52 protein-coding genes and 1 pseudogene are annotated in these 52,826 nt (G+C 63.5%); 20 read left to right on the forward strand and 33 right to left on the reverse strand.

Annotated features, from left to right (window positions below; all coding sequences use genetic code 11):
• Positions 1 to 677: 677 nt before the first annotated feature.
• The 8 genes from QZ409_RS05255 to QZ409_RS05290 form a co-directional block, all read right to left on the reverse strand.
• Positions 678 to 1,745 (reverse strand): glycosyltransferase family 61 protein, encoded by a 1,068-nt coding sequence (locus QZ409_RS05255; RefSeq protein WP_296707538.1) that lies wholly within the window; start codon positions 1,743 to 1,745, stop codon positions 678 to 680.
• Between the two features lie 274 nt (positions 1,746 to 2,019).
• A complete protein-coding gene (locus QZ409_RS05260; RefSeq protein WP_296707540.1) occupies positions 2,020 to 2,802 on the reverse strand; it encodes an FkbM family methyltransferase in 783 nt (260 codons plus the stop codon).
• Between the two features lie 430 nt (positions 2,803 to 3,232).
• Positions 3,233 to 4,276 carry a site-specific DNA-methyltransferase gene (locus QZ409_RS05265; protein ID WP_296707641.1) on the reverse strand — a complete coding sequence of 348 codons (1,044 nt, stop codon included), beginning with the start codon at positions 4,274 to 4,276 and terminating at the stop codon, positions 3,233 to 3,235.
• A gap of 508 nt (positions 4,277 to 4,784) precedes the next feature.
• Entirely contained in the window at positions 4,785 to 5,270 is a 486-nt protein-coding gene (locus tag QZ409_RS05270) for an NUDIX hydrolase (RefSeq protein WP_296707542.1), read from the reverse strand.
• Positions 5,267 to 6,268 carry an inorganic phosphate transporter gene (locus QZ409_RS05275; RefSeq protein ID WP_296707544.1) on the reverse strand — a complete coding sequence of 334 codons (1,002 nt, stop codon included), beginning with the start codon at positions 6,266 to 6,268 and terminating at the stop codon, positions 5,267 to 5,269. Before QZ409_RS05275 ends, QZ409_RS05270 begins: the two co-directional genes overlap by 4 nt.
• A gap of 9 nt (positions 6,269 to 6,277) precedes the next feature.
• Positions 6,278 to 6,922, reverse strand: a complete 645-nt coding sequence (locus QZ409_RS05280) for a DUF47 domain-containing protein (protein ID WP_296707545.1) — start codon at positions 6,920 to 6,922, stop codon at positions 6,278 to 6,280.
• A 116-nt stretch (positions 6,923 to 7,038) separates the two neighbouring features.
• The gene (gene proS, locus QZ409_RS05285; RefSeq protein ID WP_296707547.1) at positions 7,039 to 8,586 is read right to left on the reverse strand and encodes a proline--tRNA ligase; all 1,548 of its coding nucleotides are present in this window, start codon (positions 8,584 to 8,586) and stop codon (positions 7,039 to 7,041) included.
• A 143-nt stretch (positions 8,587 to 8,729) separates the two neighbouring features.
• Positions 8,730 to 8,906 carry a hypothetical protein gene (locus QZ409_RS05290; RefSeq protein ID WP_296707549.1) on the reverse strand — a complete coding sequence of 59 codons (177 nt, stop codon included), beginning with the start codon at positions 8,904 to 8,906 and terminating at the stop codon, positions 8,730 to 8,732.
• 266 nt (positions 8,907 to 9,172) lie between these two features.
• Between QZ409_RS05290 and QZ409_RS05295 the strand changes: the two genes are divergently transcribed.
• Positions 9,173 to 9,601, forward strand: coding sequence for a DUF1772 domain-containing protein (locus tag QZ409_RS05295; RefSeq protein ID WP_296707551.1), 429 nt, complete (start codon positions 9,173 to 9,175; stop codon positions 9,599 to 9,601).
• Between the two features lie 61 nt (positions 9,602 to 9,662).
• Here QZ409_RS05295 and QZ409_RS05300 read toward each other — a convergent pair whose 3' ends face one another.
• Positions 9,663 to 10,634, reverse strand: coding sequence for a hypothetical protein (locus QZ409_RS05300; RefSeq protein ID WP_296707553.1), 972 nt, complete (start codon positions 10,632 to 10,634; stop codon positions 9,663 to 9,665).
• A 317-nt stretch (positions 10,635 to 10,951) separates the two neighbouring features.
• On the opposite strand from QZ409_RS05300, the gene QZ409_RS05305 reads away from it, so the two are divergent.
• Together QZ409_RS05305 and QZ409_RS05310 are read left to right on the forward strand one after the other, a co-directional pair.
• Entirely contained in the window at positions 10,952 to 11,947 is a 996-nt protein-coding gene (locus tag QZ409_RS05305) for a zinc-dependent alcohol dehydrogenase family protein (RefSeq protein WP_296707556.1), read from the forward strand.
• Between the two features lie 23 nt (positions 11,948 to 11,970).
• Positions 11,971 to 12,846: an ADP-polyphosphate phosphotransferase gene (locus QZ409_RS05310; protein ID WP_296707559.1), complete on the forward strand. Its 876-nt coding sequence runs from the start codon at positions 11,971 to 11,973 to the stop codon at positions 12,844 to 12,846.
• Positions 12,847 to 12,873: 27 nt separating this feature from the next.
• Here QZ409_RS05310 and QZ409_RS05315 read toward each other — a convergent pair whose 3' ends face one another.
• From QZ409_RS05315 to QZ409_RS05335, 5 genes are all read right to left on the reverse strand, one after another.
• On the reverse strand, positions 12,874 to 13,683 hold the full coding sequence (locus QZ409_RS05315) for a transglutaminase family protein (RefSeq protein WP_296707561.1): 810 nt from the start codon (positions 13,681 to 13,683) through the stop codon (positions 12,874 to 12,876).
• Positions 13,684 to 14,002: 319 nt separating this feature from the next.
• Positions 14,003 to 14,392, reverse strand: a complete 390-nt coding sequence (locus QZ409_RS05320) for a hypothetical protein (RefSeq protein ID WP_296707564.1) — start codon at positions 14,390 to 14,392, stop codon at positions 14,003 to 14,005.
• 108 nt (positions 14,393 to 14,500) lie between these two features.
• Positions 14,501 to 15,880 carry an ATP-binding protein gene (locus QZ409_RS05325; RefSeq protein WP_296707566.1) on the reverse strand — a complete coding sequence of 460 codons (1,380 nt, stop codon included), beginning with the start codon at positions 15,878 to 15,880 and terminating at the stop codon, positions 14,501 to 14,503.
• Position 15,881: 1 nt separating this feature from the next.
• A complete protein-coding gene (locus tag QZ409_RS05330; RefSeq protein WP_296707568.1) occupies positions 15,882 to 16,568 on the reverse strand; it encodes a response regulator transcription factor in 687 nt (228 codons plus the stop codon).
• A 12-nt stretch (positions 16,569 to 16,580) separates the two neighbouring features.
• Positions 16,581 to 17,144 (reverse strand): hypothetical protein, encoded by a 564-nt coding sequence (locus QZ409_RS05335; RefSeq protein ID WP_296707570.1) that lies wholly within the window; start codon positions 17,142 to 17,144, stop codon positions 16,581 to 16,583.
• A 203-nt stretch (positions 17,145 to 17,347) separates the two neighbouring features.
• On the opposite strand from QZ409_RS05335, the gene QZ409_RS05340 reads away from it, so the two are divergent.
• From QZ409_RS05340 to QZ409_RS05350, 3 genes are all read left to right on the forward strand, one after another.
• Positions 17,348 to 17,944: a hypothetical protein gene (locus tag QZ409_RS05340; RefSeq protein ID WP_296707572.1), complete on the forward strand. Its 597-nt coding sequence runs from the start codon at positions 17,348 to 17,350 to the stop codon at positions 17,942 to 17,944.
• A 140-nt stretch (positions 17,945 to 18,084) separates the two neighbouring features.
• Entirely contained in the window at positions 18,085 to 18,663 is a 579-nt protein-coding gene (locus QZ409_RS05345) for a DUF1214 domain-containing protein (RefSeq protein WP_296707573.1), read from the forward strand.
• On the forward strand, positions 18,660 to 19,268 hold the full coding sequence (locus QZ409_RS05350) for a hypothetical protein (RefSeq protein WP_296707574.1): 609 nt from the start codon (positions 18,660 to 18,662) through the stop codon (positions 19,266 to 19,268). Before QZ409_RS05345 ends, QZ409_RS05350 begins: the two co-directional genes overlap by 4 nt.
• 29 nt (positions 19,269 to 19,297) lie before the next feature.
• Here the strand turns inward: QZ409_RS05350 and QZ409_RS05355 are convergent, their stop codons facing one another.
• Entirely contained in the window at positions 19,298 to 19,489 is a 192-nt protein-coding gene (locus tag QZ409_RS05355) for a hypothetical protein (protein ID WP_296707575.1), read from the reverse strand.
• A 185-nt stretch (positions 19,490 to 19,674) separates the two neighbouring features.
• On the opposite strand from QZ409_RS05355, the gene QZ409_RS05360 reads away from it, so the two are divergent.
• The gene (locus tag QZ409_RS05360) at positions 19,675 to 20,790 is read left to right on the forward strand and encodes a DUF2336 domain-containing protein (RefSeq protein WP_296707576.1); all 1,116 of its coding nucleotides are present in this window, start codon (positions 19,675 to 19,677) and stop codon (positions 20,788 to 20,790) included.
• A gap of 12 nt (positions 20,791 to 20,802) precedes the next feature.
• Here the strand turns inward: QZ409_RS05360 and QZ409_RS05365 are convergent, their stop codons facing one another.
• Positions 20,803 to 21,138, reverse strand: coding sequence for a DUF1491 family protein (locus QZ409_RS05365; RefSeq protein ID WP_296707578.1), 336 nt, complete (start codon positions 21,136 to 21,138; stop codon positions 20,803 to 20,805).
• 278 nt (positions 21,139 to 21,416) lie between these two features.
• On the opposite strand from QZ409_RS05365, the gene QZ409_RS05370 reads away from it, so the two are divergent.
• Together QZ409_RS05370 and QZ409_RS05375 are read left to right on the forward strand one after the other, a co-directional pair.
• A complete protein-coding gene (locus QZ409_RS05370; RefSeq protein WP_296707579.1) occupies positions 21,417 to 21,680 on the forward strand; it encodes a hypothetical protein in 264 nt (87 codons plus the stop codon).
• 97 nt (positions 21,681 to 21,777) lie between these two features.
• Complete coding sequence (locus QZ409_RS05375) at positions 21,778 to 21,969, forward strand: CsbD family protein (protein WP_296707581.1); 192 nt, start codon at positions 21,778 to 21,780, stop codon at positions 21,967 to 21,969.
• A gap of 101 nt (positions 21,970 to 22,070) precedes the next feature.
• Here QZ409_RS05375 and QZ409_RS05380 read toward each other — a convergent pair whose 3' ends face one another.
• Positions 22,071 to 22,262 (reverse strand): Thivi_2564 family membrane protein, encoded by a 192-nt coding sequence (locus QZ409_RS05380; protein WP_296707585.1) that lies wholly within the window; start codon positions 22,260 to 22,262, stop codon positions 22,071 to 22,073.
• 74 nt (positions 22,263 to 22,336) lie between these two features.
• Positions 22,337 to 22,492, reverse strand: a complete 156-nt coding sequence (locus QZ409_RS05385; protein ID WP_296707588.1) for a DUF3309 family protein — start codon at positions 22,490 to 22,492, stop codon at positions 22,337 to 22,339.
• 420 nt (positions 22,493 to 22,912) lie between these two features.
• Between QZ409_RS05385 and QZ409_RS05390 the strand changes: the two genes are divergently transcribed.
• Both QZ409_RS05390 and QZ409_RS05395 read left to right on the forward strand, forming a co-directional pair.
• Positions 22,913 to 23,443, forward strand: a complete 531-nt coding sequence (locus QZ409_RS05390) for a Spy/CpxP family protein refolding chaperone (protein WP_296707590.1) — start codon at positions 22,913 to 22,915, stop codon at positions 23,441 to 23,443.
• Positions 23,444 to 23,552: 109 nt separating this feature from the next.
• Complete coding sequence (locus QZ409_RS05395; RefSeq protein WP_296707593.1) at positions 23,553 to 24,248, forward strand: VIT family protein; 696 nt, start codon at positions 23,553 to 23,555, stop codon at positions 24,246 to 24,248.
• A gap of 99 nt (positions 24,249 to 24,347) precedes the next feature.
• Here the strand turns inward: QZ409_RS05395 and QZ409_RS05400 are convergent.
• From QZ409_RS05400 to QZ409_RS05420, 5 genes and pseudogenes are all read right to left on the reverse strand, one after another.
• Positions 24,348 to 24,581 (reverse strand): annotated as a pseudogene (locus tag QZ409_RS05400) (DUF4167 domain-containing protein); the annotation flags it as partial.
• A gap of 17 nt (positions 24,582 to 24,598) precedes the next feature.
• Complete coding sequence (locus QZ409_RS05405) at positions 24,599 to 24,949, reverse strand: hypothetical protein (protein WP_296707594.1); 351 nt, start codon at positions 24,947 to 24,949, stop codon at positions 24,599 to 24,601.
• A 117-nt stretch (positions 24,950 to 25,066) separates the two neighbouring features.
• On the reverse strand, positions 25,067 to 25,462 hold the full coding sequence (locus tag QZ409_RS05410; protein WP_296707596.1) for a translational machinery protein: 396 nt from the start codon (positions 25,460 to 25,462) through the stop codon (positions 25,067 to 25,069).
• 220 nt (positions 25,463 to 25,682) lie between these two features.
• Positions 25,683 to 25,907: a hypothetical protein gene (locus tag QZ409_RS05415; protein WP_296707598.1), complete on the reverse strand. Its 225-nt coding sequence runs from the start codon at positions 25,905 to 25,907 to the stop codon at positions 25,683 to 25,685.
• A gap of 121 nt (positions 25,908 to 26,028) precedes the next feature.
• On the reverse strand, positions 26,029 to 26,391 hold the full coding sequence (locus QZ409_RS05420; protein ID WP_296707601.1) for a response regulator: 363 nt from the start codon (positions 26,389 to 26,391) through the stop codon (positions 26,029 to 26,031).
• A gap of 186 nt (positions 26,392 to 26,577) precedes the next feature.
• Between QZ409_RS05420 and QZ409_RS05425 the strand changes: the two genes are divergently transcribed.
• On the forward strand, positions 26,578 to 30,930 hold the full coding sequence (locus tag QZ409_RS05425; RefSeq protein WP_296707604.1) for a chemotaxis protein CheB: 4,353 nt from the start codon (positions 26,578 to 26,580) through the stop codon (positions 30,928 to 30,930).
• A gap of 19 nt (positions 30,931 to 30,949) precedes the next feature.
• On the opposite strand, the gene QZ409_RS05430 is transcribed toward QZ409_RS05425, so the two are convergent.
• The 3 genes from QZ409_RS05430 to QZ409_RS05440 form a co-directional block, all read right to left on the reverse strand.
• Entirely contained in the window at positions 30,950 to 31,393 is a 444-nt protein-coding gene (locus QZ409_RS05430; RefSeq protein WP_296707606.1) for a DUF6481 family protein, read from the reverse strand.
• A 141-nt stretch (positions 31,394 to 31,534) separates the two neighbouring features.
• Complete coding sequence (locus tag QZ409_RS05435; protein WP_296707608.1) at positions 31,535 to 32,236, reverse strand: peptidoglycan-binding domain-containing protein; 702 nt, start codon at positions 32,234 to 32,236, stop codon at positions 31,535 to 31,537.
• Positions 32,229 to 34,046 (reverse strand): PAS domain-containing sensor histidine kinase, encoded by a 1,818-nt coding sequence (locus tag QZ409_RS05440; RefSeq protein ID WP_296707610.1) that lies wholly within the window; start codon positions 34,044 to 34,046, stop codon positions 32,229 to 32,231. Before QZ409_RS05440 ends, QZ409_RS05435 begins: the two co-directional genes overlap by 8 nt.
• Positions 34,047 to 34,373: 327 nt before the next feature.
• Between QZ409_RS05440 and QZ409_RS05445 the strand changes: the two genes are divergently transcribed.
• Entirely contained in the window at positions 34,374 to 34,727 is a 354-nt protein-coding gene (locus tag QZ409_RS05445) for a hypothetical protein (RefSeq protein WP_296707612.1), read from the forward strand.
• 141 nt (positions 34,728 to 34,868) lie between these two features.
• Here QZ409_RS05445 and QZ409_RS05450 read toward each other — a convergent pair whose 3' ends face one another.
• Positions 34,869 to 35,288 carry a MucR family transcriptional regulator gene (locus QZ409_RS05450; protein ID WP_283366039.1) on the reverse strand — a complete coding sequence of 140 codons (420 nt, stop codon included), beginning with the start codon at positions 35,286 to 35,288 and terminating at the stop codon, positions 34,869 to 34,871.
• On the opposite strand from QZ409_RS05450, the gene QZ409_RS05455 reads away from it, so the two are divergent.
• Together QZ409_RS05455 and QZ409_RS05460 are read left to right on the forward strand one after the other, a co-directional pair.
• Positions 35,268 to 35,678 carry a hypothetical protein gene (locus QZ409_RS05455; RefSeq protein ID WP_296707617.1) on the forward strand — a complete coding sequence of 137 codons (411 nt, stop codon included), beginning with the start codon at positions 35,268 to 35,270 and terminating at the stop codon, positions 35,676 to 35,678. The genes QZ409_RS05450 and QZ409_RS05455 overlap by 21 nt on opposite strands.
• A 139-nt stretch (positions 35,679 to 35,817) precedes the next feature.
• Entirely contained in the window at positions 35,818 to 37,914 is a 2,097-nt protein-coding gene (locus QZ409_RS05460) for a S9 family peptidase (protein ID WP_296707618.1), read from the forward strand.
• A 35-nt stretch (positions 37,915 to 37,949) separates the two neighbouring features.
• Here the strand turns inward: QZ409_RS05460 and QZ409_RS05465 are convergent, their stop codons facing one another.
• Positions 37,950 to 39,269 carry a hypothetical protein gene (locus tag QZ409_RS05465; protein WP_296707619.1) on the reverse strand — a complete coding sequence of 440 codons (1,320 nt, stop codon included), beginning with the start codon at positions 39,267 to 39,269 and terminating at the stop codon, positions 37,950 to 37,952.
• A 216-nt stretch (positions 39,270 to 39,485) separates the two neighbouring features.
• On the opposite strand from QZ409_RS05465, the gene QZ409_RS05470 reads away from it, so the two are divergent.
• A complete protein-coding gene (locus QZ409_RS05470) occupies positions 39,486 to 40,085 on the forward strand; it encodes a superoxide dismutase (protein ID WP_296707621.1) in 600 nt (199 codons plus the stop codon).
• Between the two features lie 43 nt (positions 40,086 to 40,128).
• On the opposite strand, the gene QZ409_RS05475 is transcribed toward QZ409_RS05470, so the two are convergent.
• Genes QZ409_RS05475 through scpA form a run of 3 tightly spaced genes read right to left on the reverse strand, consistent with a single transcriptional unit; the run spans position 40,129 to position 44,065 of the window.
• Positions 40,129 to 41,433 (reverse strand): glycosyltransferase 61 family protein, encoded by a 1,305-nt coding sequence (locus QZ409_RS05475; RefSeq protein WP_296707623.1) that lies wholly within the window; start codon positions 41,431 to 41,433, stop codon positions 40,129 to 40,131.
• The gene (locus tag QZ409_RS05480) at positions 41,430 to 41,897 is read right to left on the reverse strand and encodes a GNAT family N-acetyltransferase (protein ID WP_296707626.1); all 468 of its coding nucleotides are present in this window, start codon (positions 41,895 to 41,897) and stop codon (positions 41,430 to 41,432) included. The genes QZ409_RS05475 and QZ409_RS05480 overlap by 4 nt, the downstream gene beginning before the upstream one ends.
• Positions 41,894 to 44,065, reverse strand: a complete 2,172-nt coding sequence (gene scpA / locus QZ409_RS05485; RefSeq protein ID WP_296707643.1) for a methylmalonyl-CoA mutase — start codon at positions 44,063 to 44,065, stop codon at positions 41,894 to 41,896. The genes QZ409_RS05480 and scpA overlap by 4 nt, the downstream gene beginning before the upstream one ends.
• 241 nt (positions 44,066 to 44,306) lie before the next feature.
• Between scpA and QZ409_RS05490 the strand changes: the two genes are divergently transcribed.
• Genes QZ409_RS05490 through QZ409_RS05500 form a run of 3 tightly spaced genes read left to right on the forward strand, consistent with a single transcriptional unit; the run spans position 44,307 to position 46,373 of the window.
• The gene (locus QZ409_RS05490; RefSeq protein WP_296707628.1) at positions 44,307 to 45,278 is read left to right on the forward strand and encodes a hypothetical protein; all 972 of its coding nucleotides are present in this window, start codon (positions 44,307 to 44,309) and stop codon (positions 45,276 to 45,278) included.
• Positions 45,271 to 45,855, forward strand: coding sequence for a chromate transporter (locus QZ409_RS05495; RefSeq protein ID WP_296707630.1), 585 nt, complete (start codon positions 45,271 to 45,273; stop codon positions 45,853 to 45,855). Before QZ409_RS05490 ends, QZ409_RS05495 begins: the two co-directional genes overlap by 8 nt.
• Positions 45,852 to 46,373 carry a chromate transporter gene (locus QZ409_RS05500; protein WP_296707631.1) on the forward strand — a complete coding sequence of 174 codons (522 nt, stop codon included), beginning with the start codon at positions 45,852 to 45,854 and terminating at the stop codon, positions 46,371 to 46,373. The genes QZ409_RS05495 and QZ409_RS05500 overlap by 4 nt, the downstream gene beginning before the upstream one ends.
• A 57-nt stretch (positions 46,374 to 46,430) precedes the next feature.
• Here QZ409_RS05500 and QZ409_RS05505 read toward each other — a convergent pair whose 3' ends face one another.
• On the reverse strand, positions 46,431 to 49,361 hold the full coding sequence (locus tag QZ409_RS05505; protein ID WP_296707633.1) for a bifunctional [glutamine synthetase] adenylyltransferase/[glutamine synthetase]-adenylyl-L-tyrosine phosphorylase: 2,931 nt from the start codon (positions 49,359 to 49,361) through the stop codon (positions 46,431 to 46,433).
• On the reverse strand, positions 49,358 to 50,806 hold the full coding sequence (locus QZ409_RS05510) for an ATP-binding protein (protein ID WP_296707635.1): 1,449 nt from the start codon (positions 50,804 to 50,806) through the stop codon (positions 49,358 to 49,360). The genes QZ409_RS05505 and QZ409_RS05510 overlap by 4 nt, the downstream gene beginning before the upstream one ends.
• Positions 50,807 to 51,052: 246 nt before the next feature.
• Between QZ409_RS05510 and QZ409_RS05515 the strand changes: the two genes are divergently transcribed.
• Positions 51,053 to 52,826, forward strand: a 1,774-nt coding sequence (locus QZ409_RS05515; RefSeq protein ID WP_296707639.1) for a DNA translocase FtsK, incomplete at its 3' end; no start/stop codon positions are given.

Here is a 52,826-nt window from a genome sequence, read left to right on the forward strand (position 1 = left end):
GAAGATGGCGAGATGGCCTTCACCGATTTCGGCATCGAGAACCTGATCGACCTCATCAAAATGCACAAAGACGATCCGACGATCCTGGCGAGGCGATCAACCTGATGCCGGCCGCCTGCGTGCTACGCCGGATGGATACGATGATAGGCGAGCCATTCAGGCAAGTAGCGCGATTCGTTCCTGGCGATTGCGCCGAGCGTGATGGCTTGGTCGCTCTGCGATTTCAGATGCGTTTGAACGACCGATTCATCAGGCGCGATAGCAACGGGGGCAACCGGGACTTCACTGGACATAATATCGAAACCTGTTCCATGGCCTTCAGGAGCTCGCCGAGAATTCGCGCCGCGACAGGGATTCTCTCCCTGCAATGCCCGCTGATGGCCGCCTCATAGAATTTTTCCCGCTCGCCATCGCGACTAGTCAGCAACCAATTAACGAGTTGTTTGTGGAGCTTAAGCCTGATTGCGCCCGCGGAACATAACCGTCTGCCGTCCCCATGCCAAGTGGGCGCTTTTCTGCGTCCACAAGCTTCACGAACCGGCGCGTCAATAGCTCCAGTCTGGAAAGAGCGCAAAACGTTTTGGTCGAGCACTCTCGAGCGGCTCCCGCGCGATAACCGCAGGCATCACGCCGCAGAGCGAGCGCTCGCTCCGGCCGAATTGAACGGGCAGCCGGGATCAGACAATCGCCGTCGATAATTCGGAAGGAAACTCCAGTGCAGAATCCCAAGTATTATGTGTTATTTTCTTTCCGACTTCCCTGACCCGGATATCCTCAAAATTCAAGCGCCGATGCTGCGCGATAAACCAGAAAAACGTATCAGCCATCGTCGACGGATAGAAAATTTTGACTTTCGTCATAGGCGAGCAAAATGCGATATTAGCCATCGCGGCTCCCGCGATGCCGACGACGACCCTGGCTCCTTTGAAACGGGCGACCTGCTCGGAAAAGGAGCAGTTTTCAGGATACAAAACCTTGAATCCATTTTGCTTCATGGTTTCCGCCACACGATCGTTGTCGTGAAAAAAGCGCGTGCTTTGGCTTGACCGCGCCACGAAGAGCTTTTCGTCAGAAAACGGAACTATGTCCTTGGAGATAAAATCGATCGGATTGAACACCTGAGGCGACATATAAACGCCGTGCCTCGTCAACCCCAAAACAATATAGAGGGATTTGAAAAAGCGGGGCGCGCGCGACACCCGTTGAATTTGCTTCGCGCCGACGCCGGCCCGAGACAGCGAGTCGTTGACGACCGCCGCCATTTCCGGACTGCTTTCCTGCATGATCGCGAATCGTACGTCCGCCGAGCGCAAAATCCGCTGAGCAAGGTCAGCGATCGGCAACAACTCCATGAGCCAGTGCCCATAATTTTGCCAGCCCGGCTTGGTGCACAGAACCGTCGGCGCAACAACCGAGTCAAAAGTTCCCCGGAGGATCGCTTCGCGGACTTTTTGTATCGCCTCGTCGACGTGCTTTGGCGCTTGCTGGGTCAGAAAGGCCGGTATTACCGTTCCAGAAGCATCACAGACAACGCCTTCATCAACGACAAAAACATTATTAATTTCAATTAATTGAATTATTCTCTCCGGAATTTTTCCCTTGGCCCACGAGGCCTTCATGCGAGCCAATACATCTTCCGGGATATAAGCTTCATTGATAAGATGCGGATTAGCGACATCGAATGACGGCGACACGATCTCCGCAACAACTTTTCCGCCAAAGCGTTGATCGAATACGTTATTCATTTCATGCGGACCTTTGTTACGTGCGCGCCTACAAATCGCGTCATTTGTCGCTATCCTTCCTCACTGTAGCGATCGTGCATACGCGGCCCTTCAACTCGCCGTCAACTCGCAGCGTATCGCTCCGTCGGGTGCTTTTTGATATGTCTGCCTGCACCAAATTGCAGCAATCATTATATTTTATACAAAACAAAATTTTTTAATACTCACATAAGCTTCATCTATAAATTGGTTAATCCGGCGGGAGGAATATTTTTCCTTACGCCTGAGCTATCTGTTATCTGCGGAAAACATCCCGATCGATCGTGCGACGCGCCGGAGCGGTCAGCGCATCAGCGTCCATTTCGCTCGGCGCCGCGATGAAGTTCCAAATGGGCGTCGCAATCATGTCGTCGGCGCTGCGCATGGGGAAGCCGAATAGGTCGTAGACTGCCAGATTATAGTGGGCAAACAGAGCAAAGAAGTCCTTCACCGTGTAACCGAACGACTCGGGAGCGCTGTTGTCGAACTCGAACGCAACCACAGGGCGCTTTTCCAGCAATTTCGTCGCGCCCCGCAGCGCATCATATTCAGCGCCTTCAATGTCGATTTTCATGAATTTGACAGCTATGTCTGGGGGAACAAGTGAATCCAGCGTTTTCACGTCGACCCCGATCTGCTCGACGGCGGTATTGTTCAGGACTGGACGAAATTTGAGGCCACTCAGACCGCCATCATTGATTTGGCTAACAAAGAATTCGGCTCGGCCTTCCTTCGCAGAAACAGCGCACTCAAAAAGCTGGATGCGCGGCGCAAGGCGAGCGTAGGGCCCTGCCATTGCCTCGCGGACGCTACGGCAGTGCGCAGGTACGGCCTCGACACCGATCACCTTGCCTGTCTCGCCTACGGCCTCGGCGATCTGGAAAAGATGCGTGCCATGATTGACGCCAACATCAACCGCAATGTCGCCGGCATTGAGATGAGCGACATAGATGTCTCTGAGCAAACCTTCAAGGTCTGGCCAGTTACCCTTGTTTGCAGCAAGCATTTTCTGCAAATAGTCAGCATTCGTCGTCAACATATAATCTAATCCCTACTCATTTTTTGAACTTTGCTGACCACTAATATGTTATCGACGTCAATTACGCCACCCGGCGGGCATACCAAAAAACGATGGGACGATTTTTTTGTGAATGCCTTGGGCGACAATTGCTTCGAACCCCCCAGGGCTTCTATGGCTGCATTACCACACAAGCAACCTGCGATAATCTCGTCGGATTCAAATCAAGCAATTCGGCTTCGTCGTCACGGGAACAATGTAGTTCTTGAGGCGTCGATCGAAAGTGTTGATTCATTCGGCGCGCATATCAACGCAGAATCTCGCGATAGGCAAGCGCTTTAGCGGGCACCCGAAATGGCTCCGTCAGCGCGTCAGCCGTCTCCACGCTGTGCTATTGCGCCACGGGCCCAATTGCCGTCTTGCGAAAACGGGAGAAACCACACTCGCGCCTTCACGCCTCGTCGCAATCGCCCCCGCGTGCGCGGAATTCCGCGCGCAGGTCGTCGATGCTGATGGCGGCGCCGTCGCGGCTATACCGCCAGAAGGTCCAGCCATTGCAGGCGGGGAGGCCCTGGGCCAGCGCGCCGATCTTGTGGATCGAGCCGACGATATCGCCCAGCGCAATGGCGCCGTCCGCGCGCACGACCGCCCGCCAGCGGCGCTTTTCGTCGAACAGCTCGGTCCCGGGCGCGATCATGCCGGCCTCGATCAGGCTGGCGAAGGCGACCCGCTTTTCCTGCCTCTTGCCGAGGGGCGTCGAAAAGGCGGATTCCGGCAGGGGCTCGGCAGCGGCGATGCGCGCCGTCGCCGCAGCGATGTAATCGGGGTCGCGCTCGCAGCCGATGAAATGGCGGCCGAGCTTCTTGGCCACGGCGCCCGTGGTGCCGGAGCCGAAAAAGGGATCGAGCACGACGTCGCCTGGTTTCGAGGCCGACATCACGATTCGGGCCAGCAAGGCCTCGGGCTTCTGGGTCGGGTGGGTCTTGCGCCCCGCCTCGTCCTTCAGCCGCTCGGCGCCGGTGCAGATCGGGAAGAACCAGTCCGAGCGCATCTGGCGGTCCTCATTGCCGGCCTTCAGCGCATCGTAATTGAAGGTATAGGACTTCACGCCGGCGCTTTTCGAGGCCCAGATCATGGTCTCGTGGGCGTTGGTGAAACGCCGGCCGCGGAAGTTCGGCATCGGATTGGCCTTGCGCCAGACGATGTCGTTGAGGATCCAGAAGCCGAGATCCTGCATGATCGCGCCGACGCGGAAAATATTGTGATAGGAGCCGATGACGAAGATCGTCGCCTCGGGCTTCATGGCCCTGCGCGCGGCGGCGAGCCAGTCGCGGGTGAAGCGGTCGTAATCGGCGAAAGAGGCGAATTTGTCCCAGTCGTCGTCCACCGCGTCGACTTCGCTCTGGTCCGGGCGGGTGAGTCCGCCTTCGAGCTGAAGATTATAGGGCGGATCGGCGAAGACCAGATCGACGCTGGCCTCGGGCAGGCCGCACATGGCGTCGATGCAATCGCCGGTTAGGATGCGGTTGAGCGGCGGCGCCAATGCGAGGCCGGAATGAGCCTCCGACGCCGGGCGCCGAACCGGCGAAAGTCCAGGACGCGAAACCAGTTTCTGGACTTTTTGACCGGCCGCCCCGGCGCGAAGGATACGCATGTACTCAAAACCACAACGCGACTGACTGACCAGCCGAACTTACGCGCATCGCGGTAAAGAGGCGGTTTAGGCTTAACGCGGGGCTCTGTCTCTTTTCCGAACGGAAAGCTTAAGCAGATATTATCATTACGCTGTGAAAGGACGCCAAAATGCTAAAATACTTAACGATCAATGAATTTTTGGTCGATTCTGGCGAAAAATTGGTAAATAGACCTTTAATATCATCCCGCCTTGACCGCGACTCATCGCGGTCGAAAGGGCGTCGAAAAACCGTCATGCGACGGCGCCCCGTTGATTGGGAAGCGTCAATGAACGGGGCCGTTTAGGCCACAACCTGTGAGCTTGCCTGTTACGCGTCGAACGCTCGCGCAAAAGCCGCGATGACGTCGGCCAGTTCGGGATCCGAGACCAGTTCGACGGCCTCGGCGACCGGGAACCATTGCGTCTCGCGCTCGTGCTGTTCCGGCCAGTGATCGCGCTGCCGCGCGACGCGCAGGGAAAAGACCTCGACCCGACACAGCTCCTCGCCGCGCGAAAACCGCTTGGCGTAAGTGAAATGGCCGATCGGCTCGTCGGAGATGACACCGAGCAGGCCCGCTTCCTCCATCGCCTCGATAGCCGCCGCCGCCGCGCCGCTGCGCCCGGCCATTGGCCAGCCTTTCGGGATGATCCAGCGCTTCGTCTCGCGCGACGAAACCAGCATGATCTCAAGGCCGTCGGTCACACGCCAGGGCAGCGCGGCGAATTGCAGGCGCTCCGTCCCGACCGCGCCCGCGTTGAGGCTTTTGGCCGCTTTCCGGGCCTTTTTCCGGGCCTTCGAGGCTTTTGCGATCATGGCTCCAGCCACCCCCCGCAAGCATAGGCAAGGGCCGCGATCAGTCCCGCGGCCGGCATGGTGAGGACCCAGGCGACGACGATATTCTGCGCCACGTTCCAGCGCACGGCCGAAACCCGGCGCGCCGCCCCGACTCCGACGATGGCGCCGGTGATCGTATGAGTGGTGGAGACGGGAATGCCGAGACTCGTGGCGAGGAACAGGGTCATCGCGCCGCCCGTTTCGGCGCAGAAGCCCTGCATCGGCGTCAGACGGGTGATTTTCGAGCCCATGGTGTGGACGATGCGCCAGCCGCCGAACAAGGTTCCGAGCGCCATGGCCGATTGACAGGAGAGCACGACCCAGAGCGGAACATGAAAGGTTCCGTCGCCGGCGCCATGGGCAAACAGCAGGACGGCAATGACGCCCATGGTCTTCTGCGCGTCATTGCCGCCATGGCCGAGCGAATAGAGTGAGGCAGACACGAATTGCAGGATGCGGAAGCTGGAATCCACCGCGATCGGCGTGACCCGGACGAAGATCCACGACACGGCCAGCATCAGCAGCAATGCGAGATAAAAGCCGAACAGCGGCGATAGGACGATAGCCGCTCCCGTCTTGCTCAGCCCGGCCCAGACGATGGCCGAGGTCCCGGCTTTGGCGAGACCTGCCCCGACCAGCCCGCCGATCAGCGCGTGCGACGAGGAGGACGGAATGCCGACCAGCCAGGTGACGACATTCCAGACGATGGCGCCCGTCAGCGCGCCGAAGATCAGCCGGTCGTCGACGATATGAGCGTCCACAATGCCGCTGCCGACCGTATTGGCGACATGCAGGCCGAAAAAGGCGAAGGCGATGAAATTGAAGAAAGCCGCCCAAAACACGGCATATTGCGGCCGCAGCACGCGGGTCGAGACGATGGTGGCGATGGAATTGGCGGCGTCGTGCAAGCCGTTCAGGAAATCGAACAGCAAGGCGACGGCGATGAGGGTGATGAGAACGACGGAGGCGCCATCCATCGGCTGGCCTCACAAATGTTCGAGAAGAATGCCGCTCATGCGGTTGGCGACGTTCTCGAAACAATCGACGACTTTTTCGAGATGGGAATAGACTTCCTTGCCGACGATATAAGCCATCGGACGGTCGTCCTTATGCGCCTGATAAAGTTCTTTCAGACCCTTCATGTAAAGGACGTCCGATTCCTCCTCCAGCCTGACGATATGCTCATTGGCCAGGTTGATTTTCTGAGCGTTGGAGTTGATGGCGCGCAGCAGCGGCATGGTCTCCAGCGCGATCCGCGCCGTCTCGATGATCAGATCGCCGATGCGGACCATGTTCGGATCGAATTCCGTGACATCGAACAGCTCGATCGCCTTCACGGTCTGGCGCATCTGGTCGACGGCGTCGTCCATGTCGTTGATGAGGCCGTGAATGTCGCCACGGTCGAAGGGCGTGATGAAACTGCGGCGCAGCGCGAGCAGAACCTCGCGCGAAACGTCGTCGGCGTCGTTTTCGATACGGATCACGGCCTCGCACAGGGCCGGAACCTTGTGGCCGCCATCGAGCACGGCGCGCAAGGTCTGGGCGCCTTCAAGGGCGATCTTGGCGTGACGCTCGAAGAGGTCGAAGAACTTCTCCTCTTTCGGCATCAGGGCCTGGAGCCAACGAAGCATGCGCGCCTCCGCGGAAAATGACAGTTTGATGAATCTTTTGTGACAGCCCTTAGGTCGATCAGATCAATAAGTAAAGACCATGCATAGCGGGAATGATCCAGCGCAATTCCCGGCCCTCAATAAGCGCGCGCGATCAGGATCTCCTCGATCGCCGGGCGGCCGGTGAAGACGCAGACGCCGGAAGCGGCCTCCTGCCCCATGGGGACATTGCGCAGGGTCAGCTTCAGCGCCTTGAGACGCGCCTCGACCGCCTCCAGTTCGGCGCCTGTCGGCCGCGCCCAGGGCGCGCGCACCCAGCCCTTGAAGCCGGATTTCGCGTCGTCATCCTCCGAAGCCGCGCCGAAAAATGCCGCGATGACGTCGAAATCCTTCAGATCCGTGCGGATATTGGCGTCGAGCCGGGCCTTCGCCTCGGAGAAGAGATTGGCCTGGATCTCGGCCAGCAGCGCCGGCGCCTGCGCCAGGAAGTCACTGCGCGAAAAACCCTGCGAGATCACCTTGTCGCCGTCGCGCAATTTGTCGCGGCGGATCAGGGTCACATGGTCGGACGCCATGTCGCGTGGGCCGACTTCGAGCAGGATCGGCGCGCCGCGCCGCAGCCAGTCCCAGCGCTTGTTGGCGGAGCGAATCGGCTTCTTGTCGAGTTTTACGCGCAAAGGTTCGCCGAAGGCGGAAAGCTTGCAAATTTCCGCCTCCAGTTTCTCGCAATAGGCGAGCAGCTCGGCGTCCTCGGGCTTGTCGCGCAACATCGGCACGATCACGACCTGCTTGGGCGCGATGCGCGGCGGCAGGCGCAGCCCGTCGTCATCGCCATGGGTCATGATGACGCCGCCGATGAGCCGCGTGGACACGCCCCAGGAGGTGGTGTGGCAATATTCCAGCTCGCCGGTCGCCGATTGGTAGCGAATGTTCTGCGCCTTGGCGAAATTGGTCCCCAGATAATGCGAGGTGCCGGCCTGCAAGGCCTTGCCGTCCTGCATCATGGCCTCGATCGAGAAGGTCGAATCGGCGCCGGGGAAGCGCTCGTTCTCCGGCTTCTCGCCGACCACCACCGGCATGGCCAGAATGTCTTCCGCCAGTTCGCGATAGACTTCGAGCATTTTCAGCGTTTCCTCCCGCGCGTCTTCGCGGGTGGCGTGGGCCGTATGACCCTCCTGCCAAAGGAATTCGGTGGTGCGCAGGAACATGCGGGTGCGCATTTCCCAGCGCACCACATTGGCCCATTGATTAATGAGGATCGGCAGGTCGCGATAGGAGGCGACCCAGCGCCGGAAGGCGTCGCCGATGATCGTCTCGGACGTCGGGCGCACCACCAGCGGCTCTTCGAGTTCGGACGCCGGATCGACCATTAGTTTGCCATCGACGGCCTTGAGCCGGTGATGGGTGACCACCGCCATTTCCTTGGCGAAACCCTCCACATGGCTCGCCTCCTGCGCGATGAAGCTCATGGGGATGAAGAGCGGAAAATAGCAATTCTCGTGGCCGGTTTCCTTGATGCGCCTGTCGAGCGCGGCCTGAACCAGCTCCCAGATTCCCCAGCCCCAGGGCTTGATGATCATGCACCCGCGCACCGGCGAGGTTTCCGCGAGATCGGCCTGGTCGACGACGGCCTGATACCAATCGGGAAAATTTTCTTCGCGGGTGACGGGCAAAGCGCGCTTCATTTTTCAGGCCATTTCGACGATTTCGGAGAGGCGTCACTACTGGACCGAAATCGCGCGCTTTGCAACGCCGCCGCCCGCCGAAACGCGGGCGAGCGGATGTTCCGCCATGGGCCATCATTTTGAGACGATCGGCCCGCTCGGGATCAGCGTTGGCTCTTGACGCCCACCGGCTTGCACCAGCGCAGTTCGCGCGTTTCCATGATGATGCTCCCGGGGCGCAGGGCTTCCGGCGGCATTTCTCCCTTGACGCCGCTTTCCTGGCACCAGGCGAAATGGATCCGAGTGGGCAGTTTGCAATAGATGCAGCGGGTGATCGGCATTGGTCGTCCTCAGCAAAAAGTGTTGCACGCGCCGGCCGGATCGTCGCCGATCCGGTTTGCCCCTGGTCCGCCTCCTCGCCCCGATTGCATTCCCGATTGCCTTGGGCGATTTTCTAATGCTTTGGTCTAAGCACGGATCATGCCAACGCCATGCTTAACGCCCGGTTAACGACGCGCCAGAGCCCTCGCGCGAAAAGGCTTCCGGTCGCGTGGCAAACGAGCTATGACGCAAACACGCGGTTTGCGCGGAAAATCGGAAGCCTTTCATGCTGTTTGCCCTGCTCGCTCTGGTCTTCGCCTCGGCTTTCGCCGGCGCCGCGCTTTATCTGAACCTCGTCGAGCAGCCAGCCCGCCTCGCCCTCGACGACGCCTCGATGATTCGCGAATGGGCGCCGAGCGACCGGCGCGGCTTCGCCTTGCTTGGCGGCCTCGCGCTGCTCGCGGCTTTGTCGGGCCTCGCCGCCTTTGGCCACGGCTCGGACGTGCGCTTCCTGATCGGCGCGCTGCTGGCTTTGGCGAGCTGGCCCTATACCTATTTCGTCATCGTGCCGCTGAACAACAGGCTGCTCGCCGCCTCGCCGGCGCAGCCCGACGCCGACGCCCGCGAGATCGTCACCTTCTGGGGCCTGCTGGAATGGGGCCTGTTCGCCCTCGCCGCCGCCTCAGCCGCGGTCTTCGCCTGGGCTTCGCTTTAACGCCCGCGCGCCTCGGAAGCACCGGGCCCATATCCATCCGGTCAATCGCGCACCGGCGGCTTCAGGTTTGTTTGGACATCGTGAAGTAGCCATGCTGGACGCCGTTAATGGTGACTGCGCCGTTCATCGTGGATTTCATCGGCGTCAAAATCTCGAATTGCCGAACCCATCCGGGCGGATCGTCCGAGAAACTCCAGTCGATGCTGCCAGCCATTGTCCACCATTTCCCGCGATGAGGGCGCATTGAAGCGTCCATCCAGGAAACTTTGCCATTCCCTTCGAAAACAAAATAACCGCTCCAATCGCCGATGACAGCGAGCCAAGTCCCTGGCAAATAGGATTGAAACGCATAATTGACAGCCTCAGGCGACGCTTCAGCTCCCGCGATGATCTTGCCGTCCAGCGCAATCTTGGCGTGAGGCGAAGTCTCGCTGGCCCAAGGCAAAGTCAGGACCTCTTTTTCGCGCTGCCTCTGAATTTCGGGCAATCCTTCCGACGGCATATCGTAATTTGAATCGCGCATGCCCGGCTCTGTGCAGTACTCGCTTTTTCTATACTGCCTCATTGAAACGCCAATGGTCGTAAATCCAACGACCCGGCGACCCGGAAACACCCTGGTCGACATTTCGCAAAGAAAGGACGCGCCTTCATCTCCAGCAGCTGCTTGGCAGCCCATAATCAGAACCGGGGCTCCGGCGTTCAGAAGCCTGTTGATAAAGACCAATGGCGAACTATATTTTCTCCAAAGCTCAGTGAAATTATATCCTTTCCCCGAACTGTCAGCGTCAATTTGACCGGGGGATCCATGGACGTTAATAGCAAGCCTAGAAATCCCACCTGTAACTTGTCCTGCCGCCTGCCCCAATTTCTCACTCAAATCGCCAATATTATTAAACATAAATCCCGCATCCCATCCGGCCTGACCGTGTTCGTTCCCTGCCGGATATTGCAAATTCGTCCCCCCGCCCAAAAGGCGCGCATCCGCGCAAACGCTAAGGGGAACGTTCTTGGAAAAGGCCCAGATCGCCGCCATTGTTCGACCTCGTTTTTGGCCTGCGCGTCCTTCGATAATTCGCGATAAAGGAATTCGTCTGAGACACCCGCTATCCGGACAGGGCAATACTACCGATATTCTTGAAAAATCATGTCGCGGCGTGCGGCGAAAAGCTTGCAGTTATGTATAATAACTCCAATCGTAGATATCGCCGACGTATTCGTCAAGGCAAAGATAATCGCTCCGCAAGAAAGCGGTCGCGTCTCCCCTGGGCCGAAGCGGCCTGTAACGCAGAAAACATTGACAGCAGCGCGCCGACGTCGGGATTATGAGCGCCGAATCCTTGGATGGCAGCCATGTTCGCCATGATTTTGAACCGCATCGGCGCGCCGCTCGAATGGACGGAGCGCCCCGATCCCCTGCCCGGCCCGGGCGAAATCCGCCTGAAGATTTCCGCCTGCGGCGTCTGCCGCACCGATCTCCATGTCGTGGATGGCGAATTGCCGCATCCCCGCCTTCCCATCATTCCGGGCCATGAAATCGTCGGACGGGTGGACCTGATCGGCCCCGGCGTCAGCGGATTCGAGCTCGGCGAGCGCGTGGGCGTGCCCTGGCTCGGCCATACCTGCCAGGCTTGCGGGCCTTGCGTCGGCGGCCATGAAAACCTCTGCGACCATCCCGAATTCACGGGTTTCACCCGCGACGGCGGCTATGCGACCATGGCCATCGCCGACGCGCGCTTCGCCTTTCCATTGGGAGAATCGGGCGCGGACGCCGCGCTGGCGCCCTTGCTCTGCGCCGGGCTGATCGGTTGGCGCGCCTTCAAGATCGCCGGGCGCAGCGCGGGCCGCATCGAGCGGCTCGGCCTCTATGGCTTCGGCGCCGCCGCGCATATTCTCGCGCAGGTCGCGGTGAAGCAGGGCCATCAGGTCTTCGCCTTCAACCAGACCGGCGATACGGCCACGCAGGACTTCGCCCGGAAAATCGGCGCGGACTGGGCGGGCGGCTCCGACGAGACGCCGCCGGAAAAGCTCGACGCCGCGATCATCTTCGCCCCCGTCGGCGCGCTCGTTCCCGCCGCGCTTCGAGCCGTGCGCAAGGGCGGCGCGGTGGTCTGCGCCGGCATTCACATGAGCGACATTCCAAGCTTTCCCTATTCGATCCTGTGGGAGGAGCGGCAACTCGTCTCGGTCGCCAACCTGACCCGGCGCGACGGCGTCGAATTCCTGCGCCTCGCGCCGCAACTCGGCGTCGAGACCACCACCAAGATCTACCGGCTCAAACAAGCCAATGCCGCGCTCGCCGACCTGCGCGCGGGCGCCTTCGACGGCGCCGCCGTGCTGGTTCCATAATGCCGGGGGATGGAAAAATGGCCGTGACGAAATTCGCAATCGACACCAGGAAATTCCGCGTCAAGGAAGGCGACAAGGTCGATCTGGCGGACTGGCCGACTCTGGTCGATCCCGTCTATCGCGACAAGGACGATTACCACGCCCTTCTGGCCAGCCAGATCCTTCGGCTGAGCGATCTGCAGCAGAAGCTCTATGCGCATGACCGCGACTCGCTGCTGCTGATTTTTCAGGCCATGGACGCGGCGGGCAAGGACGGCGCGATCAGCCACGTCATGTCCGGCGTCAATCCGCAGGGCTGTCAGGTCACGTCGTTCAAGCACCCGAGCGGCATCGAACTGGAGCATGATTTCCTGTGGCGCACGACGCGAGAACTGCCCGAACGCGGCATGATCGGCATTTTCAACCGCTCCTATTACGAGAGCGTCCTCATTCTGCGCGTCCATCCGGACCTGTTGAAGGCCGAAGGGTTCGATCCGAAAAAGGCGGACGGGGATTTCTGGCGCAAGCGGTATCGCTCGATCGCCGATCTCGAGCGCCATCTGGCCGCCAACCACACTCATGTCGTCAAAATCTTCCTCCATCTCTCCAAGGAGGAGCAGCGCAAACGCTTCCTCGCCCGCATCGACGAGCCGGAGAAGAACTGGAAATTCTCGCAGGCCGATATTGAGGAGCGCGGCTTCTGGGACGATTACCAGAAGGCCTATGCGAAATGCCTGTCCGAGACGAGCACGAAGGAAGCGCCCTGGTTCGTCGTCCCCGCCGACGACAAATTCTCGGCGCGGCTGATTGTCGCGCATATCATGCTGGAAAGGCTGGAATCGCTGAACCTCGCCTTCCCCAAGGTGAGCGAGGCGCGAAAGAACGAATTGCAGGCGATCCGCGCCCAATTGAGCGAGTGACGTGGCGCCGACGGACGCAGCGAAAGATCAGTCCGGGATTTCGTCGACCCAAACCTTGAATTCGCGCAAGGTCTGCGCGCCGAAAAAATGCACCAGCGGCGTATCCGCAGCGTCGCGGCCCTGCGACATCAGGATCCGGCCCGTGCGCGGCGCATTGTTACGCGGATCGAACACCCACCAGCGGCCGCCGAGAAACACTTCCATCCAGGCGCAGAAATCCTGCGCCTCATAGGGCAGCGGCAGGCCGACGTCGCTGATGTAGCCGCTGCAATAACGCGCTGGAATATTCAGTCCGCGCGCGAAAGTAATGGCGAGATGGGTGAAGTCGCGGCAGACGCCGGTGCGCTTCTGATAGGCTTGATAGGCGGTAAGGGTCGGATTGGCCTGATCATAGCCGAAGCGGATATGATTATTGACGAAATCGCAAATCGCCTGGACGCGCGCCCATCCCGGCGGGAACGAGCCGAACAGCCGCCACGCTTCATTCGACAGCAGATCCGTCTCGCAATAGCGGCTGCCGAGCAGAAACTCCAAAGTATCGGCCGGCAGGTCGGCGATTTCATGCTGGACCGCCTCGGTATTGACCGGATCGATCGCCCGTATTGCATGAAACACGGTATCCGATTTGATGCGGATCAAGCCGGGCGGCGCGACAAGGCGCGTGCAGAGATTGCCGAAGCCGTCGATATAGGTGTGCTGCGGCACGGCCGGCTCGGTGCGTATATAATCCGGCTGTTCGAGCTGCGCGGCTTGGCGCTGGTGGACGTTGAGCAGACAGATGATCGGCGTGACCGCCGAAGTTTCGTAGGCCATGTCATAGCCGATGCGAAGGCGCATTAAAAATCCTGACCTTGAAACGAAATTCCCGACCCGCCAACTGGAACATAGCAGTCTTCAGAGCCGGCGGCGCGACCGCGCGACGATATCCGTCACAATATTACGCGATCCAGGCAATTTCATCTAACGCAACCTTGTCGAAAATACGATTCCTTTAATTCAATTCACGCCACAGCCCTTTAAAGCGTTCAAAAACACAATAAACAGCCAACAAATGCTCAAAAATGAGGCGGCGGACCATATGGTCCGCCGCCTGGAAGATCGAATCGCCCTGATCGCCGAGGCAATACCAGGAGACTCAGGAATAACGCCAGGAGAATCAGGAATTGAGCTTCCAGCCGCCAGCGGCGCGGCAGGCGGTTCCCTTGCCGACCTGCGGCCGTCCATTGACGTAAATGGTGTGGCTGATCTCGCGGCAATCGCCAGTCGCGGCGCCCGGCGCGACATAGCCATAGGCGCCGTCGGCGCCGCGCCAAGTCTTGCGTTCCCCGGAATTCAGCGCCTCGATCTCCGCATTATTGGCCGCGGTCCGGCTGACGGCGTCGAGGCTGCCGCCAAGCGAGCCGCTGGCCAGCCCCGTATAGGGCGGCGGCGGAGCGACAGCAGCGGCGGCCGCCGCTGGGGCGGTCGCCTCGGGCGTGGTGGTCGCGCAACCCGCCAGGGAGACGAGGAGCGCGCAGGCCAGGCCGGCGCGGGCCAGAATCATCACGGCAAACCTCCAGAACAATAGGGATCTTGAATTCGGCGGCATATTAGACGCCGCCTTCCAGGGACGAAAGACGAAAAGACTAAAAAATCACGGCGGGTCAATGCGGGGTCAGTCGCGCGGCAAAGCGGGCAGGACCAGCCCGGCGCGCAACCCGCCGAGCGGCGAACTGCTCAAGTTCAGCTTGCCGCCATAGGCCCCCGCGAGATCGACCACAATGGACAGGCCGAGCCCCGAGCCGGGCTTGCTCTCATCGATCCGCCGTCCACGCCGCAAGGCTTCGTCGCGGCGGTCGGCGGCGAGGCCAGGCCCGTCGTCGTCGATGGTCAGCTCGAAGAAGAGCCGGTCGCTCCCGCTCGAAGGCAGGGCCTCGGCGACCACCCGCACCTCGCTTTTCGCCCATTTGCAGGCGTTGTCGATGAGATTGCCGGCCATGTCGTCGAAATCCTGCTTCTCGCCCCGAAAGCGCAAATCCTCGGGACAATCCACAGCGAGGTCGATCGCCGGATAGATCTTGCCAAAGGCGCGCGCCATGGCGGCCAAAGCCTGCGCGGGATCGGCGGCGGCCCCGATCGCCCCGGCGCGGGTCGCGGCGCGGGCGCGGTCGAGATAGAATTTCACCTGGTCGCTCATCACCTCGGCCTGTTCGGCGACCTTGCGCGCGAGAGGCGTCTGCTCGGAATCGGCCTCGTTGACGATGACGCTCAGCGGCGTTTTCAGCGCATGGGCGAGATTGCCGACCTGAATGCGCGCCCGCTCGACAATCTCGCGATTGGCCCCGATCAGCAGATTCAGCTCCTCGGCGAGCGGCGCGATCTCCTGCGGAAATTCGCCGGCGACGCCCTCGGCCTGCCCGCGCCGCACGGCGACGACGTCGCGCCGCAGCTGGCGCAGCGGGCGCAGGCCATAGCGCACCTGGAACGCCATGGCCGCGACGAGCAGCAGCGCAAGCAGGAAAAAGGTGACGCCAATGTCGATTTCGAATTGCGCGACCTGCCCATCCACAGTCTGGGTCGTCGCAGCGACCTGCACCAGAAAATGGCCCTGGTCGCCGGCGTTGATGACACGCTCCAGCATCCGCAGCGGCTTGTTGTCCGGCCCCGCTATATTGCCGCGACGGCGCCCCGCCTGCCCGGGTTCGGCGGCGGATTCCGGCAGCCTTTGCAGGCGGCTGGCGAACAGCGAGCGCGAGGCGCGGATGTCGGTCGGGCTGACGTCGAGCCGGGTGATCTGCCAGTACCAGCCTGAAAGCGGCAATTCGAATTGCGGCTCGGCCAGCTGGCCGGCGTCGGACGCGTCGTCACGGGGAGAAGCAATGTCGGCGACGAGGGCGCGCAGATAGACGCCGAGCTGCTCGTCGAGCGCCGCCTCCGCCGTATCGCGGTGCAGGGCCGTCAGGACAAGCCCCGCCACGGTCAGGATCACCACGCAGGCCGCCGCCGAGGAGACGAACAGCCGCATCGCGATCGAGGTGGCGGCGAGTCGCCTCATGTCAGCGCGTCGGAGCGTGGTCCGGAGCCGCGCCCGGCTCCAGCATGTAGCCGAGGCCGCGCACGGTCTGGAGCACGTCCACGCCGAGCTTCTTGCGCAGCCGTCCGATGAAGACCTCGATGGTGTTGGAATCGCGGTCGAAATCCTGATCGTAGAGATGTTCGACAATTTCGCTGCGCGAAACCACCCGCCCGGAATGGTGCATCAAATAGGCCAGCAGGCGGTATTCATGCGAGGTCAGCTTGACTGGCGCGCCGGAGACCAGCACCCGGCCCGAACGGGTGTCGAGCGAAACCGGGCCACAGGTCAGCTCGCTGCTGGCGTGCCCGGTGGCGCGGCGCAGCAGGGCCCGCAGGCGGGCCAGAATTTCCTCCATATGGAACGGCTTGGCGACATAGTCGTCGGCGCCGGCGTCGAAGCCCTTCACCTTCTCGGACCAGCCGTCGCGGGCGGTCAGGATCAGCACCGGCATGGCCCGCTCCGCCTTGCGCCAGGCCGCGAGCACGGCGATGCCGTCCATCTTCGGCAGGCCTATGTCAAGGATTACCGCGTCATAAGGCTCGGTGTCGCCGAGAAAATGGCCCTCCTCGCCGTCGCTCGCGGAATCCACGGCATAGCCCGCGTCTTCCAGCGCGGCGACCAGCTGGCGGTTGAGGTCCTTGTCGTCCTCTATCACGAGAAGGCGCAATCGAATGTCCTTTCAGTGCGCGTTCAATCCGCTGACGACCTGGCCGGTCGCGGCGTTCATATATACATGGATCAGCGCGCCGTCGCTGCGCAGCAGGCTGATGTCATAGATATCCAGATCGTTCCATCGGCATAATTTCCCGGCCAGCGCCTCGGACTGCGTCATGGCGGAGGCCTTGCGCATCAAGGCGAACGGCTCGCGGAGGCCGGCGCTGGCCACGCGCTCGCGCGTTTCGGCGGGGGAATAGCATTTCCGGGGACCGAATGGCGGCGCGCCGGGGGGAGGCGCGCCAAGCGGCTCGCCCGGAGGAGCGTTTGGCGGGCCAAGCGGTTGGCCATGCGGCGGCCCCGCATGCATGCCGGGGCGTTCGTCCGGGTAATCGTCAGGCAGCGGTTCGACGTCATAGGCGGGCGGGCCGTCATAGCGCGGACCGGAGAAACCCTGACCCCAGAATCGCGGGCCGCCGAAACGCCAGCCGCCGAAGCGAAAGCCATCCGCCCAAGCGGCGTTGACGCCGAGGGTAAGGAGCAGCCCGCAAAGGCAGAAGATCGCAGCCAGCGCGCGGATTTTGGCCATGCGGCAGATTGACCGGGCGAGTCTGAATATGGCGTGAACCGCCGCGCCGCCGGATTTTCCTGCGGCGTCGCCGCCGCAAACATCAGAAGGCCGGAAAGCTGTCGCGGTTTAGCCGCAATGGCTTCGTTGAATGGTCCTGCCTGATGTCAAAAGCGCGCCGGCATTTTGCGCCGGCGCCGGCACAGGCCGACGGGGTTCCGCGCATGAATTGCATTTCCAGTGATCAAGTTTCTCCGCCGCCCGGCCGCGTAAAGATCGCCGCCGTATTCGCCGCCGGCGCCATCGCGCTGCTGGCGCTGGACGCCGGGCTTGAATTGCGGCCCGCTCTCGCGCCCACGCAAATCGCGGTCACGCGCGCCTTCGCGCCGCAAGTAAAGGCGCAAGAAAAGGCGACGGAAACGTCCGGCGTGCGGAGCTTCGCCTATTATCCGGAACAGCTGGCCGTGCTGACGAGCTTGTCGAACTTCACGCCGGGTCCCGAGTCCAGGGTTGCCGATCCGCTTGCCGATCCCTCCGCCAGCGCCGCGCATCCGTCGGCGCCCGCCACAGACGCGAAGCCGGCCCGCCGCACGGAAGCGCCCGCCAAATCCGCGTCGCCGCTCGCTGGCCGCGCGCCCGCCCCTTTGGCTGCGACCATTGCCTCTGAGCCTGCGGCTGATCGTTCCGTGAGGCTCTTCGGCGTTACAATTCCCGGCGCGGCGGAAATTGGCGACCGCGTCGCCGCCGTGCGGGAAAACGCCGGCCGCTGGAGCGAATCAGCCTGGGGCCTCGGCGGCAAGATCGCCGGCGTTTGGCGCTGAGCCGAGGGCCCGCGCCCGCCTCATCGGTCGCAGACAACTTGCCAGACAATCCGGCTTTATGCCACCAATGCGCCCTTCGCACAGCGTGAGCGGCGCATTTTTCGCCCGGCGCAATCGCGCGCCGGGGCAGAGGTGGGGTCTTGAACGGTTTAAGAGCATTGCCCTTCGCCGCGATCGCCGCGCTGGCCCTCGGCATGGCGGCGACATTGGCGGCCTTGCAAGGCGACCCGCCTTTCGGCGCCGTCGAGATGGGGCCCTGGAGGACCTGGCCGCGCGTCGGCGATTCCGAAATCGACCCCTACGCCCGCGCTGTTCTCGCCGCGAGCGGCGCTTTGCCGCTCGGCTCCGGCGAAGGGCTCGCCTTCGTCGCAAAGACCGACGACTTTGACGCGGCGTTGGACGCGCGCTGCGATTATCGCATTTCCGGCGGCGCTCCTTCGGCGCGGTTCTGGACTCTTGCCGCCTATGACGTCGACGGCGACCTGCGGCCGAACGCCGCCAATCGCTATGGCCTCACTTCGACCGCGCTGCTGCGCGAGTCGGGGGGCGGCTTCGTCATCGACGCATCGCGCGACGCGCAGCCGGGCAATTGGCTTCCGCTCGGCGAAAAGAGCCGCTTCATCCTCGTCCTGCGCGCCTATCAACTGACGAGCAGCGCCGTCGCCGGCGCGCTGGACGGCCTTGTCCTTCCCAAGATTACGCGAGAAGGCTGCTCATGAGCCCGCGCCTTTCCGCGGCCGACCGCGCCATCGGCCTCATCCCCTGGATTCTCGCGGCGCTGCTCGGGGCCATCGCCCTTCATTTGCTGGCGGTGCTGTCGCTGCCGGCGCTCGCGCCGAGCGCCCCGTTCCGCAAGCTCGCACTGCCTCTCGCGCCCGGCGAAAGGGCGCTCCTGCCGCGCGCCGCCGCTTCCTCCGGCGGGTCGACCTTCGCCGACCCCTTCGCGGCGCTGGCGGTTTGTCGATTCGATCTCGCCCAGGGTCCATTCCGCGTGCGGGCCTCAACCGATGGCGATCGCCCCGCCTCCATTTCGGTCAGGCTCGCGGACGGCACGATCATCTATTCCGCCAATGACAAGCAGACGCCGAACGGGAAGTTCAATGTCCTCGTGGTGACTCAGGCGCAGTCCGACGCGATGGATTCGACGCAGGACAACGCCGACGAGACGCGGGCGGCCGGCGAAGACGATGAATTGCGGCTGGTTTCTCCCGGCGCGAGAGGCTTCGTCCTGTTCAGAACGCTCGGCCTGCGCGAAGGCGATTATGAAGCGGCGGCGGCGGCGCGCGGCGGCTTCGCATGTGCAACGGAAAAGACCGCGCCCTGACATGGCCCGCCAGAATGCCGCTCGGCGGCTCAGGCGCGCTTGCGGCGGCGCTGGCGGCGCGGCGCGGTTCCCGCGGGAGCGCGGCTTTGCGGCCCGCTCGTCCCATCGTCATGGCGCTCGTAGCGAACGCCCGTGAAGAACAGGATCTCCGCTGGCCCTTGCGGAGCGACCGCTGCGGCGCGCGGCCTCGATTCAATGCGGAATGGCAGGATCTCGCCCATGGCTCTCGCCCTCGCCCGGCGGCCCCGAATCGTTCGGGCGCCCAACCGTGAAAAATGAAATAGCGCATTTGTTAAAATTTTGGACATCCGATGTCCTGCCCTCATTAATCCTTTGCGATGGTTAATGATGTGTCAATAAAGCTTGGCTAGGGTCTGTTTATCCGAACTTTTTCCGGGCCCTTGTCATGCCGACCGACATTTACGCCCGCCTGCGCGATCTCGCGGCCTCGGCGGAAGCCAAACCGAGCGAAATGCGTCCGGTTCTTCTGCGCGTCACCACCGATCTCTTCGCCTTGCAGCCCCAGCATTCGCCTGAGGAAATCCGGCTCTATGAAGAAATGGCGGGCCGGCTGATCGACACCGCCGACGAGGCCACCCTCGCCCAGGTCGCCCGCAAACTGGCGCGCTGCGCGGATTCGCCGGCCTCCCTTCTCGCCCGGATCAAGGCGCGCGGCGGCGAGGCCGCGCGTGAAATCTTTCTCGCCGACCCGCAGGTCGAATGGCGCGAACTGCGCCATGTCGCCGCGAGCGGCCCCTGCGACCAGGCCAGCGCGGTGGCGGCGCGCAGCGATCTCGACCGCGAGATTGTCCGCTTGCTCGCCGCGCGCCCCGAACGCGAGATCGCGCGCGCACTCGCCGGCAATTCGCTCGCCCCGCTCACCAACGAGAGCCTGCGCCTGCTCGCCCAGCGCGGACGCGACGATCCCGCGCTCGCGCGCGCCCTGCTCGACCGTTGCGCGCTCACGCTCGACTGCCTGCCGCTCTATCTTTCGGCGAAAGCAAGCGAGCGAGCGAAACTCCTCACCCTCGCGCTCGAAGCCGGGCTTGGCCAGATCGGCCGGTCCGTCGGCGAAAGTCTGGATGAAGAGACGACTGCGCGCATCGAGTCGGCGGCGCTGCGTCAGAAACGCGCGACATTCGCCCTGTTGCTCGCCGACCTGCTCACATGCGATTCGCTCTGCGCGCGGCGCATCGTGGCAGATGAGAGCGGCGACGCGCTGACCCTGGCTTTCATCGCCATCGGCCTGCCGCAGGAAGCCGCCGCGCGCATTTTCCTGATCGCCTTTCCCAGGGTCGCCCTGTCGTCGGAACTGTTCGGCCGGAACATGAACCTGTATCGCTTGCCGCGCCGCATCGCGTCGCGGATCGTCGAGGCGGTGACTGGCGCCCAGCGCATCGAAGGCCCGCGTCTCGCGCGCGCGATTTCGAACAGTCCGGCGTCCGCCGCCCCGCAGGCGCAAACCGCAGCGCGCGGCGCCTCCGCGCCACAGCGCGACCTCAGGAAGAATGGCGCCGCCTGACGACTGAGCGCGTCAGACCAGATCCAGCGTCACGCGGCCCGCGCGATCCTCGACTTCGACGATCCAAAGATCCGGATCGAAGCTGGTTTCCCTTGCGAGCTTCGTTTCGATGTCGACGCTGGCGATCCATTCGTCGCTGTGGGCCCGCGAAAACAGCCGCGCGATATCCTCGCGCGTCTCGCTCTGCGGCGCGGGCGCGAACAGTGCGGCCGTTCCGTCGAGGCGGTCGATCTTGACGAAAATGGCGCCGGCTTCCGCCGCGCCGCGCCGACGCAGGAAGACCGGGACATTCTCGGAGGCGCAACGGCGCAAAAAGGCCGCGACCCAGATATCGGTGCGTAGGCGCATCAGCGCATCATAGCGGCCAACGCGCGGCGCGCCAGTATCGATGTGATCTCGACCGTTCCGTCATGGGTCGCCTGCGTAGTTTCCGAGGCTGCCGCCGGATGTGATCTGGCGCAAAGCTGACCCCTCAACGCACGGAGCGCGGCGCATCAAAATCGATGCGGCCGCGCCCGGGCGGTTGGCCTAAGGCGCGATGCGATTTCGACCTTCCGCGCGGTTTGAGCGTTTCGCATGCAATGGAAATTGCGCTCGCAGGCGAGCGCCGATGACGGAGATTCTGAATGAAACTTTTGTTGAGCGGCGCGCTGGTCGCGCTTGGTCTGACATTGGCCCAGCCTGCCAGCGCCATGCCTCTCGCGCCCGCCGCCGGCGTGACGACGGGGCAATCGGACCCGTTGATCACGCAGGTTCAGGGCTATTACGGCCACCAGGGCGGGCGTGGCGGATGGGGGCGCGGCCACCATTACGGCTGGGGGCGCGGTCACGGTCATGGCTATGGCCACGGGCGCGGCTATGGACACGGCTATGGACGTGGCCGCTACTGAAAGCGCCTCACGAAAACGACCTAAATTGGACCCGCGAGAACCAACCTGGAGGGCGAAGCGCGGGAATGCTTCGCCTTCATCACCGAGGACATCAATCGTGAGCAGCATTGGCGACAAAGTTAAAGGCGCGGCCAATCAGGTCGCTGGCGCCGTCAAACAGGCGGCGGGACACGCCGTTGGAAACCCGGACCTTGAAGTTGAAGGCGCCGCGCAGAAGCTCAAGGGCAAGACGCAAGAGGCCATTGGCGAGGGCAAGGACGCTATCAAGAAGATCGTCGACAAGGCCTGACAGGGCCTCGAGTCAGTCATAAAAAAAGGCGGCCAATTCGTGGCCGCCTTTTTACGATCTCGCGATCGTCCAATTTCATTTCAGACAATTTGGAAGTCCGGTCATTTTCCGACGCGAATGGTGCTCAATGATCCGAGCACGCCGAAAGCCTGTAACAGCCAAAGCACGACGCAGATGACCACGACGGCGTTGAGGATGCTTTTGATCTTTCCATCCATGGGCAGGTAATTGTTGACGAGCCAAAGCAGCACGCCAACGACGATCAGAACGATGACGACGTTAATGAGGGGCATGGGGAGTCTCCTGATAAGCAGAATTTTACGAGCGGCGCCGCGCGACGCATCGCATGCGAGCCGCTCGTCCAGGCCTAGATTCGTCCCATCAGCAGCAGGACGACCACGATGATCAGCAGGAGACCAATGCCGCCACTGGGGTAGTAGCCCCAACTGGCGCTGTGCGGCCATGACGGCAATGCGCCGACAAGAAACAGCACCAAGATAATGAGCAGGATTGTGCCTAGCATGGGAATACTCCTTAACGGGCGAACTGCGGCAGGTTTCGGAAAAGCCGCCGCTGACGCGACATGAACGTCGCGCCTTTTCGCCGGGGACACGCCTCGTGGCGAAATGCCCTGCGCCCGTTCGTCTAGCGACTTTACCTCGACGGCAAGCTGAGCCGACAGAATCGGAAAATACTTACGCCTGAAAGCCCCCCAAAGTTCCGGGACGGACGCGGGTGGGGCGGAAAAACAAATTGCATCGCCACGCCCCGGGCCGGCCGCCGCTGCCGCCGCTCAACAGGCGTTCAGGCCGGAAAGGCCGTGAGTATTTTCCGACGCTACCGCGCCGCCTTCGCCACCGGATATTTTTTGGCGTGAACCGGACGCGCCGCGCGTTCTTCGCGCGTCGCGGCCGCGTTTCATAAGAATTCAGGGGAGAATAGCGTGAGACATTTCTTGACCGCCGGCATCGCCGGCGTTGTGCTGCTTGGCGCAGCGGGCTTCAACGCTTCGCGCGCTCAGGCCCCCGAAAAATCTCCGCCCGCGCAAGCGGAGCCGATGATGAAATCCCAGCCCGGACAGGCCGAACCGACTGGTCCGGCGGACAACCAGATCGCCAATGACGTCGACGCCAGGATCGCCTTGCTCAAGGCCAGCTTGCGCCTCACTGTCGATCAGGAAAAGGATTGGCCGGGCTTGCAAACTGTCCTGCACGATTACGGAATCGGGCAGCTGAAGGCAGCCTTGGAAAACCCCGAGCGTCCCCGACGTCGCGACCGCGACGATCATGACCGCGCCGAACGCCCCAACGATATCGAGCTGTTGCGCAAAATGGCGGACGATCTCACGGCGCGGGGCGCATCCCTGAAGAAACTCGCGGACGCGGCCGAGCCCCTCTACGCCAGCCTCGACGACCGGCAGAAGCACGATCTGCTCCAGTTTCTGCGGACCGATTTCGAATTCCGCCGCCACTGAAAAAGTCTCGCCGCCATCAGGACAATTGTGCGAAATTGCGCCCCAAGGACAGGCTGAAGGACGACGTCAACGTCGCCCCCAAGCCATCAGGCGGCAAGGAATACCTAGCATGCGCGGAAAACACCGGGAACGCCATCGGACGGGGAATATTGGCTGGCTCCGGGCCGCCGTGCTGGGCGCCAATGACGGCCTGCTTTCGACCGCCAGCCTAGTGCTCGGCGTGGCTGCCGCGCACGGGACGCGCAGCGCGATCCTTATCGCCGGCGTCGCCGGTCTGGTCGCAGGCTCCATGTCGATGGCGGCGGGCGAATATGTTTCCGTTCATTCGCAGGCCGACGCCGAAAAGGCCGATCTCGCGCGCGAAAAGCTCGAACTCGAGACGAATGTCGCCGGCGAGCACCGCGAGCTGGCGGCGATCTATGTCGCGCGAGGTCTCGATCCCGCGCTCGCGAAAACGGTCGCCGCTCAGCTCATGGCCCATGACGCCCTCGGCGCCCATGCGCGCGACGAGCTGGGCATTTCCGAATCATTCATGGCGCGTCCGATCCAGGCGGCCTTCTCATCCGCCGGCGCCTTCGCAGCGGGGGCGGCGGCGCCGCTCGTGGTGACGGCGCTGGCGCCCGAATCTGAACTGATTCTGTTCGTCGCCACGACATCCCTGATCTTTCTTGCGGCGCTCGGAGCGCTTGCCGCGCGATCGGGCGGCGCGCCCGTCGGGCCAGGCGCGCTGCGCGTCACGTTCTGGGGCGCGCTGGCCATGGGGCTGACGACAGGCGTCGGCGCCCTGTTCGGCACAACGGTTTGATCCTTCGCGCCCCGAGTGGCGCTTGCATCGCCCAAGCAGCCGACAATGGGCTCATCAATAAAGCTCTCACGTTTGACTTGCTGGCTCCGGCCGCGGCGATTTGGCCGCGGCCACCAGCCGGAAATAATGCTCGGCGTGCTGGAGGTAATTCTCGGCGGCGACGCGATTATCGGCGATATAGGCGTCGCGCGCCAATTGGAGATATTTTTCCGCCACCTGCTGCGCGCCGCCACGGATCGTGACGTCCGGTCCATGCGACTCATATGCGCCCGCGCCGGATTCGCGACGGCTCGTCGAGCCCTCGCGAGATCGGTTATTCTGCTGTGGTTTCATTCTTGTTTCTGGCCTTTCTAGACTCGTCGGGAGAGGTTTCCGTCGACCACGCCATAGGCGCGGGAAACCTCATCTCCGAAAATTTGCTGGGCGCTTTGCTTGTTGGAATCGCCCTTGATCTCGACACGCGGGCACGCCTCGTTGGTGAAGCCGAATACCCCATGTCCGTCGACGACGATGATGTGCTCATCCCAGTCGATCCGGTCGTCGAAGCCGTAATGGCTGATATGGATCATGCTTTCCGTCACGGCGGCGCCCGTCCGCCCGAGACGTTCGACGATTAGCCGGACCAGATGCTCGCGATTTTCGACCTCCAGGGTCGTGGACAGGCTGTCTTCGATTGTTGGCCTGTTTTCCCTCATTTTCATGGTCTGAATCCTTTTGTCGTCGTCATCCGCCGGCCCTGCCACGCCAGCGGGCGCGCCTGGATTGAGCAGGCCGAATGGCCTGGGCGCATCAGTCGAAAATTCGCGCCGGGAGCGCGGTCATTTCTGGGCGCTCATCAGATCGGCCGCCTTGAAATAGCTTCGCGCGTGAGCGAGGAGAACGCCGTCGGCCGGATGGTCGACAGTCTCGACGCCGGCAATATGGGCCATCATCGTCGGAGCGTGGCGGGCGATATATTTGACGAGCGCCGTCTTGGCCACGCCGGGCCCCGCGATCAGGATCGCCTTCGATCCGCCGATGGCGTCGACGACGGCTGAAAGAAAGGCCTTGTCCTCGGGCGCATGGCCATTGCCGATGGCATTCGCTTTGTGATGGACATGAACATGTGGATCATTGGGCCTCACAGTCAGAGAGTCTACCTCATCGGCGGTGAAATGGAAAATGCGCGCTTCATGATGGTCGATCCAGACGACGCTGTGGTTATGTCCGGTCATGTCCAGGCTCCTCTCGTGCAGGGTCCGGCAAAGGGCGGCGGGCATGGGCGCGCCTCCCAGATCGTCGACTGTTCAGCCATGACCGTGATGCTGGCGGTGATGACGTTAGGCCTTGTTATTCGGCCAAGAATTTTGCGCTTTGAGAGAGCCCGCGCCATTGCTGGCGCAGGCTTGCCGACGTGTCGCGAGCGGCTCACGCGCGCCGTGACCCTTGGTTTAATCAGCCCATCAAAATGCGGGCATTGGCGCGCGGCGGCTCTCGATAGGCGGAGAACCTGACGTCGATGGAGAGGGGCGCCGACTCGTGTTGGCGCGCGATGTCGTCAACCCGGCCGGCGATGTCCCCGAGCGTTGGGTGATCTCGAAGGTCGACCAAAAAGGACGTATCGGCAAAGACGATTCTCAGGAGCGGTTCGCCCGCCATCGCATCATGATGTAAACGCATGGTCTTCTCCCGGGTTCCTCAATTAACGCGCGCTTGCGGCCCTATAGATCGCGGCGGCGGCCGCGCCGGCAGCATCGGAATTTACCCATAGGCGCGCGCTGATCGAGAGGGCCGCTCGCGTTCAGGACGCCTCGGCCGCGAGCGCCGACTTGATCGCGACCAACAGATCAAATTCGAAATAGGGCTTTTGCAGCAGGGTCGCCTCTGGCTTGAGCCGTCTGACTTTGGAGACGTCGCCGCTGACGAAGATATGTGGAATGCGAAATTCGCGTTCGATCGCGTCGACGGCGCCAATTCCGCTGCCCTCCTGCAATTGCGCATCGACGATCATCAGGTCGGGCCGGAGGCGGCGCGCCGAAGCCACGCTGCCCCTCTCGCCGGTTTCGATGCCGCAGACTTCGTGACCGATGGCTTCGATCATTTCGGCGAGCAGGTCGGCGATGAGCCAGTTGTCTTCCACGATCAATACGCGGAGCTTGTTCATGGGCGATTCCATCGAATGCCGCGCTTTGCTGCGCGCCCTATCCGCAACATAGGCTCCCTCACTCGACTCGGCGAAGAGTCGGAAACTACTCATGCGTCCCGCGACAAAAAACCGCCTTCGGCGATGAATTAAGTGATAGCATCGAGGCGCCCTGGCTACGCAGGCGATCTTCCCGGAAGGCTTCGCATGCGAAAAGTTCAACTGCGCCCCGTTATAGAAGCGGGTGCGCCCTCCCCCGCGCCGCTCCTGCCCGACCAGCCGCCGCCCGCGCCCGAGGCGGCTGCGTTTCCCGTCGTGGCGGTCGGCGCTTCCGCCGGCGGGCTGGACGCTTGCCGGATGGTGCTGGACGCGCTGCCTCCCGACCCCGACCTGACCATCATCCTGGTCCAGCACCTCGATCCCACCCATGCGAGCATGCTGGTCGAACTTCTGGCCGGGCACACCTCGATGAAAGTCTGCCAGGCGACGGAGGGCATGCCGGTCGAGCGCGGCCATCTCTATGTCATTCCGCCGGGCGCCTATCTCGCCGTCAAGGCGGGCGTCCTGCGCCTGACCCAGCCGCGTGAGCGTCACGGCGCGCGGCTGCCCTTCGATTTCCTGCTGCACGCCCTTGCCGAGGAGTTCGGCCCCCGCGCCGTCTGCGTCATTCTGTCCGGCACCGGCGCCGACGGCAGCGCAGGGCTGAAGGCGGTCAAGGAAAAAGGCGGCCTGGTCATCGCGCAGGACCCGGAACAAGCCGGATATGACGGCATGCCCCGCAGCGCGATCCTGACGGGGGCGGTGGATCTGGTGCTTTTGGCGGCGAAAATCCCGCAGGCGATCCTCAGCCCCGGCGAACGCGCGCGCGCGGCGGAAGCTCCGCCCGCGCCCGAGCCGGATTGGCTCGCCCGGATCATCGAGCTGCTTCGGACCAAGACCGCCCATGATTTCCGGCTGTACAAGCCGGGGACCTTGCAGCGGCGGATCGAGCGGCGCATGGCGATCGAAACCGACGACATGGGTCATTATCTGCAAATCCTGCGCGACGATCCCGTGAAACTCGACCTCCTGGCCAAGGATCTGCTCATCAACGTCACGCAATTTTTCCGCGATCCGAAGGCGTTCGACTTTCTCGCCAAGAACGTCATTCCCCCGATGGTGAGCGATCAGCCGGCGGGTCAGCCGCTGCGGATCTGGATCGTGGGATGCAGCACGGGAGAGGAAACCTATTCCCTCGCCATTCTGTTCCGCGAGGCGGTCGCGGCCGCCGGCAAGGCCGTCAAGCTTCAGATCTTCGCCTCGGATATCGACGCCGACGCCGTGACACAGGCCCGCGACGGGCTCTATCCGCTGTCGATCGCGTCCGACGTCGCGGCGGACCGGCTGGCCCGCTTTTTCGTCAAGGAGGAGCGCGGCTACAGAATCAACTCGGACCTGCGCGCGGACGTCGTCTTCACGGCGCAGGACGTGCTCGCCGACCCGCCATTTTCGCGCATCGATTTCCTGTCCTGCCGCAATCTTCTGATCTATCTGAGCCCGGAGGCGCAGGCAAAAGTCATCGCCCCGTTTCATTTCGCGCTGCGGCAGGGCGGCGTGCTGTTGCTGGGCGGCGCGGAAACGGTCGGCGACACTCACGGCCGCTTCACCACGATCTCCAGATCGGATCGCATCTACCGCCATGCCGCCCGCGGCCGTCCGGGGGAATTCGAATTCCCCGGCGGCCAGGGCCCCCGCGTCCCGGCGCGGCCGGGCCCGGGGTCGACGCCGACGCGCCAAAGCCGCCTGGCCGAACTTTGCCACAGCCTGGTGCTGGAAAATTACGCTCCCGCCGCCGTGCTGATCGATCGCAAGAACGAATGCCTTTTTTCGGTTGGCCCGACGGATCGCTATCTGACGGTCGCGCCGGGGCAGCCAACCCACGACCTGCTGCTCATGGCCCGCAAGGGTTTCGCCGCCAAGCTCAGATCAACAATCCAGCGAGCCTTTCAGGACAATGCGCCCATCACGACGCGCGGCTGCCGCATCGAGCGCGATGGCGAGACGCTCTGCTTCAGCCTGTCCGCCCGTCCGGTTTCAAGCGAAGGCGAGGAACTGGCCCTGATCTGCTTTCTCGACGAGGCGAAGCAGGAGCGCCGCAATGGCCGCGCCGTCGCGCCGGGAGAGGCTTCGCGAGCGGCCGAACTCGAGCAAGAGCTTGAGGCGACGCGAACCGAATTGCAGGGCGCCATCCGCAATCTGGAGATCGTCGGCGAAGAGCACAAGGCGATCAACCAGGAGGCCTTGTCCGTCAATGAGGAATTCCAGTCAGCCAATGAGGAGCTGCTGACTTCGAAGGAGGAATTGCAATCGCTCAACGAGGAGCTGACCGCTCTCAACAACCAGCTCCAGGAAACGCTGGACCGGCAGCGGACCACCTCCGACGATTTGCAGAATGTGCTTTACAGCACAGATGTCGCGACGATCTTTCTCGACGTGAATTTGAAGATCCGTCTGTTCACGCCAGCCGCCAAAACCCTGTTCAACCTCATTCCCGGCGATGTCGGGCGGCCTCTGGCGGACCTCGCCTCGCTTGCGGCCGACACCGCGCTGCTGCCCGACGCGCGCGCGGTGCTGGCGAAAAACGCGCCGGTCGAGCGCCAGATCGAGATGCGCGGCGCCACTTGGCACATGCGCCGCATCCTGCCGTACCGGACGCAGGACGGCGGCGTGGAAGGCGTGGTCATCACCTTCGCCGACATTACCGAGCGCAAGAGCGTCAACGACGCGCTCGAGGTCGCCAGGAAGCGGGCGGAAATGGCGGATGCGGCGAAGTCACGTTTTCTCGCCGCCGCCAGTCATGACCTGCGCCAGCCGCTGCAAACGCTGGCCCTGCTTCAAGGATTGCTGGCGCGCGCGGTGGAAGGCGAGCGGGAGCGCAAACTGGTCGCGCGGATCGGCGAAACGCTCGGCGCCATGACCGGCATGCTCAACGCCCTGCTCGACATCAACCAGATCGAGTCCGGGACGGTCCGTGCCGAGATCAGCGCCTTTCCGGTCAATGACGTACTCGGGAAGCTGCGCGACGAGCTGGCCTATCAGGCGGAGGCGAAAGGCCTCAAGCTGCGCATGGTTCCTTGCAGCCTGTCGATCTACAGCGACCCCCGCATTCTCGAACAGATGATCCGGAACCTGCTCTCGAACGCGCTCAAATATACCAAGCGCGGCAAGATTCTGCTCGGCTGCCGCCGCCGCGCCGGCGCGTTATCGATCGAGGTCTGGGACACCGGGATCGGCATCCCCGAGGCCGAGATCCACGCGATTTTCGAGGAATATCATCAGGTCGGCAATGAGGCCCGCGAGCGCAGCCTGGGTCTTGGCCTTGGCCTCGCCATCGTCCGGCGTCTTGGCAACCTGCTCGGCCATCGCGTGCGCGCGCGCTCCCGCCATGGCGACGGCTCGGTCTTCGCCATCGAGGTCGCGCTGTCCGAAGGCGCCTTAGCGGCCGGGTCCGGGGAGCGCCGCAAGAAGGCCGCGTCCACGAACGCGGCGCCGATCACACGCAAGGGCGCCATTCTGGTCATTGAGGACGATCCGCAATTGCGCGACTTGCTGGCGCAATTCCTCCGCGAAGAAGGTCATCGCGTCGCGCGCGCCTATGATGGCGGCGAGGCGATGCAGTTGATCGAGCGCGAGGATTTTCGGCCCGACGCGATCCTGGCGGATTTCAATCTGCCGAACGACATGAACGGCCTCGAAGTCACGGCCAAGGTGCGCGAAAGGCTTCATCGCGACGTGCCCGTCATCATCCTGACCGGCGACATCTCGACCAAGACCCTGAGCGCCATAGCGAGCGCCGATTGCGCGCAGCTCAACAAGCCGGTGAAACTGGACGACGTGACACAGGCCGTTCAACGCGCCCTTGCGCCGAGGGCTCAGCACGCACGGCCCAGCCCGCCGATAGACACGGCCGCGCCGCCGGGACCGCCTGTGATTTACGTCGTCGACGACCACGATTCCATTCGCGCCGCGCTGCGCAGCGTGCTTGAGGACGACGGCCGGACCGTCGAGGATTTCGCCAGCTGCGAGGCCTTTCTGGACGCCTATCGCCCGGGCCGCGAAGCCTGCCTGCTGATTGACGCCAACCTGCCCGGAATGAACGGGCTCGAATTGCTGCAGCGCCTCGCCAAAGACGGCCATCGCCTGCCGTCGGTAATGATCACCGGCGAAGCCGACGTCGCGATGGCGGTGGAGGCGATGAAGGCCGGCGCCTCAGACTTCCTCGAAAAGCCGGTGGGCCGCGACGAATTGCTCGCCTGCGTGGGGCGGGCGTTGGACCATTCGCAGGATGCAAGCAAGCTGACGGAATGGCGCGAGAGCGCCGCGCGCCATATGGCCGGGCTCACGCAGCGGCAAAAGCAGATCATGGAGATGGTTCTCGCCGGCTGCCCGAGCAAGAACATCGCGGCCGATCTCGGCATCAGCCAGCGCACCGTCGAAAATCATCGCGCCGCGATCATGAAGCGCACCGGCGTGAAGTCGCTTCCTGCGCTGGCGCGCCTCGCTATCGCCGCTACCGGCTGATCGCGGCCGTCGCAATGAATTAGCGATAGCGCCGCTGTTCAGCCTTGGATTCCGCCTTGCGCCCCTTGCGCGCGGCGTAGCGGGCGTCGCGTTCGGCTTTCTTTTCGCTTTCGAGCAAAGCTTTGGCCTGAACCGCCGCTTCCTCCTCAAGCTCTCGCCGCGCGGCGTCGACGGCGCTCTCCGCCTTTCGCGCCTCTTCTTCGGCTTTCAAACGAGCCTGCGCCGCCGCATCTTTTTCGGCTTGCTGACGGGCCAGTTCCTCGGCCTTGGCGCGCAAACGGGCGTCCCGTTCGGCAGCGCGGGCCTCGCGCGCCGCAGCGATTTCCCGGCGCTGCGCCTCGCGAGCGATCACGGCGGGATCGTCGGCGGCAGGCCTTGCCTTGAATTTTTCCAGCAAAGCCTTCTTGGCTTCAGCCGTCGATTTCTGTCTGTCCTGAAAGCTCGCGCCTTTGAAAGCCGGCATTCTCATCCTGTTCTGATCGAGATTGGGAATGCAACCTGTATGCGTCGCGGTTCGAGACGTCAATTTTTTCCGCGTCGTCGACCATTACGAACGAGCCGAGCCTCGACCGTTGAAAGACCGGAGGGAGAGACGCTTTCGGCCTTAATCGACCGGAAGGCCGGCGCGCGCGGAAAGCAGGCGGCGCGTTTTGGCGTTGAGATCGCCCGTCACGGGAAGGTGATTGTCGCGCTGGAAGGCTTCGACCGCCTTGCGCGTCGCGACGCCATAATCGCCATCGGGCTTCACAGGCGCGCCGAGCTTCCGCAGCGCGCGCTGCGCCGCCGTTACGCTCCTGTCCGAAGCTTCGGGCGTCGCGACGCCATTGCCTGCGATCAGCGCGCCGATCGGGTCGCGTGTCTTCTTGACCGGCGCTGTGGCGGCCGGGCTGGCGGGCGCGCTGGCGGGCTCGTCATCGACCGCGGGCGGCGAAAACGCGGCGCCCTGGGCGGGATTGACCGGCTGCAGGGGCGCGCTCGGAATCCGCTCCGTCAGCAGGGCGTCGATCGAAGACGGACGGACGGGCGGCCTCGGCGGCTTTGGCTGCTCGATCTTTACCGTCGAGCCGAACAGAGGCGCGGGATGGCGACCATGCTGGAGGAACATGGCGTTGACGGCGATGCCGCCCAAAAGAACGCAGAGCAGCCCCGCGCCGAGCGCCGGCGTGCGATAGCGCCACAAGGCGGCGAGCCGCGACGGACGCGCCCCGGCGGCGGCCTTTTGCCCCTTGCCGGTTTTGCGGGCGCTGGGCCGGCGCGGTTCAAGGGCGACGAAATCGAAATCGGAAGCGGCGGCGATTTCACGCAATTTTCTTCACCGTATCGTTAGGGCGTGCGGCGTCGGACGCCGCGAGCGGGCGACCGCGCCGCGCCAGGGTTTCAATCTTCACATAATTTCCGGCTTGTTTGCGTCCCTCGCGGCAATCGAATGGCAGCCGCACGGTGACGCAGGCCCCTTCCGTGGGCGCGCTCTCGAAGGTCATGGACCCGCCATGCAATCCGACAAGGCCGCGCACGATGGACAGGCCGAGCCCGGCGCCCTCATAAGGACGGTCATAGGTCGACTTGGCCTGGAAAAAGGGATCGCCGAGGCGGTCAAGATCGGCCTGGGTCACGCCGATGCCGGTGTCAGACACGGCGATCTCGACAAAGGCGCCGTCGGCGCGGACCTGAACCGCGACGCTGCCGCCCTCCTGCGTGAATTTGATCGCATTCGACAGCAGGTTGAGCAAGATCTGCTTGCAGGCGCGCTTGTCCGCGACGATCTCGCCGATCTGCGGCAGGCAGGAGCGGGTAAGCGCGATCTTCTTTTCCTCCGCCTTCAGCTTCACGACGTCGCAGCAAAAATCGATCAGGCCGGGGATGTCGAAATGTTCCGGCTCGATCTCGAAATTGCCGGTCTCGATCTTCGACACGTCCAGAATGGTATTGACTAGGCTCAGGAGATGCTGGCCGGACTGATGGATGATGCCGGCATATTCGCGCTGGCGCGCCGGGTCCTTCGGCGCCATCGCCGGATTGTTCAGCATTTCCGAAAAGCCGATGATGGCGTTCAGGGGCGTGCGCAATTCGTGGCTGACATTGGCGAGGAAACGCTCCCGCCAGGCGTTGGCCAGCTCGCTCTCATGGCGCGCTTCCTGCGCCAGAGCATGGGCTTCCTTCATCGGCGTGACATCGCGCAGGATCGCCATGACGGCGCCCTCGGCGGCGCGCGAGCGATGTGCGCGCATATCGACCCAGATGTAGCGGGGCGCGGCGTGCTCATCCTCCTGCCCGGCTTCGTGTTCGACCCGCAAGCGGAACTCAGCCTGAGAAATCTGATCGCCGAGCCGACCTTCGGAAACGGCCTTCAGGAAGGCCGGGCGGTCGGCGACGAGAACGCGCTCGAACAGGCCCCGGCCGAGAAGATCGCTGCGCGCGGGGCGGAAGGCGTTGGCGGGATTGGTGATGAAATCGACGACGGCTCCGGTGCGGTCGAGCTGGACCACGAGATCGCCGACGGTTTCGGTCAATTCCCGATAGGCCGCGATGCTGGCGCGGGCGTTACGGTCGCGCATCTCGCCCATGCGCGCGCTCCAGGCGGCGAGAAGCCCGCCATACATCATGGCGGAGACGACCGTCGCGAGGTCGACATAGGCGCCGCTTTCGCCATGGGGCGAGAGCACGCCGAGATAATTGGCTGCGATCATCGCCAGCATGACGGCGAGCGAAGCGACCGCGCCCGCATTGGCGAAGCGCGGCATATCGCCCAGCGCCGCCTCGAGCGGGCCGAGCAGGAAACACGCGACCGCCCCGATCGTGATCGCGCCATTGGCGAGCGTCAACACGACGCCGAGCAGCAAGGTCGCGCCGACGCAGATCGCCTGCGCGATGTCGAAACGGCCATAGCGATGCAGGGCGTAGACGCCGACCAGCGGCGCCAGCAGGAAGGCGAAAGCGACCACATCCCAGCTGCTCGGAGCGCCGCGGACCATCAGGAACACGGGCGCAAGAGCCATGAAGGGCATGGTGAGGGCCAGGCGCAATGAAATGAAATGATTGCGGCGCCAGCGCTCGAATTCGCCAAGCTGCGCGGCGGAAGCCGCCAACGCAGGCCTTTGCACATTACCGTGCGACATGGGCCTCTACTCGATACCAACCATGCGCCAGAAGACGCATTTCATCGAACCAATTTGCGCCTCGCCCGTTAAGTGACCTCTAAGACGTGGGCAAATCCTCCGGCTTCTGAAAGCATTATTGTCCGGATATGGTTTCAGCTTTGTTTCTGTAATGTCGCCAAAAAATTAAAATGCGCTAAAAGCGCGGGGCAGCATTTGAGCGAATGTTTTGATCCAATTGCGACGCGCGGCTGCTAGGCTCTTTTCAGACGATCCTCCCGACGCGAACATTGGCGACCGGACGGCGATCATTCTGAAAACAGCGGCATGCGCCGCAAAGGCAAACATATGTTCTTGCTGCGTTGCCTGTTCTGGCTTGGACTCGCGTTCAGTCAGATCGCCCAATTGGAAGGAACGACCGCCGCCTCGCTCGCCGGAGAGGCGACGGGCGCGGCTGGTGATCAGGCCGCCGCGCTAGGGCAGATGGCCGCGCAGGCGGCTCAAGAGACATGCCGCGTCGAACCCGCGAAATGCCTGGAACTGGCGGCGCGGGCGGGCGGCGCGATCAAGAGCGGGAGCGTGGCGCGCGAGGGCAGCGCCAAGGCGAGCGATACGAAGCGGGTCGATGCGAAGGGGCGCGATACCCTCACCCAAGCCGATCGCGCCCCGGCATGGCGCGAAATTCGTCTCGCCGGCAAGTAGGCCGGCGCGGGGCGCCAGCGGGCCTCACAGGGCGATGTCACAAGAGGCGGCGACACAGAAAAGGGCCCGGCGGCTTGTCGCCCCGGGCCCTTATCAATTTCATCGATGTCAAAGTCGCGGCGCGCCGCGCCGCAATGTCGATTATTTAGCGCGGGTGCGGCGACGCTGCTGGCCGAGACCCATCTGCTTGGCAAGGTGGGAGCGCGCCTTGGCGTAGTTGGGCGCCACCATCGGATAATCGGCGCCGAGGCCCCACTTCTCGCGATAGTCTTCCGGCGACATGTTGTACTGCGTGCGCAAGTGACGCTTCAGCGACTTGAACTGTTTCCCGTCCTCAAGACAGATGATGTAATCGTTGGTGATGGATTTCTTGACCGGAACCGCAGGCTTGGGCGCTTCGGTTACCGTCGGCGCGACGCCGCTCGTCACGCGCAAAAGAGCGGCGTGCACATCGCTGATGAGGCCCGGAAGGTCAGATACCGGAACAGAATTGTTGCTGACATAGGCGGAAACGATATCCGCGGCCAGATCAATGTAATTTTGCGCACCCGCGTCGCTCATGGCTTCGAGGCTTTCCTTGAGACGGTTGAATTCATTTTGCAAGACGCCCGCGCGGCGACGACTGCCGCAGCGAATACGCTGCCCGGAGCAATTCATTTGCCCCTTAAGCTTCTAGATACGGCAAGAAGTAATGTTTTGCAATATCGTCGAAAGGGCAATTTCCGATTTTCTTCACAAACATGGTTTTGCCGGTTCCCGCTCAACAGGAAATGTGAACAGGACCTAAATAAAAGGGCGAATTATGCGGCGCAGCGAAATCCTGAAATGCATGATTTATTGCGTGAAAATAGCGTGAAACGGCTGAAGGCAGCAGGGAAATCCGGTCATGCTGCAACGCCGCGCAACGGAACCAAACCGACGACTATTCCTCCGCTCCGGCCCAAGTCATGACGCGCGCAAGGCCATATTTATTATCGGGTTACGAAAGAATAAGACTTTCGCGACCGCAAGCCAAAGAATTTGGCGAAACGCGCCGGCAAAGAATAATGTCTGCCCGCGTCCATTCCACTTCCAGAGAAACGATCGCCATATGCCGCCTTTCGCCAGCGCCAGCTCCTTCACGCCCCCGCGCGCCGAGCGCCGCCCGCATCGTTTCACCGCTCATGGCGTGGATATTTGCGACGATTACGCCTGGATTCGCGCAAAAAACTGGCGTGAAGCGATTCAGGACCCAGCCGTCCTCCCGCAGGAAATTCGCGCGCTGCTGGAGGCGGAGAACGCCTATGCCGATTCGGTCCTGGCCGATCTCGCGCCGCTTGCCGACAAAATTTACGCCGAAATGGAAGGGCGCATCGATGAGACCGACAGCGACCCGCCCGCGCGCGATGGCGACTGGCTTTATTATCGCCGCTACCGGGCCGAAGGCCAGCATGAGCTGATTTGCCGCAGGCCGGCCGCCGGCGGCGAAGAAATCATTCTTCTCGACGGCGACCGCCTCGCCGAAGGCAAGGATTTCTTCGATCTCGGCGAGGCCATCCATTCGCCCGATCACAAACTGCTGGCTTATAGCTGCGACGAACGCGGGAATGAGCTGCACCGCATTCGCTGGCTCGACCTCGCCAGCGGCGCGGAAGGCGCCGATATTGTCGACCATTGCGCCGGAACCATCGTCTGGACCCGCGATTCCCGCGCCTTTCTCTATACGCGCATGGACGACGACTTCCGCTCCGCGCAGGTCTTCCTGCATCGGCTCGGTTCAGAGCCGGCGACCGACCGCCTGATCCTTTCGGAGACCGACCCAGCCTGGTTCGTGCATCTTCGCGCCGCCCGGTCGCGCGGCCACGCGATCGTCAAGATCAGCGACCATGATTGCTCGGAGTGCTGGCTCGTCGATCTCGAAACGCCCGAAGCCCCCGCCCGCCTTGTCCTGCCACGACGCGAGGGCCTGCGCTACGAGGTCGAGCCGGGCCGGGACCGCCTCTTCATGCGAACCAATGCGGACGGCGCCTTCGATTACAAGCTCATGAGCATCGCGCTCGACGCGCTCGATCTCGGCGAATGGCGGGAGGAGGTTCCGCACCGCCCCGGCCGCATGATCTTCAACGCCACGGCTTTCGCCGACTGGCTGGTCTGGCTGGAGCGCGAGGATTGCAAGCCGCGTCTGATGACTAAAACCCGCGACGGCGTCGAAGAAGAACTGCATTTCGAGGCGCCCTGCCATCATCTGCGCCTGCAGCGCAATTTCGATTTCGAACAGCCGATCCTGCGTTTTTCCTATTCCTCGCTGACCGAACCGGAAGAAATCTACGATTACGATCTCGCGACGCGGGCGCGGGTTTTGCTGAAACGGCAGAAGGTTCCCAGCGGACACGACCCTGCGGCTTATGACTCGCGCCTCGACTTCGCCACCGCGCCCGACGGCGAGAAAGTGCCGATTTCCATGGTCTGGCGCCGCGACCGAAAATCCGGCCCCGGCCCGGTTCTGCTCTATGGCTATGGCGCCTATGGGTCCGCCCTGCCCGATTCCTTCGACGAGACTCTGTTCAGCCTGATCGACCGCGGCTTCCTCTACGCCATCGCCCATGTGCGCGGCGGAACCGAGAAGGGCTCGCGCTGGTATGAGGATGGCAAGCTGGAGCACAAGGCGAACACATTCACGGATTTCATCGCCTGCGCGCGCCATCTTTGCGCGCTTGGCCTGACAGAGCCGGGAAAGATCGTCGCGGAGGGCGGCAGCGCCGGCGGCATGTTGATGGGCGCCGTGGCCAATCTCGCCCCGGAACTGTTTGGCGGAATCATCGCCGAGGTGCCCTTTGTCGATGTCGTCAACACGATCTGCGACGCCAGCCTGCCGCTGACGCCGCCGGAATGGCATGAATGGGGCAACCCGATCGAAAGCGCGGAGGTCTTCCGCCGCCTGCTGTCCTATTCACCCTATGACAATGTGAAGGCGCAGGCCTATCCGCCCATGCTGATCGAAGCCGGACTGACCGATCCGCGCGTGACCTATTGGGAGCCGGCCAAATGGGCGCAGGCCTTGCGCGCGCGCATGACCGGGGGCGGCCCGATCCTGCTCAAGACCAATATGGACGCGGGCCATGGCGGCGCGGCGGGGCGTTACGACGGACTGGAGGAGGACGCCCTGCGCCAGGCCTTTGCGGTCGCTGCGGTCGGCGCCGAGACTTGAGGCCGAAGTCCTGACGCGAGCTGGAAGGCCCGCGCTCAGGACTTTTCGATGAAGCGTTTCAACTCGTCCATCGAGGCGAAACGATAGACGCCATGCGCGGTTTCCGCGTCAATCGAGCCATCGGCATACATAGTGTAATGGGTGCCATGCGCCTCATAGCTGCCAATGATGGCGGGACGTGGCTCGAACTCTTCCTCCGGCGCAGGTTCGGGCTCAGGCTCAGACTCCTGTTCCGCTTCCGGTTCCGGTTCCGACGGATCGAGCTTTGCCGGAGCGGCGGGGAGCGCGGGATATCGTCCAAGCTCCCGGCCCAACTCTTGCGCCAGCGCATATTCTAGGTCCGCTCCGAGTTCGGGCTCGGGCTCAGGTTCCGGCTCCGTGGGCTCGGGCGCGAAATCCGGCTCGGGCGCCGGCGGAGCTGTCAGGTTCGGCTCAGACCAAAAAGCCGGCTCCGGCCTGGCTTCGGGGGCTGGAATGTGATCGTGGGTCTCGCCGAAAGGCTCGGCTTCGCGTTCCGCCTCGCGATCCCCGGCTTCGGCCTCAGGTTCGCGCCAATAAGGCGCAATAGCGGGTCTGGCCTCGGCGAAGCTTTCGGGTTCCTCGCTTTCAGGTTTCGTGCTCTCCGGTTCCGCACTTTGCGGTTCTGCGCTTTCATGGTCCGAAGGCTCGACCGCCTCTTTCTCGGCGACCGCCTCATGCGCGATGGCCTGCTCCAGCCAATCGACGTTTTCCTCGACGGAAGGCTTTTCCGGAATGGCCGGCTGCTGCTCGGTCCGGGCGCTGGCGTAAGTGGAGAGATGGGTGGCAGCGCGGGTCATCCAGACCGGCGGCTTGGCCGAGGGGGCTTCCTCCCGGGGAAGAGGCGCGCCCTGCTCGGCTTTGGCCCAATCCGCCGATGGCGGCTTCCGCCAGCTTTCCGGCGAAAAGGTCTCGTTCACGAAAGGCTCTGAAGAAAAATGCGCCGGTTCGGCGGGCTCGGGCTCGATTTCCTCCGGATTGGCGATACGCTCCGGCTCGACCGGAGCCGGAACCGGGGCGGAGGCGGCAAGAGGCGGGGCAAGTGGCGGCGAGGCAAGTGGCGCGGCTTCCGACGCCTCGGCCAGGGGCGAACCATTGTTCCGGCCTTTCGCCAGAAACAGCGCCGATTTCGCGACCGAGGCGGAAATGGCCGCCAGCTCCCGCAAAGCAAAGCCGAGGGCGATCAGGATCAGACCAGCGCAAAAGGCGATCGTACCCGAGATGACAAGGGTCCAGCCACGTTCGATCTGAACATAGCCGTATCCGTTCCAGGCGACGGCCAGTCCCACAAGGAACAGGAAAACGCCGAACACAATGACCGTACGATCCGCTTTCACGCTGAGGAAAACCTTTCTCCGCGAGACAATGTTCAGGCCGCAAGAGCCGTGAATCAACAATATAAAAGCAAATTGCTTAAATTTGATTCCATCATTTGGGCCAATTCGTCGCTTTTGCAACCTTGCGCTGCGGGAGCGATCTTTCTACGTTTGGCCGCCGCCCCTCCCGGGTCGCCGCGCCGCCTTAGCCGGCGCAAATTTCCTCAGGAGAGATATATGTCTTTCGTTCTCGATCCACTGCCCTATGCCTATGATTCGCTGGCCCCGCACATGTCTGCGGAAACGCTTGAGTTCCATCACGACAAGCATCACGCCGCCTATGTGAACAACGCCAACAATCTCATCAAGGGCACAGAATGGGAAGGCCTGCCCATCGAGCAGGTCATCACCGGCTCTTTCGGCAAGAATCCGGCGGTGTTCAACAATGTCGCGCAGATCTGGAACCATGCCGAATTCTGGAAATATCTGAAGCCGGCTGGCGGCGGCAAGGTTCCCGGCAAGGTCGAAAAGGCGCTCGTCGAGGCGTTCGGCTCGGTCGAAAAGGCCCTGGAAGAGCTGGCCAACGCCGGCGTAACGCAGTTCGGCTCGGGCTGGGCCTGGCTGGCGGTCAAGGACGGCAAGGTCGCGGTCTCCAAGACCCCGAACGCGGAAAATCCGCTGATCCACGGCGCGACGCCCATCCTGACCGTCGACGTCTGGGAACACGCCTATTACATCGACTATCGCAATCGCCGTCCCGACTTCGTCAAGACCGTCCTCGCCAATCTGGTCAACTGGGAATATGTCGAAGCCCAGTATGAGAAAGCCGTCGGCTGATCTCACGCCAAAAACGGGCCGCCGCTCAGGCGGCCCGCAAAACTCAGCCCAGCTGATCGACCGCCTTGCAGATCGCGGCGACATCCGCCGTAAAGGCGAAATCCGGCGACGGCGCGAAACGATCCCCGCGCGAGAGCTGTTCTTCCCGCGAAAGCGCCTGGAATTGCACGACATGCTCCAGCCCGAGCATGGCGCATAAGTGAGACGACCACGGGTCGTGCTGGCCCTCGCTGATGATCTCGACGACTTTGGCGCCGGGCGGGCAGAACACCACATTGGCCAGCGCCGCGCCAAATTCCGCGACTACCAGATCCGCGCGCGCGAACAAGGTGACCTGCTGGTCGAAGCTCAACAGTTCCGGCTGAACCGCGACGACGCCCCGCGCGGCGAGCGCTTCCGCCAAGGCGTCGCGGTTTTTCAGCGCGCGCCCATGGCCCTGGCCGCGGACGAGATAGAACCGCCGTGGCAGCGAGGCGTGACGCTCGATTGGAACATTGGCCTTGATCGTGTCGAATGTCCGCTTCGCCTGCGGATGGGCGATATGGGCGCCAAGACCCGACAGGCGATTGCTGACGACCGGATGATCCAGCAGATGGGTCTTGCAAGGGACTTCGCGAATGCGTCCCGGCCCGACGCCCAGCCGCGCCAGAATATCCTTCTGCCAGGGCTTGAGCGGCCATGACAGCATGGGCGCGCCGATCTCCTTGCCCAGATGGACCAGCGGAACGACATCCAGCAGGTAATGGCCGAAATTCGGCGCCTCGGATTGCGCCACGATCAAATGCGCATCCAAGATGCGCGGCGCGCTTTTCAACAAAGCAGGGTGAAACCTCAGCCCGGTCCCGCCCGCGCCTTCCGCCGTCGCGCTAACGCATTTCACCGTCCGCAGGCGATCCGGCCGGAAGGGGCCGGTGAAAGAATGCGGCCAGATCCCGCCCCCGGGCGAGAGCATCAGGCCGGAGCGGGAAAACCAGAAATGCGGCCCGGGATGCTCCAGCGTCAGGCCCGGCGGAACCACCTCGTGATCGACATAGTGAAAGCCGTCGGTATCGGCGGAATTGCGGCTGAGTGGATGGAGGCGCACAGCGACCCGCGCCTCGCCATAGACAAGGCATCGCGTCCGCGGCCCGGGCATTTGGCCCTCATAGGGAACCAGCGGCAAGGAAGCGGCAGATTCGATCTCGACCGGCGCGCCGGGAATGAATCTGAGCAGGAACTGGCGGGCAGGCTCGCGAATCTTGCGAATGGGTTCGCGCAGAGCCTTGCTGGTCGCGCGCGACAAAGCGCGGCGCCAATTCTTGCGGCCACGGCGCCCCCCGCCCTTCCCGGTCGCGTCGGACCCGCTCACGCCAGCGTTTTCCTCAGCTGGAAGCGGGTCGAGCCCCAGGGAAAATCCTCCATGCGGGCATATTCAACATAGCCGCGCCGGGAATAGAAGCCCGGGGCCTGATAATCGAATGTGGCCAGGATAGCCCATTTGCAGCCGCGCCGCAGAGCTTCGGCCTCGGCCTCGGCGAGCAAGCGCGCGCCCAGGCCCCTGCGGCGATAGGCTTCCTCGACCCAGACCAGATCCGTCGCCAGCCAGGCCCCGACGATCACTCCCTGCAACCCGCCGCGCACGCGCCCTTCGGCGTCGCGCGCGACGACGCAGAGATGGTTGCTCGGATCGCGCACCGGGTCCGGCCCGATGCGCGATTCGTTGAAGCTCGCCAGACCGCTCAGCAGGATGATCTGCGTCTGCTCGTCCGGCGGGTTCTCCGTCGCGACGAGAAAACCATCCTCGCCCGCGCGCTGGGCCTCGGCCTGAATCATTCGGCGGCGGCTTTGGCGTAACCGAGGCGGCTGTTCAATTCGTCGATCAGCTTGCCCGCGGCCTCCGCGATCACCGTGCCGGGCGGGAAGATCGCCGAGGCGCCGGCCTTATAAAGCGCATCGAAATCCTGCGGCGGAATCACGCCGCCGACCACGATCATGATGTCGGAGCGGCCTTCCTTCTCCAGCGCCGCCTTCAGCTCCGGAACCAGCGTCAGATGGCCCGCCGCCAGCGAGGAAATGCCGACGATATGCACGTCATTCTCGACCGCCTGTCGCGCGGCCTCTTCCGGCGTGGCGAATAGCGGGCCGATATCCACGTCGAAGCCGAGATCGGCGAAGGCCGAGGCGATCACCTTCTGGCCGCGATCATGGCCGTCCTGGCCGACCTTGGCGACCAGAATGCGCGGCCGGCGGCCGTCGTTCTCGACAAAGGCGTCGACCTGCCCCTGAACCTTGGCGATGGCGGTGGAATTCACGCCGGCCTCCCGCTTGTAGACGCCGGAAATGCTCTTGATTTCCGCGCGATGACGTCCAAAAACCTTTTCCAGCGCATAAGAGATCTCGCCGACCGTCGCCATTTTCCGCGCCGCCTCGATAGACAAGGCCAGCAGATTGGCGCCGCTCTTGGCGCCCTCGGTCAAGGCGTCCAGCGCGGCTTGCGTCTCCGCCTCGTTGCGCTCGGCCCGCAGGCGCTTCAGCTTTTCGATCTGCTGGGCGCGCACGGCGGCGTTCTCGACCTTCAACACGTCGATCGGCCGTTCGTTCTCGGGACGGAACTTGTTGACTCCGATCACCGCCTGCTTGCCGGAATCGATGCGCGCCTGCGTCTTGGCGGCAGCCTCCTCGATGCGCAGCTTGGGAATGCCGGCCTCGATGGCCTTGGACATGCCGCCGAGCGCCTCGACTTCCTGAATATGGGCCCAGGCCTTTTCGGCCAGTTCGGCGGTCAGCTTCTCGACGTAATAGGAGCCGCCCCAGGGGTCGATGATCTTGGTCGTGCCCGATTCCTGTTGCAGGAAAAGCTGGGTGTTGCGGGCGATGCGCGCCGAGAAATCGGTCGGCAAAGCGAGGGCCTCGTCGAGCGCATTGGTGTGCAGCGACTGGGTGTGGCCCTGCGTCGCGGCCATGGCCTCGATCTGCGTGCGGACGACATTGTTGAACACGTCCTGCGCGGTCAGCGACCAGCCTGACGTCTGGCTGTGCGTGCGCAGCGGCAGGCTCTTTTCCGATTGCGGATTGAACGTCTTGACCAGATTGGCCCAGAGCAGCCGCGCGGCGCGCAGCTTGGCCACTTCCATGAAGAAATTCATGCCGATCGCCCAGAAAAACGACAGGCGCGGCGCGAACTGGTCCACCGTCAAGCCAGCCCCAATGCCCGCGCGTAAATATTCGACGCCGTCGGCGAGGGTATAGGCGAGTTCGAGATCCTGCGTCGCCCCGGCTTCCTGCATGTGATAGCCGGAGATCGAGATCGAGTTGAATTTCGGCATATTCTGCGAGGTATAGGCGAAGATGTCCGAAATGATGCGCATCGAATCCTTGGGCGGATAGATATAGGTGTTACGCACCATGAATTCTTTGAGAATATCGTTCTGGATCGTTCCGGAAAGCTTGGCCGCCGGCACGCCCTGCTCTTCCGCCGCGACAATATAGAGCGCCAGCACCGGCAGGACGGCGCCGTTCATCGTCATGGACACGGACATCTGGTCGAGCGGAATACCCGAGAACAGGGTCCGCATGTCATAGATCGAATCGATCGCCACGCCCGCCATGCCGACATCGCCGCCGACGCGCGGATGGTCCGAATCATAGCCGCGATGGGTGGCGAGGTCGAAGGCCACCGACAGGCCCTTCTGGCCCGCCGCCAGATTGCGGCGATAGAAGGCGTTGGAATCCTCGGCCGTGGAGAAGCCGGCATATTGCCGCACCGTCCAGGGCTGGTTCACATACATGGTCGGATAGGGGCCGCGCAGGAAGGGCGCGGAGCCGGGGAAGGAATCGACCGAGGCCAGCCCCTCGAGATCATCGGGGCCGTAGACGCTCTTTACCGAAATGCCTTCCGGGGTCAGCCAGGGCTCGGCGGAAAAGGCCGGCGGCGCGGCGCTCTGGTCCTTGTCGAGAGCGAGTGTCGAGAAATCGGGAATGCGGGTCATCGAAGCTTCCATCATTCAAATATCCAACATCGCGCCTCGTCGAACGCGCGGGTGGTCACTTTTTCTCTTATACGCCGCTCATTATCGCGGCGCCATACGCTATCAGTTGAGCGCGCCCGGCGGCTGAAACCCGCCTGACGGATTTTGCGCGCAAGCCCAACACACGTATTTGCCTCGGTTTTTTTAACTTTTGCGGGTTAAGCTTGGCTGTCCGCGACGCCATTGAGCGCGCGACGGGCTTGGGACGTTTCGAATGGCCGATGAGAAACAGAATTCCGCCAAAGCGCTTGCGAAACAAAAGAAGAATAAGGCCATTAAACGGGCCGGCGTCACGCTGCTGCCCGCGTCTCCGATCGGCGTTTACCAGGACGGCGCTCCATTCGACCAGGTGCAATATCTGGAGGCCAAGCTGATCCTGAAGCCGGACAATTTTACCTCGGTCCAGGCCTTCCGGGATTTCGGCGCGATCGTGAAACGCACCGCCGAAGATCTCGGCGTCGGCTTCATCGAACATCCGGAAATGAATCTGCGGCCGGAAATCCGAGAGATCGTTTTCGGCGACACGCCGGATTTCCGGCTCTACAACAATGCCTTCATCCTTCGCCGCCGCATCCGCTATGTCGACGGTTTTCCCGTGGGCGATCCAGAAATCGTCCTGAAATACCGGCACCCCGATGAGCGCGCCGCCACGGAGATGGACGTCCGGCCCAGTATCGATGGCAAATGCAAGATCAAGTTCAAGGCGGAGGCGCTGCCGCTCAAGGATCGGACCGGCGGCTACCGCATCCTGTTTTCGCATAATTGCCAGTTCGGACTGAGTCAGGCGCGCAAGCGCGACGGGTTGAGCATGGGGACGCTGGCGAAGGTCTTCCCGGCGCTGCGACTCCTCGGCGGCGGCGACAAGGAGCGCATCCTGGTCGTGAACGAAGGGATCGTCGAGGAGGTGCTTCGCCCGCTGGGCACGCTCGATTTCGGCAAGGGCGTCGTGGCGAAATGCGATGTCTCGCTGTGGCGCACGCGCGGCGAGCACAAATCGCTGGTCGGCGAATTCGCTTTCCAGGTAAAGTTTGGCAGCCGGGAGGCGGTCGCCGAAAAGCCCAAACGGCTCGCTGGCGCGTTCTACATGACCTTGCAGAAGGAAGTGGAGGACTGGCTGGCGCTGGGCGTGACGAAGACGGCGATGGTCTATCGTCTCAAAGGCAACGAGCCGCAAAGCCATGAGTGACATAGCGAAACAGGGCGCGGAGGCGGCGCCGGCCGTGTCGGTCGCGCGTATTTTCCGCGAGTTCCTGATCATCGGCGCTATCAGCTTCGGCGGCGCCGTGCCTTATCTACGCGGCCGGCTCGTGGAGACCGAAGGCTGGGTCGACGATAAGGAATTCGTCGAGATGCTGTCCATGAGCCAGACTCTGCCGGGGCTGAACGCGACCAATCTCGCGATTCTGGTCGGCCAGAAGCTGCGGGGCGCGCCGGGCGCGGCGGCGGCGATTGTGGGGATGTGCCTGCCAGGAGCCGCGCTCATGTATGTCGCCGGCATCCTGTATTGGCGTCACGGCGACCACGCCGCCTCAGCGGCAACCTTGAAGGGGGTCGCGGCGGCTGCCGTCGGACTGGCGCTGTTTACCGCGATCCAGCTCGGGCGGCGCTCGCTCGAAACCCGCGCCGATCTGGCATTCGTGGCGCTTACGGTCATCGCGGTGGATCGCTATCATGTGTCGGTGCTATGGGCGCTTCTTGGCGTGGGCCTGATCAGCATCCTGTGGCGTCATCCGCGCCGCGCAAAGTCGGCCGGGAGCCAATGAGCCAGCTTCCCGCGCTGATCCGCGTTTTCGCCTATCTGTCCTTGCTGGCGGTGGGTGGAGGCATGGCCGCCTTTCCGGAGATGGAATATCTCAGCGTCGATGTGCACCACTGGCTCACCAAGGAACAGTTGATCCATCTCTATTCGATCGGCCAGATGGCGCCTGGGCCGAACATGATGATGATCGTCGCCATCGGCGATTGGGCGGCTGGCGCGCTCGGCGCGCTGGCGGTGCTGCTGGCGTTTTTTCTGCCGACGGCGCTGCTGACCTTCGCCGTCGGGCGCGGCTGGAAGCGGCTGGAATCATGGCCGTGGCGGGATTCGATCCAGGCAGGACTCGCGCCCGTGTCGATCGGCCTGCTGCTCGCCGGCTGCTATACGATGGCGAAGGGCGCGATCTTCGGCGTCGAAACCGCAGCCATCGCGGCGGGCGTGCTGCTGATCCTGCTGCAATACAAGATGAATCCGGCATTGCTCGTGGCGGCCAGCGCTGTCATTGGCTACCTCTCGTTCCGATAGGCGCCCGAGGCTATCCGACATCGCGCGCGTCGCATGTTGTGCGCGGCGCGCGCGCCTTCAGCCCTTCGCCAAAACCCGCGTGAAAATGCGCCGGATTTCCTTGCGTTTGGCCGTCAGCTCCCTCTCCAGCAAGGCGAAATCGGGCAGGCCGATCGCGGTGGCGATGCGGCGCTTGACGCCTTCGGCGGCGTGACGGGGGTCCGCGCCCTCGTCCAGGGCCAGCCGCAGCCATTGGGTGACGCCGGAATAAAGCGCCAGCGCGCCAAGCAGGCTCTCCGCCGTCGCCGCATCGAGAAATCCGGCCTCGGCGGCGCCTTTCAGAATATCCGCCGTCGCCGAAGCCCGCAGCCCCGGCGCCTCGGCGCCATGGGCGAGCGTCAGATATTGCGCGATGAATTCGACATCGAGGAGGCCGCCCGAGGCGAGCTTGAGGTTCCAGGGATTGTCCTCGCCCTTTTCCTTGCCGATCAGCGCGCGCATGTCGCGCACAGCCTTGGCGAGCACAAAAAGGTCGCGCGGGTGGAAAAGCGTTTCGGCGATCAGTTGAGAGGCCTCGGCGGCGAGGCTGTCATCCCCCGCGATGGGCCGCGCCCGCGTCAGCGCCATATGCTCCCAGATTTCGGCCTCGGAGGCCTGATAGGACCGGAACGAGGCGATCTGCGTCGCCAGCGGCCCCTTGTTGCCCGAGGGCCGCAGCCTCATGTCCACCTCGAACAATTTGCCACGCCGGGTCGGCGCCGTCAGCGCCGCGATCAGCCGCTGGGTGAGGCGGGTGTAATAGACAATGGCGTGCAGGGGACGCGGGCCAATGGATTCGGCGCGCTCGGGGTCGAAATCGTAAAGCAGGACGAGGTCCAGGTCAGAGGTCGCCGTCAGTTCCCGCGAACCGAGCTTGCCGAGGCCGAGAACGACGCAACGCCCGCCCGGAACCTCGCCATGTTCAATCGCGAAATTGGCTTGCACCTGCGCCAGACAGGCGCGCGCGACGGCTTCGGCGAGCGCCGAATAGGCCCGCGCGGCCTGCTCCGGCTCGATCAGCTCCGCGAACAGCCGCAGGCCGATCATGAAATTCTCTTCGCTGGCGAAGACGCGGGCCGCATCGAGGAAGGGTTCGAGCCCCTGGTCGCCTTCATGGAAGCGGGCGAGGCGCCGCGAAAAATCCGCGACGTCCATCGGCGCGGCGGCCACGCCCCGATCAATGGCGACGTCGAGCACATGCGGGCTCTGCGCGATCACCTGCGCCAGACGCGGCGCCCCGCCAAGAATATCGGCGAAGAATTGCAGCATCGGCTCGTGCGACTTCAGCAATGCGAACAGCTCCGACGCGGCGGGCATGCGCGCCAGCGCGGCGTCAAAGGCCACCATGCAGGAATCGGCGTCGCCGGATTTAGAAAAGGCTTCGAGCAAAGCCGGGACGAGTTCGGTCAGGACTTCGCGGGCGCGGGCGCTGCGCACGGCCGGACGCCGACCAAAATGCCAGCCGCGCACGGTTTCGGCGGCCAGCCCCGGGTTGCGAAACCCCATGTCCCGCAGGGTTTCCAGCGTTTCGGGGTCGTCAGTCGCGCCGGTAAAGACCAGATTGCCCGCGCGCGTGTCGAGGCCCGGCGCATGTTCGAAAAGGCGCGCGTAATGTTTCTCGACGGCATGGAAATGCCGCAACAGATCGCGCGAAAAGCCCGCGACGCCGGGATAGCCGCAGAAGCGCGCGAAATGTTTCAGCGCCTCCTCGTCCTCGGGCATGCGCTGGGTCTGCTGATCGTTCAGCATTTGCAGCCGATGCTCGACCGCCCGCAGGTAAAGATAGGCGTCGGAAAGCTCGTCCGAGGCCTGCGGAGTGATCCAGTCGTCGGCGCAGAGCTGGCGCAGCATGTCCAGCGTCCGGGCGCCGCGCAAAAGCATGCGGCGCCCGCCGAAAATCAGTTGCTGGGTCTGCACGAAAAACTCGATCTCGCGGATGCCGCCGCGCCCCAGCTTCACGTCATGGCCGCCGACGGCGATCTCGGCATGGCCCTTGGCGGCGTGAATCTGCCGCTTCATCGCGTGGATATCGGCGATGGTCGCGTAATCGAAATATTTGCGCCAGATGAAGGCGGCCATTTCGCCGAGGAAGTCTAGGCCCAAAGCCAGGTCCCCGGCCACGGGGCGCGCCTTGATCATGGCGGCGCGCTCCCAATTCTGCCCAAGCGTCTCGTAATAATGGCGGGCGGCGTCGAGCGAGACAGCGGCGGCCGTCGAGCCGGGATCGGGCCGCAGGCGGAGATCGACCCGCAGCACATAGCCATCGCCGGTGCGCTCCTGCAGCAGCTTCACCAGATGCTGGACGATGCGCAGGGAATTGGCCTTGACCCCCGGCCCGGCGCCAAGGACGGGCGAGCGCGACTCATAAAACACGACAAGATCGACGTCAGAGGAATAGTTCAGCTCCATCGCGCCATGCTTGCCGAGCGCCAGCACGACGAGGCCGCAGCCATGTTCCGGCTCGGCCGGATCGACCAGCGCCAGCTTGTCGCCGGAAAGCCGCAGGGCGACGCGCAAACCCGTGGCGACGAAACGGTCTGCCGCGCGCGACAGCGCCTTGGTGGCGGCGACGACGTCCCACTCCCCCGCGAGATCGGCGAGCGCGACGATGAGCGCTGTCTCCTGCTTCGCCTTGCGCAGCAGGCTCTTCGCCTGGGCCTCCGTGCAATCGGCGAGATTGCAGGCGGAAAGCCGGCGCAGCGCCTCGTCCAGCGCGGCTTCCGGGGATTGCTGGCGGATGCGCAGCAACCGTGCGGGATCGCGCCGCGCCAGGCCCCACAGGAATGGCGACTGGTCGGCGATCCCAACCAGAACCTCCTCCAGCAAGGGCCAGTCCGGCAAGGCGCGCAAAGCCGAGGAGCAATCCTCGCCCGCCGAGGCGAGCATCTCCGCGACCCGGACGCGCGCCACCGTCAGCTTGACCGGACGGGGGCGAGACAAGGCGTTGGGCGTCTTTTTTATTGTTTTCACGACGCGCTCCCCTCCCTGCGACGTGGCAGCGCCAGCACGACGCGCAGGCCCGGCGCATTGTCCTCGACGCGCAAGGCGCCCTCATGAAGCCGCGCGACGGCGACGGCGAGCGAGAGGCCGAGGCCGGAGCCCGGCCTTGTGCGGGAGGCCTCCAACCTCACGAAACGCTCCAGCACCCGCGCGCGTTCCTCGGCGGGAATCCCTGGCCCGCGATCGGCGACAGAGATCTCCACCTTGTCGTCGGCGATCGCCACCGAGACGCAGACTTCGGCGGCGGCGCCGGGAAGCTCGGGCGCGCCATATTTCAGGGCGTTGTCGATCAGATTGGCGAGCGCCTGCCCGATCAGCTCGCGCTGGCCGCGAATCGGCGCCGGGCTTACGGCCTCAACGCTCAGGGCCACGCCCTTTTCCTCCGCCGCCGGCTCGTAAAGCTCGACCATGTCGCTGACCAGCTCCGCGGCGTCGAGATCGGTGAAATTCTCGCGCGAGGATTGCGATTCGGCGCGGGCGATCATCAGCAGGGCGTTAAAAATGCGGATCAGGTCGTCGGATTCCTCGATCACCTGCTCCAGCGCGGCGCGGCAGCCGGCCTCGCCACTGTCGATCTGCAAGGCCTGCTCCGCATTGTTGCGCAGCCGGGTCAAAGGCGTGCGCAGATCATGGGCGATATTATCCGACACCTGCCTTATGCCCTCCATCAGGCTGGCGATGCGGTCGAGCATGGCGTTGAGATTGCGCGCCAGACGGTCCAACTCGTCATTGGCGCCCGATAGTGGCAGGCGGCCCTTGAGGTCTTCCTCCAGCAAAGTCGCCGCCTTGGCGCTCATGGCGTCCACCCGCCGCAACAGGCGGCGCGCGACGAACAACCCGCCGAATGTGGCGATCACAAGCAGCCACAGCAATGAGGTGAACAGGGCCGAGCCAAGAATGTGGCGCAGCCTTTCGCGGTCTTCGAGATCATGGCCAATCAGCAGGCGAAAGTTGCCGGGCAGCTTGAAAACGCGGGCGATGGCCCTACGCGGGATGTTGGGCTCGCCGAGGCGCTCATAGGTCGTCTCGACAGCGGCGGGCTGGTCGAACACGCCGGCGGGCAGGTCGATCACATTGCCGGCGACGGCGACGCCATTAGGCGCGGCGACGAGATAGATCGAGGCGCCGGGCGCCCGCGAGCGGCGCTCGACGACCGCGACCAGCTGATTAAGCCCGCCGTCCGCATATTGGTCAGCCAGCCCCTTGATCTCGGCGTCGATGGTCTGGCGCATCTGGTCATTGATCAATTCGCGGACATTTTCGCCGACATGTTCCAGCACGAGGGTGAAGCCGAGGCCGACGATGACGAAATAGGCGATGGCCAGCTTGAAGGCGGTGGTGCGGAAAAGCCGCCCCCAGCTCTTGATTCGCGCGCAACCGCGCAAAAAGCCGCGCCAGACCCTCGCCAATTTCATCGAATCCCGTCCCTCGCGGCCTTTGCAGCGCCTTGTCCGAGGCACAATCCGCGATCCGCGAGCGGCTCGCAAGTTACCGATTGGCAAGGCGCCGAAAGGCCATGCGTGAAGGCGCGCAAGTCGCCCGCTCCGAAACCGGGCGTTAACCGTGAAGGCCCCATTCTCGCAGCCGAAACGCCCCCGAAGTTGCTCTAAGGATTCGTCCTGGCGGCGGGCGTCGTACTGCGTATTCAAGGCGATGCCTGCATGCTGATGACACTCGACCAATGGCTGGCCCGCTTTTTCGGCGCCGGCCGTCGCGCCGACCGCCCGGCGCCTCTCTCTCAACGCGCCTCCTTCGGTCTCGACGGCATGGAGATGCGCCAGATCGACGCCAATTTCGAATTGCAGGAATGGGACGAGGAGCCTGAGTCGGAGCCCTCGCCCTATCGTCCCCATTTCCGCCGCCCGCGCGCCGTCTTCGTCGATTCGAGCCAGGATTTTGCGCCGCGCGCGCCGGTCGCCCTGCCCCCCGCCGAGTGGGCACCGCCCGCGCCGCCGGAGCCGGACTATCCGCCGCAACATTTCATCCCCGCCGAACAGGATGAGCGCGTCCGGCTTGAGGCCATGGCCGCGCAAAAGTCGCGCGAGATACTCGCCGCCGCCCAGTTCGAGCCGCAGTTCCAGTCCGACATCGTCGTCGCCTCGCCGCAGGAAGGCCCCGCGCCGAAATTCTGGCGCGCCGACCAGCCGAACGTGCGCTTCACCCGCACGCCCGAAGCCTCCATCGCCCGCCGCCTCGCCGAGGAGGAGGCGCAGCGCCGCGCCGCCGAGGAAGAATCCCGCCGCATTGAGGAGGAGGCCCGCCTCAAGGCCGAAGAACAGACGCGCCGCCTCGAAGAGACCCGCCTCGCCCAGTCCCACGCCATCAACGCCCCCAAGCCGCGCGTGCGCTACGCCCGCACGCCCGACCGCGTGATGCAGGAACGCAATGGGGTGAAGCCCCAGCCCGAGCCGGAAAAGGCGCCTGAGATCGCCGCGCCCGAGGCCGCTGAATCGCTTTCGCCGGCGACGCTCGCCCCGGTTTCCGTCGCCCCGCCCGTTCCGGCCCAGAACCTGACTGGCTTCGGCGCCTTCGGGGCCATGGGCGCGCGCTTCACCTTCAGCGTCGGCTTCGGCGGCATCTCCGCCCCCGCGCCCGCCCCTGCGTCCGTTCAGGCTCCCGCCGCGCCCGAGCCTGTCGCCGCAGCCCCGATCGCCGCAGAAACTGAGAAACCTGCGAAAATGCGCCTGCGCGTAAAAGCCGTGGCCGCGCCGCTCGAAGCCGCGCCCGAGCCCGTCCGGGTGGCGCCGGAGCCCAACGAACCGGCCAGGACCATCAGGCGGGTCAAGCCCGCCAATGGCTTCCTCGAACGGCTCGATTTCGACGCGACGCAATATGAGCCGCTTTCGGTCGAAACCTTGGCCATGCCGCCGGTCCAGCCCGTCGAGGAAGAGCCGGAAGACCAGCTTGAGGTCAACGCCGACGCGCTCGAAAAGACTCTGGAAGATTTCGGCGTGCGCGGCGACGTGCTCAACGCCCATCCCGGCCCTGTGGTGACGCTGTACGAGTTCGAACCCGCGCCGGGCATCAAGTCGTCGCGGGTGATTGGCCTCGCGGACGATATCGCGCGCTCCATGTCGGCGGTCTCCGCCCGCGTGGCGGTGGTGCCGGGGCGCAACGCCATCGGCATCGAGCTGCCCAATCCGCGCCGGGAGACCGTTTACCTGCGCGAATTGTTCGCCTCGCCCGATTTCGCCGAGACCAAGCACAAGCTCGCCATCGCGCTCGGCAAGACCATCGGCGGCGAGCCGGTCATCGTCGATCTCGCCAAAATGCCCCATCTGCTCGTCGCCGGAACCACCGGCTCCGGCAAGTCCGTCGCCATCAACACCATGATCCTCTCGCTCTTGTATCGGCTCAAGCCGCAGGAGTGCCGGCTCATCATGGTCGATCCCAAAATGCTGGAGCTGTCCGTCTATGACGGCATTCCGCACCTCC

It is taken from the genome of Rhodoblastus sp., assembly GCF_019449565.1.
Classification (GTDB): Bacteria; Pseudomonadota; Alphaproteobacteria; order Rhizobiales; family Beijerinckiaceae; genus Rhodoblastus.

Coding starts and splice junctions, on each gene's coding strand:
- QZ409_RS05255 (WP_296707538.1), bottom strand. CDS start 1,745: ATGAATAACGTATTCGATCAACGCTTTGGCGGAAAAGTTGTTGCGGAG.
- QZ409_RS05260 (WP_296707540.1), bottom strand. CDS start 2,802: ATGTTGACGACGAATGCTGACTATTTGCAGAAAATGCTTGCTGCAAAC.
- QZ409_RS05265 (WP_296707641.1), bottom strand. CDS start 4,276: ATGTGCGGCCTGCCCGAGGCCAGCGTCGATCTGGTCTTCGCCGATCCG.
- QZ409_RS05270 (WP_296707542.1), bottom strand. CDS start 5,270: ATGATCGCAAAAGCCTCGAAGGCCCGGAAAAAGGCCCGGAAAGCGGCC.
- QZ409_RS05275 (WP_296707544.1), bottom strand. CDS start 6,268: ATGGATGGCGCCTCCGTCGTTCTCATCACCCTCATCGCCGTCGCCTTG.
- QZ409_RS05280 (WP_296707545.1), bottom strand. CDS start 6,922: ATGCTTCGTTGGCTCCAGGCCCTGATGCCGAAAGAGGAGAAGTTCTTC.
- proS (WP_296707547.1), bottom strand. CDS start 8,586: ATGAAGCGCGCTTTGCCCGTCACCCGCGAAGAAAATTTTCCCGATTGG.
- QZ409_RS05290 (WP_296707549.1), bottom strand. CDS start 8,906: ATGCCGATCACCCGCTGCATCTATTGCAAACTGCCCACTCGGATCCAT.
- QZ409_RS05295 (WP_296707551.1), top strand. CDS start 9,173: ATGCTGTTTGCCCTGCTCGCTCTGGTCTTCGCCTCGGCTTTCGCCGGC.
- QZ409_RS05300 (WP_296707553.1), bottom strand. CDS start 10,634: ATGGCGGCGATCTGGGCCTTTTCCAAGAACGTTCCCCTTAGCGTTTGC.
- QZ409_RS05305 (WP_296707556.1), top strand. CDS start 10,952: ATGTTCGCCATGATTTTGAACCGCATCGGCGCGCCGCTCGAATGGACG.
- QZ409_RS05315 (WP_296707561.1), bottom strand. CDS start 13,683: ATGCGCCTTCGCATCGGCTATGACATGGCCTACGAAACTTCGGCGGTC.
- QZ409_RS05325 (WP_296707566.1), bottom strand. CDS start 15,880: ATGAGGCGACTCGCCGCCACCTCGATCGCGATGCGGCTGTTCGTCTCC.
- QZ409_RS05335 (WP_296707570.1), bottom strand. CDS start 17,144: ATGGCCAAAATCCGCGCGCTGGCTGCGATCTTCTGCCTTTGCGGGCTG.
- QZ409_RS05340 (WP_296707572.1), top strand. CDS start 17,348: ATGAATTGCATTTCCAGTGATCAAGTTTCTCCGCCGCCCGGCCGCGTA.
- QZ409_RS05350 (WP_296707574.1), top strand. CDS start 18,660: ATGAGCCCGCGCCTTTCCGCGGCCGACCGCGCCATCGGCCTCATCCCC.
- QZ409_RS05355 (WP_296707575.1), bottom strand. CDS start 19,489: ATGGGCGAGATCCTGCCATTCCGCATTGAATCGAGGCCGCGCGCCGCA.
- QZ409_RS05360 (WP_296707576.1), top strand. CDS start 19,675: ATGCCGACCGACATTTACGCCCGCCTGCGCGATCTCGCGGCCTCGGCG.
- QZ409_RS05365 (WP_296707578.1), bottom strand. CDS start 21,138: ATGCGCCTACGCACCGATATCTGGGTCGCGGCCTTTTTGCGCCGTTGC.
- QZ409_RS05370 (WP_296707579.1), top strand. CDS start 21,417: ATGAAACTTTTGTTGAGCGGCGCGCTGGTCGCGCTTGGTCTGACATTG.
- QZ409_RS05380 (WP_296707585.1), bottom strand. CDS start 22,262: ATGCCCCTCATTAACGTCGTCATCGTTCTGATCGTCGTTGGCGTGCTG.
- QZ409_RS05385 (WP_296707588.1), bottom strand. CDS start 22,492: ATGCTAGGCACAATCCTGCTCATTATCTTGGTGCTGTTTCTTGTCGGC.
- QZ409_RS05395 (WP_296707593.1), top strand. CDS start 23,553: ATGCGCGGAAAACACCGGGAACGCCATCGGACGGGGAATATTGGCTGG.
- QZ409_RS05405 (WP_296707594.1), bottom strand. CDS start 24,949: ATGAAAATGAGGGAAAACAGGCCAACAATCGAAGACAGCCTGTCCACG.
- QZ409_RS05410 (WP_296707596.1), bottom strand. CDS start 25,462: ATGACCGGACATAACCACAGCGTCGTCTGGATCGACCATCATGAAGCG.
- QZ409_RS05415 (WP_296707598.1), bottom strand. CDS start 25,907: ATGCGTTTACATCATGATGCGATGGCGGGCGAACCGCTCCTGAGAATC.
- QZ409_RS05420 (WP_296707601.1), bottom strand. CDS start 26,391: ATGAACAAGCTCCGCGTATTGATCGTGGAAGACAACTGGCTCATCGCC.
- QZ409_RS05425 (WP_296707604.1), top strand. CDS start 26,578: ATGCGAAAAGTTCAACTGCGCCCCGTTATAGAAGCGGGTGCGCCCTCC.
- QZ409_RS05430 (WP_296707606.1), bottom strand. CDS start 31,393: ATGCCGGCTTTCAAAGGCGCGAGCTTTCAGGACAGACAGAAATCGACG.
- QZ409_RS05440 (WP_296707610.1), bottom strand. CDS start 34,046: ATGTCGCACGGTAATGTGCAAAGGCCTGCGTTGGCGGCTTCCGCCGCG.
- QZ409_RS05445 (WP_296707612.1), top strand. CDS start 34,374: ATGTTCTTGCTGCGTTGCCTGTTCTGGCTTGGACTCGCGTTCAGTCAG.
- QZ409_RS05450 (WP_283366039.1), bottom strand. CDS start 35,288: ATGAGCGACGCGGGTGCGCAAAATTACATTGATCTGGCCGCGGATATC.
- QZ409_RS05460 (WP_296707618.1), top strand. CDS start 35,818: ATGCCGCCTTTCGCCAGCGCCAGCTCCTTCACGCCCCCGCGCGCCGAG.
- QZ409_RS05470 (WP_296707621.1), top strand. CDS start 39,486: ATGTCTTTCGTTCTCGATCCACTGCCCTATGCCTATGATTCGCTGGCC.
- QZ409_RS05480 (WP_296707626.1), bottom strand. CDS start 41,897: ATGATTCAGGCCGAGGCCCAGCGCGCGGGCGAGGATGGTTTTCTCGTC.
- scpA (WP_296707643.1), bottom strand. CDS start 44,065: ATGGAAGCTTCGATGACCCGCATTCCCGATTTCTCGACACTCGCTCTC.
- QZ409_RS05490 (WP_296707628.1), top strand. CDS start 44,307: ATGGCCGATGAGAAACAGAATTCCGCCAAAGCGCTTGCGAAACAAAAG.
- QZ409_RS05495 (WP_296707630.1), top strand. CDS start 45,271: ATGAGTGACATAGCGAAACAGGGCGCGGAGGCGGCGCCGGCCGTGTCG.
- QZ409_RS05500 (WP_296707631.1), top strand. CDS start 45,852: ATGAGCCAGCTTCCCGCGCTGATCCGCGTTTTCGCCTATCTGTCCTTG.
- QZ409_RS05510 (WP_296707635.1), bottom strand. CDS start 50,806: ATGAAATTGGCGAGGGTCTGGCGCGGCTTTTTGCGCGGTTGCGCGCGA.